General features: G+C 64.9%; 55 protein-coding genes (2 of these 55 only partly in view). 41 read left to right on the top strand and 14 right to left on the bottom strand.

All coding sequences use genetic code 11. From position 1 onward, the window contains the following. From ACT4OC_RS14900 to ACT4OC_RS14855, 10 genes are all read left to right on the top strand, one after another. On the top strand, positions 1-154 hold the final stretch of the coding sequence (locus ACT4OC_RS14900; RefSeq protein ID WP_444839758.1) for a RidA family protein. Its footprint begins 293 nt before the window's first position; 154 of the gene's 447 nt are visible here — the last part of the coding sequence; the start codon falls outside the window, past its left edge; its stop codon occupies positions 152-154. A gap of 137 nt (positions 155-291) precedes the next feature. After that, on the top strand, positions 292-1,731 hold the full coding sequence (locus ACT4OC_RS14895) for a sigma-54 interaction domain-containing protein (protein WP_444839757.1): 1,440 nt from the start codon (positions 292-294) through the stop codon (positions 1,729-1,731). Positions 1,732-2,116: 385 nt separating this feature from the next. Further along, a complete protein-coding gene (locus ACT4OC_RS14890; RefSeq protein WP_444839756.1) occupies positions 2,117-4,159 on the top strand; it encodes an acyl CoA:acetate/3-ketoacid CoA transferase in 2,043 nt (680 codons plus the stop codon). A 111-nt stretch (positions 4,160-4,270) separates the two neighbouring features. Further along, complete coding sequence (locus ACT4OC_RS14885) at positions 4,271-5,452, top strand: substrate-binding domain-containing protein (protein ID WP_444839755.1); 1,182 nt, start codon at positions 4,271-4,273, stop codon at positions 5,450-5,452. Between the two features lie 204 nt (positions 5,453-5,656). After that, positions 5,657-6,424 (top strand): ABC transporter ATP-binding protein, encoded by a 768-nt coding sequence (locus tag ACT4OC_RS14880; protein WP_444839754.1) that lies wholly within the window; start codon positions 5,657-5,659, stop codon positions 6,422-6,424. Then, positions 6,421-7,143 carry an ABC transporter ATP-binding protein gene (locus tag ACT4OC_RS14875; RefSeq protein ID WP_444839753.1) on the top strand — a complete coding sequence of 241 codons (723 nt, stop codon included), beginning with the start codon at positions 6,421-6,423 and terminating at the stop codon, positions 7,141-7,143. The genes ACT4OC_RS14880 and ACT4OC_RS14875 overlap by 4 nt, the downstream gene beginning before the upstream one ends. Next, the gene (locus ACT4OC_RS14870) at positions 7,140-8,153 is read left to right on the top strand and encodes a branched-chain amino acid ABC transporter permease (protein WP_444839752.1); all 1,014 of its coding nucleotides are present in this window, start codon (positions 7,140-7,142) and stop codon (positions 8,151-8,153) included. The genes ACT4OC_RS14875 and ACT4OC_RS14870 overlap by 4 nt, the downstream gene beginning before the upstream one ends. After that, a complete protein-coding gene (locus tag ACT4OC_RS14865) occupies positions 8,150-9,220 on the top strand; it encodes a branched-chain amino acid ABC transporter permease (RefSeq protein ID WP_444839751.1) in 1,071 nt (356 codons plus the stop codon). Before ACT4OC_RS14870 ends, ACT4OC_RS14865 begins: the two co-directional genes overlap by 4 nt. Before the next feature lie 199 nt (positions 9,221-9,419). Next, positions 9,420-10,070, top strand: coding sequence for a glycerophosphodiester phosphodiesterase (locus tag ACT4OC_RS14860; protein WP_444839750.1), 651 nt, complete (start codon positions 9,420-9,422; stop codon positions 10,068-10,070). 230 nt (positions 10,071-10,300) lie between these two features. Continuing rightward, positions 10,301-10,894 (top strand): cupin domain-containing protein, encoded by a 594-nt coding sequence (locus ACT4OC_RS14855; RefSeq protein WP_444839749.1) that lies wholly within the window; start codon positions 10,301-10,303, stop codon positions 10,892-10,894. Between the two features lie 922 nt (positions 10,895-11,816). Here ACT4OC_RS14855 and ACT4OC_RS14850 read toward each other — a convergent pair. After that, positions 11,817-12,047, bottom strand: a complete 231-nt coding sequence (locus ACT4OC_RS14850; protein WP_444839748.1) for a hypothetical protein — start codon at positions 12,045-12,047, stop codon at positions 11,817-11,819. Positions 12,048-12,235: 188 nt separating this feature from the next. Between ACT4OC_RS14850 and ACT4OC_RS14845 the strand changes: the two genes are divergently transcribed. Beyond that, on the top strand, positions 12,236-13,066 hold the full coding sequence (locus ACT4OC_RS14845) for a substrate-binding domain-containing protein (RefSeq protein WP_444839747.1): 831 nt from the start codon (positions 12,236-12,238) through the stop codon (positions 13,064-13,066). 4 nt (positions 13,067-13,070) lie between these two features. On the opposite strand, the gene ACT4OC_RS14840 is transcribed toward ACT4OC_RS14845, so the two are convergent. Beyond that, positions 13,071-13,457, bottom strand: coding sequence for a VOC family protein (locus tag ACT4OC_RS14840; protein WP_444839746.1), 387 nt, complete (start codon positions 13,455-13,457; stop codon positions 13,071-13,073). Between the two features lie 81 nt (positions 13,458-13,538). Further along, complete coding sequence (locus tag ACT4OC_RS14835; protein ID WP_444839745.1) at positions 13,539-14,447, bottom strand: helix-turn-helix domain-containing protein; 909 nt, start codon at positions 14,445-14,447, stop codon at positions 13,539-13,541. Positions 14,448-14,589: 142 nt separating this feature from the next. Here ACT4OC_RS14835 and ACT4OC_RS14830 point away from each other — a divergent pair, with 142 nt between their 5' ends. Then, positions 14,590-15,864, top strand: a complete 1,275-nt coding sequence (locus ACT4OC_RS14830) for an acyl-CoA dehydrogenase family protein (protein WP_444839744.1) — start codon at positions 14,590-14,592, stop codon at positions 15,862-15,864. A gap of 51 nt (positions 15,865-15,915) precedes the next feature. Here ACT4OC_RS14830 and ACT4OC_RS14825 read toward each other — a convergent pair whose 3' ends face one another. The 6 genes from ACT4OC_RS14825 to ACT4OC_RS14800 all read right to left on the bottom strand — a co-directional run bounded on the left by ACT4OC_RS14825 (position 15,916) and on the right by ACT4OC_RS14800 (position 24,372). Further along, a complete protein-coding gene (locus ACT4OC_RS14825) occupies positions 15,916-17,454 on the bottom strand; it encodes a tripartite tricarboxylate transporter permease (protein ID WP_444839743.1) in 1,539 nt (512 codons plus the stop codon). Continuing rightward, positions 17,439-17,918: a tripartite tricarboxylate transporter TctB family protein gene (locus ACT4OC_RS14820; protein WP_444839742.1), complete on the bottom strand. Its 480-nt coding sequence runs from the start codon at positions 17,916-17,918 to the stop codon at positions 17,439-17,441. Before ACT4OC_RS14820 ends, ACT4OC_RS14825 begins: the two co-directional genes overlap by 16 nt. Then, positions 17,915-18,877: a tripartite tricarboxylate transporter substrate binding protein gene (locus ACT4OC_RS14815; RefSeq protein ID WP_444839741.1), complete on the bottom strand. Its 963-nt coding sequence runs from the start codon at positions 18,875-18,877 to the stop codon at positions 17,915-17,917. Before ACT4OC_RS14815 ends, ACT4OC_RS14820 begins: the two co-directional genes overlap by 4 nt. A gap of 118 nt (positions 18,878-18,995) precedes the next feature. Next, on the bottom strand, positions 18,996-20,306 hold the full coding sequence (gene pncB / locus ACT4OC_RS14810; RefSeq protein WP_444839740.1) for a nicotinate phosphoribosyltransferase: 1,311 nt from the start codon (positions 20,304-20,306) through the stop codon (positions 18,996-18,998). Between the two features lie 68 nt (positions 20,307-20,374). Continuing rightward, entirely contained in the window at positions 20,375-23,905 is a 3,531-nt protein-coding gene (locus tag ACT4OC_RS14805; RefSeq protein ID WP_444839739.1) for a molybdopterin cofactor-binding domain-containing protein, read from the bottom strand. Continuing rightward, positions 23,905-24,372, bottom strand: coding sequence for a (2Fe-2S)-binding protein (locus ACT4OC_RS14800; RefSeq protein ID WP_444839738.1), 468 nt, complete (start codon positions 24,370-24,372; stop codon positions 23,905-23,907). The genes ACT4OC_RS14805 and ACT4OC_RS14800 overlap by 1 nt, the downstream gene beginning before the upstream one ends. A gap of 269 nt (positions 24,373-24,641) precedes the next feature. On the opposite strand from ACT4OC_RS14800, the gene ACT4OC_RS14795 reads away from it, so the two are divergent. The 8 genes from ACT4OC_RS14795 (at position 24,642) to ACT4OC_RS14760 (ending at position 32,833) form a co-directional block, all read left to right on the top strand. After that, positions 24,642-26,084: a 6-hydroxynicotinate reductase gene (locus ACT4OC_RS14795; protein WP_444839737.1), complete on the top strand. Its 1,443-nt coding sequence runs from the start codon at positions 24,642-24,644 to the stop codon at positions 26,082-26,084. Beyond that, positions 26,081-26,983 (top strand): UPF0280 family protein, encoded by a 903-nt coding sequence (locus ACT4OC_RS14790; protein WP_444839736.1) that lies wholly within the window; start codon positions 26,081-26,083, stop codon positions 26,981-26,983. The genes ACT4OC_RS14795 and ACT4OC_RS14790 overlap by 4 nt, the downstream gene beginning before the upstream one ends. A gap of 14 nt (positions 26,984-26,997) precedes the next feature. Next, complete coding sequence (locus ACT4OC_RS14785) at positions 26,998-27,582, top strand: amino acid synthesis family protein (RefSeq protein WP_444839735.1); 585 nt, start codon at positions 26,998-27,000, stop codon at positions 27,580-27,582. 28 nt (positions 27,583-27,610) lie between these two features. Further along, complete coding sequence (locus ACT4OC_RS14780) at positions 27,611-28,813, top strand: ABC transporter substrate-binding protein (protein ID WP_444839734.1); 1,203 nt, start codon at positions 27,611-27,613, stop codon at positions 28,811-28,813. 175 nt (positions 28,814-28,988) lie between these two features. Continuing rightward, positions 28,989-30,875, top strand: coding sequence for an ABC transporter permease (locus ACT4OC_RS14775; RefSeq protein ID WP_444839733.1), 1,887 nt, complete (start codon positions 28,989-28,991; stop codon positions 30,873-30,875). Beyond that, the gene (locus ACT4OC_RS14770) at positions 30,872-31,663 is read left to right on the top strand and encodes an ABC transporter ATP-binding protein (protein ID WP_444839732.1); all 792 of its coding nucleotides are present in this window, start codon (positions 30,872-30,874) and stop codon (positions 31,661-31,663) included. The genes ACT4OC_RS14775 and ACT4OC_RS14770 overlap by 4 nt, the downstream gene beginning before the upstream one ends. After that, a complete protein-coding gene (locus tag ACT4OC_RS14765) occupies positions 31,660-32,364 on the top strand; it encodes an ABC transporter ATP-binding protein (RefSeq protein WP_444839731.1) in 705 nt (234 codons plus the stop codon). The genes ACT4OC_RS14770 and ACT4OC_RS14765 overlap by 4 nt, the downstream gene beginning before the upstream one ends. Positions 32,365-32,377: 13 nt before the next feature. Further along, on the top strand, positions 32,378-32,833 hold the full coding sequence (locus ACT4OC_RS14760; RefSeq protein WP_444839730.1) for a MarR family winged helix-turn-helix transcriptional regulator: 456 nt from the start codon (positions 32,378-32,380) through the stop codon (positions 32,831-32,833). Positions 32,834-33,001: 168 nt separating this feature from the next. Here ACT4OC_RS14760 and ACT4OC_RS14755 read toward each other — a convergent pair whose 3' ends face one another. Beyond that, positions 33,002-34,198, bottom strand: a complete 1,197-nt coding sequence (locus ACT4OC_RS14755; protein ID WP_444839729.1) for an amidohydrolase family protein — start codon at positions 34,196-34,198, stop codon at positions 33,002-33,004. 145 nt (positions 34,199-34,343) lie between these two features. Here ACT4OC_RS14755 and ACT4OC_RS14750 point away from each other — a divergent pair, with 145 nt between their 5' ends. Continuing rightward, complete coding sequence (locus ACT4OC_RS14750) at positions 34,344-35,117, top strand: ferredoxin--NADP reductase (RefSeq protein ID WP_444839728.1); 774 nt, start codon at positions 34,344-34,346, stop codon at positions 35,115-35,117. A 141-nt stretch (positions 35,118-35,258) separates the two neighbouring features. Here ACT4OC_RS14750 and ACT4OC_RS14745 read toward each other — a convergent pair whose 3' ends face one another. Then, the gene (locus tag ACT4OC_RS14745; RefSeq protein ID WP_444839727.1) at positions 35,259-36,104 is read right to left on the bottom strand and encodes an HD domain-containing protein; all 846 of its coding nucleotides are present in this window, start codon (positions 36,102-36,104) and stop codon (positions 35,259-35,261) included. A gap of 220 nt (positions 36,105-36,324) precedes the next feature. On the opposite strand from ACT4OC_RS14745, the gene ACT4OC_RS14740 reads away from it, so the two are divergent. From ACT4OC_RS14740 to ACT4OC_RS14675, 14 genes are all read left to right on the top strand, one after another. After that, the gene (locus ACT4OC_RS14740; RefSeq protein ID WP_444839726.1) at positions 36,325-36,651 is read left to right on the top strand and encodes a hypothetical protein; all 327 of its coding nucleotides are present in this window, start codon (positions 36,325-36,327) and stop codon (positions 36,649-36,651) included. 269 nt (positions 36,652-36,920) lie between these two features. After that, complete coding sequence (locus tag ACT4OC_RS14735; protein ID WP_444839725.1) at positions 36,921-37,646, top strand: cysteine hydrolase family protein; 726 nt, start codon at positions 36,921-36,923, stop codon at positions 37,644-37,646. Next, positions 37,643-39,280: a regulator gene (locus tag ACT4OC_RS14730; RefSeq protein ID WP_444839724.1), complete on the top strand. Its 1,638-nt coding sequence runs from the start codon at positions 37,643-37,645 to the stop codon at positions 39,278-39,280. The genes ACT4OC_RS14735 and ACT4OC_RS14730 overlap by 4 nt, the downstream gene beginning before the upstream one ends. A 380-nt stretch (positions 39,281-39,660) precedes the next feature. Then, the gene (locus ACT4OC_RS14725; protein WP_444839771.1) at positions 39,661-40,386 is read left to right on the top strand and encodes a TetR/AcrR family transcriptional regulator; all 726 of its coding nucleotides are present in this window, start codon (positions 39,661-39,663) and stop codon (positions 40,384-40,386) included. A 55-nt stretch (positions 40,387-40,441) separates the two neighbouring features. After that, the gene (locus ACT4OC_RS14720) at positions 40,442-41,470 is read left to right on the top strand and encodes an amidohydrolase family protein (RefSeq protein WP_444839723.1); all 1,029 of its coding nucleotides are present in this window, start codon (positions 40,442-40,444) and stop codon (positions 41,468-41,470) included. A gap of 1 nt (position 41,471) precedes the next feature. Then, positions 41,472-42,167, top strand: coding sequence for a 4-carboxy-4-hydroxy-2-oxoadipate aldolase/oxaloacetate decarboxylase (ligK, locus tag ACT4OC_RS14715; protein ID WP_444839722.1), 696 nt, complete (start codon positions 41,472-41,474; stop codon positions 42,165-42,167). Between the two features lie 7 nt (positions 42,168-42,174). After that, positions 42,175-42,888 carry a substrate-binding domain-containing protein gene (locus ACT4OC_RS14710; protein ID WP_444839721.1) on the top strand — a complete coding sequence of 238 codons (714 nt, stop codon included), beginning with the start codon at positions 42,175-42,177 and terminating at the stop codon, positions 42,886-42,888. A gap of 17 nt (positions 42,889-42,905) precedes the next feature. Next, positions 42,906-43,838, top strand: coding sequence for an amidohydrolase family protein (locus tag ACT4OC_RS14705; protein ID WP_444839720.1), 933 nt, complete (start codon positions 42,906-42,908; stop codon positions 43,836-43,838). An 11-nt stretch (positions 43,839-43,849) separates the two neighbouring features. Beyond that, a complete protein-coding gene (ligA, locus tag ACT4OC_RS14700) occupies positions 43,850-44,239 on the top strand; it encodes a protocatechuate 4,5-dioxygenase subunit alpha (protein ID WP_444839719.1) in 390 nt (129 codons plus the stop codon). After that, a complete protein-coding gene (locus ACT4OC_RS14695; RefSeq protein ID WP_444839718.1) occupies positions 44,239-45,093 on the top strand; it encodes a class III extradiol dioxygenase subunit beta in 855 nt (284 codons plus the stop codon). The genes ligA and ACT4OC_RS14695 overlap by 1 nt, the downstream gene beginning before the upstream one ends. 1 nt (position 45,094) lies before the next feature. Beyond that, complete coding sequence (locus ACT4OC_RS14690) at positions 45,095-46,051, top strand: Gfo/Idh/MocA family oxidoreductase (RefSeq protein ID WP_444839717.1); 957 nt, start codon at positions 45,095-45,097, stop codon at positions 46,049-46,051. Positions 46,052-46,271: 220 nt separating this feature from the next. Then, a complete protein-coding gene (locus ACT4OC_RS14685) occupies positions 46,272-46,625 on the top strand; it encodes a protocatechuate 4,5-dioxygenase subunit alpha (protein WP_444839716.1) in 354 nt (117 codons plus the stop codon). A gap of 3 nt (positions 46,626-46,628) precedes the next feature. Then, on the top strand, positions 46,629-47,468 hold the full coding sequence (locus ACT4OC_RS14680) for a class III extradiol dioxygenase family protein (RefSeq protein WP_444839715.1): 840 nt from the start codon (positions 46,629-46,631) through the stop codon (positions 47,466-47,468). Between the two features lie 141 nt (positions 47,469-47,609). Then, a complete protein-coding gene (locus tag ACT4OC_RS14675) occupies positions 47,610-47,960 on the top strand; it encodes a hypothetical protein (protein WP_444839714.1) in 351 nt (116 codons plus the stop codon). Positions 47,961-47,963: 3 nt separating this feature from the next. Here the strand turns inward: ACT4OC_RS14675 and ACT4OC_RS14670 are convergent, their stop codons facing one another. The 3 genes from ACT4OC_RS14670 to ACT4OC_RS14660 form a co-directional block, all read right to left on the bottom strand. Continuing rightward, positions 47,964-48,941, bottom strand: a complete 978-nt coding sequence (locus ACT4OC_RS14670; protein WP_444839713.1) for an NADPH:quinone oxidoreductase family protein — start codon at positions 48,939-48,941, stop codon at positions 47,964-47,966. A 173-nt stretch (positions 48,942-49,114) separates the two neighbouring features. After that, on the bottom strand, positions 49,115-50,671 hold the full coding sequence (locus ACT4OC_RS14665) for an acyl-CoA synthetase (protein ID WP_444839712.1): 1,557 nt from the start codon (positions 50,669-50,671) through the stop codon (positions 49,115-49,117). Then, positions 50,668-51,360 carry a TetR/AcrR family transcriptional regulator gene (locus ACT4OC_RS14660; RefSeq protein WP_444839711.1) on the bottom strand — a complete coding sequence of 231 codons (693 nt, stop codon included), beginning with the start codon at positions 51,358-51,360 and terminating at the stop codon, positions 50,668-50,670. Before ACT4OC_RS14660 ends, ACT4OC_RS14665 begins: the two co-directional genes overlap by 4 nt. A 91-nt stretch (positions 51,361-51,451) precedes the next feature. On the opposite strand from ACT4OC_RS14660, the gene ACT4OC_RS14655 reads away from it, so the two are divergent. The 6 genes in view from ACT4OC_RS14655 to ACT4OC_RS14630 are tightly spaced (at most 14 nt apart) and all read left to right on the top strand, a layout consistent with a single transcriptional unit that may run on beyond the window. Then, complete coding sequence (locus tag ACT4OC_RS14655) at positions 51,452-52,636, top strand: lipid-transfer protein (RefSeq protein WP_444839710.1); 1,185 nt, start codon at positions 51,452-51,454, stop codon at positions 52,634-52,636. Between the two features lie 2 nt (positions 52,637-52,638). Continuing rightward, the gene (locus tag ACT4OC_RS14650) at positions 52,639-53,094 is read left to right on the top strand and encodes a MaoC family dehydratase N-terminal domain-containing protein (RefSeq protein ID WP_444839709.1); all 456 of its coding nucleotides are present in this window, start codon (positions 52,639-52,641) and stop codon (positions 53,092-53,094) included. Next, positions 53,091-53,498, top strand: a complete 408-nt coding sequence (locus ACT4OC_RS14645; RefSeq protein ID WP_444839708.1) for a MaoC family dehydratase — start codon at positions 53,091-53,093, stop codon at positions 53,496-53,498. The genes ACT4OC_RS14650 and ACT4OC_RS14645 overlap by 4 nt, the downstream gene beginning before the upstream one ends. A 14-nt stretch (positions 53,499-53,512) precedes the next feature. After that, entirely contained in the window at positions 53,513-54,340 is an 828-nt protein-coding gene (locus ACT4OC_RS14640) for an SDR family NAD(P)-dependent oxidoreductase (protein WP_444839707.1), read from the top strand. A gap of 14 nt (positions 54,341-54,354) precedes the next feature. Continuing rightward, positions 54,355-55,500 (top strand): acyl-CoA dehydrogenase family protein, encoded by a 1,146-nt coding sequence (locus tag ACT4OC_RS14635; protein ID WP_444839706.1) that lies wholly within the window; start codon positions 54,355-54,357, stop codon positions 55,498-55,500. A 7-nt stretch (positions 55,501-55,507) separates the two neighbouring features. After that, on the top strand, positions 55,508-55,592 hold the start of the coding sequence (locus tag ACT4OC_RS14630; protein WP_444839705.1) for a glutathione S-transferase family protein. The gene runs 668 nt beyond the window's last position; 85 of the gene's 753 nt are visible here — the first part of the coding sequence; its start codon is at positions 55,508-55,510; the stop codon falls past the right edge of the window.

Genomic DNA, 55,592 nt, shown 5'->3' with positions numbered 1-55,592 from the left:
CGAGGAATATCTCGCCAATCTGAAGACGCTCGGCCAGGTCTATCGCGAGGTCTTCGGCGCGCATTACCCGGCGATGGCCTTGGTCCAGGTGGTGCGCCTGGTCGAGAAAGGGGCGCGGGTCGAGATCGAGGCGACGGCCGTGGTGCCGCGCTAGAGGGCCCGCCAGCGGTGCGATGATCCCGAAAACCTTTGCGGGATCAGCATTTTGCGTTTTTGCGGCTGCTCAATTCCGGCTACCATATCGGCACCAGATTCCCGTCTTTGTCGATGCCGTGAGGCGACAGTTGCCGCATGAGTATTAACCGGTCCGTCGTCGCCGACCCCGAGGTCATCCGTGCCCGCGCCATGGAGAGCCTCTTTGAACGGCTCGAATCGCTTTGCGAGGGCGCCATCGCCATCGATACCGCCGGGCAGGTGGTCTACGTCAACGAGAAGTACCTGCCTTCCCTCGGGCTCGACCATGTCTCCGAAGCGATCGGCCGGCCGATCGAGGAGATCATCCCCAACAGCCTGATGCGGCGGGTGGTGGAGACCGGCAAGCCGATCCTGCTCGACATCATGGAGCTCGGCCGCGAGCAACTCGTGGTCACGCGCATGCCGATCGAGGACGAGAACAAGCGCATCATCGGTGCCATCGGATTCGTGCTGTACGACCATCTCGACAGCCTGAAGCCGCTGATCGCGCGGGTGAACCAGCTCGAGAACGAGCTGCGCAGCGCCCGGCGGCAATTGTCGCAGTCGCGCAGCGCCCGCTTCACCTTCGAGGATTTCGTCGGCGAGGCCTCCGATATCGCCAGGGCCAAGGAACTGGCCCGCCGCGCCGCCCGGCAAAGCGTGACGGTGCTGCTGACGGGCGAGACCGGCACCGGCAAGGAGATGCTGGCGCAGGCCATCCACAATGCCTCCGCGCGCGCGGAAAAACCCTTCGTCAGCGTCAACCTCGCGGCAATCCCCGATACCCTGATCGAGGCCGAGTTCTTCGGCGCGGTGCCGGGCGCCTATACCGGGGCCGACCGCAAGGGCCGCGAGGGCAAGTTCCGCATCGCCGACGGCGGCACGCTGTTCCTCGACGAGATCGGCGAGATGCCGCTGCAGCTGCAGGCCAAGCTGCTCCGCGCGCTGCAGGAGCGCGAGATCGAGCCGCTCGGCTCCGACAAGGTCATCAAGGTCGACGTCCGCGTCATTGCCGCCACCAATGTCGACCTGCAGAAGCGCGTCGCCGGGGGCGCCTTCCGCTCCGATCTGTTTTACCGCCTCAACGTGCTCTCCATCACGCTGCCGCCCTTGCGCGACTGCACCGATGATCTGCCGGCGATCTGTACGCGCCTGCTCGACGACATCAGGACCTCGGGCGACTATGCCAATCCGCGGATCACGCCGTCGGCGCTGTCGGTGCTTTCGCGCTACGGCTGGCCGGGCAACGTCCGCGAGCTGCGCAACATCCTGGAGCGCGCGCTGATCCTGAGCGATTCCGGCCGTCTCACCGGCGAGGATTTCGAGCGCATCCTCGCCGTCGGCCCCGCCAGGGCCGCGGCGCCGGAACGGCCGGGCGCGGTGGTGCCGCTGGCCCAGGCCGAAGCCGCGTTCGAGAAGCAGACGCTGGAGCACGCTTTGCTCGCCAGCAACGGCCAGATTGTCGAGGCGGCACGGCGCCTCGGTATCTCCCGCGCGACCTTCTACAAGAAGCTCTCCAAATACGGGCTGGCGCCCTCGGGTTCGTCGTCTGTCTGAGTTCGGCGACAGAGGTTGTCTCGAATCTCAGACTCGCGACAGTTGCACGCGGCGGCGCGGTTGCATCGCAATTGAGGAAATGCCTGCATTTACGACAATTTGCTTTCTCCCGAAGCAGTTGGCGCAGCGTTTGCACTGCACTGCGGCAACACGCGTGCAATGCGCAATCGCCAGGGAGGGACCGATGAGCGGAGCGGCTAAAGACGCCGGCTTGCCGAGGAGCAGGCAGCCCTCGCATGTCACCGCCGCAACGGCCAGCCCGATCGGCTACGCCATCGCGTGCGACGCGCCGCTGGCGCTGGCCGCTCTCGTATCCGTATACTTCCCGACGACAACGCACCGGAGCGCCTGATTGCAAACGGGCGCCGCGAACGGGAGGAGTATCGTGACCCAGCATCCGGCGCTGCCATACCTGCGCAACTCCGAGAAGGGAAAGGTCGTGACGGCCGCCGAGGCTGTCCGCCTGATCCGCGACGGCGACACCGTTGCCACCGGCGGCTTCGTCGGCATCGGCTTTGCGGAGGAAATCGCCATTGCGCTCGAGGAACTCTACCTCGCGGGCGAAAGCGAGGCGCCCCAGGCGCCGGGCAAGCCGCGCAACCTGACGCTGGTCTATGCCGCGGGGCAGGGCGACGGCCGGGATCGCGGCCTCAACCACTTCGCCCATGCAGGGCTGGTCAGCCGCGTGATCGGCGGCCATTGGGGCCTCGTTCCCAAGCTGCAGCAGCTCGCGATCGCCGGCCAGATCGAGGCCTACAACCTGCCGCAGGGCGTCATCACGCACCTGTTCCGCGACATCGCAGCCAAGCGGCCGGGCCACGTCTCGCGCGTCGGGCTCGGCACCTTCGTCGATCCGCGCAACGGCGGCGGCAAGCTCAATGCCCGCACCACCGAGGACATGGTCGAACTGATCAGCCTCGGCGGGCAGGAATGCCTGCACTACAAGACTTTCCCGATCAATGTCGGCATCATCCGTGCCACCACGGGCGATCCCGACGGCAACCTGACCATGGAGAAAGAGGCGCTGACGCTGGAGGCGCTGGCGATCGCCATGGCCGCGCACAATTCCGGCGGAATCGTCATCGCCCAGGTCGAGCGCGTCGCCGAAAGCGGCAGCCTCAACCCGCGCCAGGTGAAGATCCCCGGCATCCTCGTCGACTGCGTGGTGGTCGCAAAACCCGAGCACCACTGGCAGACCTTCGGCACGCAATATAATGCAGCGTTCTCCGGCGAAATTCGCGTGCGCTCGGGCTCGCTGCCACCGATGCCGATGAGCGAGCGCAAGATCATCGCGCGCCGCGCCGCCTTCGAGCTCAAGGCCAACAGCGTCGTCAATCTCGGCATCGGCATGCCCGAGGGTATCGCCGCGGTCGCCAACGAGGAGCGGATCATCGACCTGATTACGCTGACCGCCGAGCCCGGCGTGATCGGCGGCATCCCGGCGAGCGGCATCGATTTCGGCGCGGCCGTCAACACCCAGGCGATCATCGACCAGCCCTATCAGTTCGATTTCTACGATGGCGGCGGCCTCGACGTCGCCTTCCTGGGCCTCGCGCAAGTCGATCGTTCGGGCAATCTCAATGTCAGCAAGTTCGGCCCGAAACTCGCCGGCGCCGGCGGCTTCATCAACATCAGCCAGAACGCCAAGAAGGTCGTCTTCGTCGGCACTTTCGGTGCCGGCAAGCTGCGCGTTGCGGCGGCCGACGGCAAGCTCGCCATCCTGGAGGAGGCGCGCGCCCGCAAGTTCGTCGAGGCGGTCGAGCACGTCACCTTCAGCGGGCAATTTGCCGCCGCACGGGGGCAGGGCGTGCTCTACGTCACCGAACGCTGCGTCTTCGCGCTGCGCCCCGACGGGCTCGAGCTGATCGAGGTCGCGCCCGGCATCGACATCGAGCGCGACATCCTCGCGCTGATGGACTTCAAGCCGATCGTCCGCCGCGATCCGCCGCCGATGGATTCCCGCATCTTCCGCGACGGTCCGATGGAACTGCGCGAGGACCTGCTGTCGATCCCGCTGGAGCAGCGCTTCAGCTACGACCGCGAGCAGAACCTGTTCTTCGTCAACCTGGAACATTTCGCGCTGCGCAGCCGCGCCGACATCGACAGGATCGCACGGACCGTCGACGAGAAACTCGGCGGGCTCGGCAAGCGCGTCTATGCGATCGTCAATTACGATCACTTCTCGATCCTGCCCGAGCTGCTCGACGACTATTCCGCCATGGTGCGGCAGCTGACCGACCGCTTCTATTCCGGCGTGTCGCGCTACACCACCTCCGGGTTCCTGCGCATCAAGCTCGGCGAAGCGCTGCAACGGCGCGGGGTCGCCCCGCACATCTTCGAAAGCGCCGAGGAAGCGCGCTCGGATTGGCGCCATGAGGAGCAAGGGCATACCGCCGAAGCGCAGCCGCCCCAAAGGGGAGCTGCATGAATCTGCGACTTATTCTCACTGCAAACTTCTTCTCACCGAGCTTCCAATTGCAAAGTTCACCGCGCTAGTGCAAATCGCTGATCAACTGAGTTCGACATCGGAGGAAACCTCGTGCGTCTATCAATCGTTCTCACAACTGCCATGCTCGCCCTGGCCGGCGGCTCTGCCGGCGCCCAGGAGTTGAGGATTGCCTTGATTCACGGCAAGACCGGCCCGCTCGAGGCCTACGCCAAGCAGACCGAGACCGGCCTGCGCATGGGTCTCGAATACGCCACCAAGGGCACCATGACGATCGACGGTCGCAAGATCGTCATCATCACCAAGGACGACCAGAGCAAGCCCGACCTCTCCAAGGCCGCGCTGGCGGAAGCCTATCAGGACGACAAGGCCGACATCGCCATCGGCACGACCTCGTCGGCCGCGGCGCTCGCGATCCTTCCTGTAGCGGAGGAGAACAAGAAAATCCTGATCGTGGAACCTGCGGTTGCCGACCAGATCACCGGCGACAAGTGGAACCGCTACGTCTTCCGCACCGGCCGCAACTCCTCGCAGGACGCGATCTCCAACGCGGTCGCGATCGGCAAGCCGGGCGTCAGCGTCGCCACGCTGGCGCAGGACTATGCCTTCGGCCGTGACGGCGTTGCCGCCTTCAAGGAGGCGCTGGCCAAGACCGGTGCGACGCTCGTCGCCGAGGAATATGCGCCGACCACCACCACCGATTTCACCGCGGTGGGCCAGCGCCTGTTCGACGCGCTGAAGGACAAGCCGGGCCGCAAGATCATCTGGATCATCTGGGCCGGCGCCGGCAATCCGCCGGCGAAGCTCCAGGACATGGATCCGAAGCGCTACGGCATCGAGCTTTCGACCGGCGGCAACATCCTGCCGGCGCTCGCAGGCTACAAGATCATGCCCGGCATGGAAGGCGCGACCTACTACTACTATGAAATCCCGAAGAACCCGGTGAACGACTGGCTGGTTGCCGAGCACAAGAAGCGCTTCAACTCACCGCCGGACTTCTTCACCGCGGGCGGCTTTGCCGCCGCCATGTCGGTCGTTACCGCCGTGACCAAGGCCAAGTCCACCGACACCGAGAAGCTGATCGCGGCGATGGAGGGCATGGAGTTCGACACGCCGAAGGGCAAGATGGTGTTCCGCAAGGAGGATCATCAGGCGCTGCAGAGCATGTATCACTTCAAGGTCAAGGTCGATCCGAACGTCGCCTGGGCCGTGCTCGAGCCGGTGCGCGAGCTGAAGATCGGGGACATGAACGTCCCGATCCGTAACAAGCGGTGATCTCTCTCCTCACCCTCTCCCCGCGAAGAGCGGGGAGAGGGCAGAGGTGAGGGGCTCTCTCCACGCACCGACTCGTGGAGAGAGCCCCTCACCCGATTTGCTTCGCAAATCGACCTCTCCCCGCATCCGCCTTCGCCAAGGCTACGGCGGACAAGCGCGGGGAGAGGTGAAGGCAAACAGCTCGCTCCGCATCACAGAAGCGCCATGCCCCTGTCACTCGAAACCCGCGACCTGACCATCCGCTTCGGCGGCCATGTCGCGGTCGATCATGTCAGCTGCGCCTTTCGGCCCGGCGAGCTCACCGCCATCGTCGGTCCCAACGGCGCCGGCAAGACCACCTATTTCAACTTGATCTCCGGCCAGCTCCGCCCGAGCGAAGGCTCCATTCTGCTCGACGGCACGGACATTACGTCCCTCAGCGCGCCCTTGCGCACCCGCGCCGGCCTCGGCCGCGCCTTCCAGCTCACCAACCTCTTTCCGAACCTGACCGTCGAGGAGAACGTCCGCCTCGCGGTGCAGGCGGCCGGCGGCACCCATTACGACATGCTGCGTCCCTGGATGACCCGGCGCGACCTCATCGAGCGCGCGGACGCAATCCTGGACCAGGTTGCGCTCGGCAGCCGCCGCGGCGTTGCGGCCACCGTGCTGTCGCATGGCGACCAGCGCAAGCTCGAGGTCGCGCTGATGATGGCGCTGGAGCCGAAAATCTACATGTTCGACGAGCCCACCGCCGGCATGAGCATCGACGAGGTTCCGGTCGTGCTGAACCTGATTGCGCAGCTGAAGCAGGACGCCAGCAAGATCATCCTGCTGGTCGAGCACAAGATGGACGTGGTGCGCTCGCTCGCCGACCGCATCATCGTGCTGCATAACGGCAAGCTCGTCGCCGACGGCAAGCCGGCCGAGGTGATCGCTTCGCCCATCGTGCAGGAAGCCTATCTCGGCGTTCCCGCCGGAAAGAGCGCGGCATGAGCGATCTTCTCACGCTGAAGGGCGTCCATACCCATATCGGCCGCTACCACATCCTGCAGGGCGTCGACCTCACCGTGCCCTCAGGGCAGGTCACGATGCTGCTCGGCCGCAACGGCGCCGGCAAGACCACGACGCTGCGCACCATCATGGGCCTGTGGCCGGCTTCGCACGGCGAGATCAGCTTCGGCGGCGAGCGCATCGAGGCGAGCGCCACGCCCGACATCGCGCGGCGCGGCGTCGGCTACGTGCCGGAAAGCATGGCAGTGTTCTCCGACCTCACGGTGAAGGAGAACCTCGTGCTCGGGGCGCGCGACGGCGATCTCGACGAGACCAGGCTCGACTGGATCTTCGGCTTCTTCCCGGCGCTGCGCCGCTTCTGGCTGTCGCGCGCCGGCTCGCTCTCCGGCGGGCAGAAGCAAATGCTGTCGATCGCGCGCGCCATCGTCGAGGAGCGCAAGCTGCTCCTGATCGACGAGCCGACCAAGGGCCTCGCGCCCGCCATCGTGATGGCGCTGATCGAGTGCCTGAAGGAAATCAAGCGCCGCGGCGCCACCATCCTGATGGTGGAGCAGAATTTCCATGCCGCGCGCGAGCTGGGCGACGCCGTGCTCGTCATGGACAACGGCACCATCGTCCACCGCGGCGCGATGGCAGTGCTGGCCGAAGACGTGACGCTGCAGGAACGCCTGCTCGGCCTCAGCCTGGAGACGCACCAGTGACCGACACCGCAACGACCGTCGAGGCCTTGCCGAAGCCGAAGCGGGACTTCCTGCCGCTGCTGCTGCCGGCCGCCTTTGCGCTGTTGATGCTGCCCTTGGTGGGATCGGCCAGCTCCTGGGCGACGCTGCTGGCGGCGAGCCTTGCCATGGGCATGATGATCTTCATCATGGCCTCCGGGCTAACCCTCGTGTTCGGCCTGATGGACGTGCTCAATTTCGGCCATGGCGCGTTCATCGCCGTCGGCGCCTATATCGCAACGCTGGTGTTCCTGCCGCTCGCGGGCCTGTCGCAGACGGATTCGCTTCTCACCAATCTCGCGGTGCTGGTGCCGGCCGCCGTGCTCGCCATGGGCGTAACGGCGTTGCTTGGCCTCCTCGTCGAGCGCGTGTTGATCCTTCCCGTCTATGGCCAGCACCTGAAGCAGATCCTGATGACGACGGGCGGACTGATCGTCGCCGAGCAGAGTCTTTACGCGCTGTGGGGGCCGCAGATCATTCCGATGCCGCTGCCCGCCTCGCTGCGCGGCTCCTTCATCTTCGGCGACGTCGCGATCGCGAAGTACCGTCTGCTGGCGATGCTGGTCGGTCTCGCCGTCTTCATCGGCATCCAGCTCGTGCTCAACCGCACCAAGATCGGCCTGTTGATCCGTGCCGGCGTCGAGAACCGCGAGATGGTCGAGGCGCTGGGCTACCGCATCCGCCGCCTGTTCCTCGGCGTCTTCATGGTGGGCGCGGCGCTCGCCGGCCTCGGCGGCGTGATGTGGGGGCTGTACCGCGAGCAGGTGCATGCCTCGATCGGCGACGAGCTCACCGTGCTGGTGTTCATCGTCGTCATCATCGGCGGCCTCGGCTCTGTCGGCGGCTGCTTCATCGGCGCGCTGCTGGTCGCCATGGTCGCCAATTTCGGCGGCTTCCTGGTGCCGAAACTGGCGCTCGTTTCCAACATCCTGCTGATGGTCGCGATCCTGATGTGGCGACCGCGCGGGCTCTATGCGGTGACCAGCAGATGATGATCCTTTCCGGCGATCCCCCGCGCAGCCGCCTGCTGGCGGCCCTGCTCATCGTCATCGTCGCCATGCTGCTCCTGACGCCGTGGCTGTTCCCCGGCGCCAAGGCGATGAACGTCGCGGTCAAGATCTGCATCTTCGCCGTGCTGGTGGCGTCCTACGATCTCCTGCTCGGCTATACCGGCACGGTGTCGTTCGCCCACACCATGTTCTATGGCATCGGCAGCTATGCCATCGCGATCGCACTCTACGCGATGGGGCCGAGCTGGGCGGCGATCGGGACCGGCATCGTCGTCGGCCTGCCGCTGGCGATGTTGCTGGCGCTCGCCATCGGCCTGTTCTCGCTGCGCGTCGCCGCGATCTTCTTCGCCATGATCACGCTCGCGGTTGCCTCCGCCTTCCAGGTGCTGGCCTCGCAAATGTCCTGGCTGACCGGCGGCGAGGACGGCCGCACGTTCCGCCTGCCCGAGCTGCTGCGGCCCGGCACGGTGCTGATCTCCAGGGATGCGTTCGGCTTCGAGATCAACGGGCGGACGCTGACCTACTACCTGGTCTTCGTCGTTTCGGCGCTGCTGATCCTGGCGCTGCTGCGCGTGGTCAACTCGCCCTTCGGCCGCGTGCTGCAGGCGATCCGCGAAAATCGTTTCCGCGCCGAGGCGCTCGGCTACCGCACCGTGTTCCATCTCACCTACGCCAACTGCATTGCGGCGACGGTCGCGGCCTGTGCCGGTGTGCTCAACGCCCTGTGGCTGCGCTACGTCGGCCCGGATACCTCGCTGGCCTTCTCCATCATGCTGGACATCCTCCTGATGGTGGTGATCGGCGGCATGGGCACGATCTATGGCGCCATCATCGGGGCAGGGATCTTCATCATCGCGCAGAACTACTTGCAGACGCTGATGGGCACCGCTTCGAATGCCGCGGCCGACGCCGGACTGCCCTTGCTGCCCGGCCTGCTGCACCCGGACCGCTGGCTGCTCTGGCTCGGCCTCCTGTTCATCGCCAGCGTCTATTTCTTCCCGACCGGCGTGGTCGGCCGGCTGCGGCGTCTGAAGCCCGGCGGCCACTAAATCAGTTCGAACTGGATACGCATCGGGAGACCTATGGACAGTTTCGGCTGAAGTCCGTTGATGACCCAAAACCAGCTGTTTCGATGACGTCGCCTTTTGATTCTACGTCGATCAGGGGTCATCGTCGTGGCCGCGGATTGACATCTCTCTCTGCGGAGAGATTGCATGGCGCGAGCAGCTTGGGTTTACGGACCTCGTCATGAAGTTTATTGCGCATCGTGGGTGGTCCGCGGGTCGGGGTGAAAACTCGCTCGCCGCGTTCGCACGTGCCGCCCGTGACGGCAGAATATCTGGTGTCGAATTCGACGTCTGCCGTGCAGCGGATTCCGATACATTGGTGGTGTCACACGATCCGCCGCGTCATGTCGAGAACGCGCTTACCCTCGATGCGGCACTGTCGCTTCTTTCGTCGACTGACCTTGAACTGTTCGTGGAGGTGAAGGAGACGGGACTTGTCTCTCGAGTCATCGAGAGGCTGGTTGCCAGCAAGGTGGCTCATCGCTCGGTTGTATTTGCCTTTGCCACCGTCGCAAGATCCTTTCCGTGGGAGGGTGCGCGACCGGTGCGCCTGGGCATCATTGTCATGTACCCGTGGAACCTGAATCGTGTGGTGCGCAGCTATGCGCCGGATGTCCTCCTCCTCGGGTGGGACGCGCGCGCTTGGACGCGAGTCGCCTTTCGCGCCTGGTGGTCCGTTTTCTCGCTTGAGCAGGTTGCGCGACGCCACCACGTGCCGGTTGTGGTGGGAATTGTGCAACGCATGGACGACCTTCGTTGGCTCTCGCGGCAGCGCCTCTACGGGGCGGTTGCCGACATCGACCGCACTATCGGCGCGCAGCGCCAGACCTGATTAGGCCGCGCAAACCCGCACCTGGCACCATTCGGATTTAATTTGTCCGCCTGACGATGTCGGCTAATCGGGGTGAAGCGGAAGTAACGCGCACATTGCTCAACCGTCGCTTTTGTGAAGGGTTTCGGATGCCGGCCCCATGAAGGTGGTGCCGCGCACGTCGGGGTCGGCGTCCGAAACCCTTCACAGAAGCGGAAATGCGAGGGTGTCCTGCCTCGGCCGAAGACGACGTGGATGACCCAAAGCCGTCTTTGGCCATGGGCGTCGCTCGTGGTGCAGCATTCTGCTATCGTGGTTTTTTCATTGTTGAACATCGGCCAATGGAGCACGCGATGCCAAACAGCAAGGAGATCGTGGCGAAGTCGCACAACCCGGTGCCGCAGGGCTATGTGCTTGGTGCCGGAGAGGGTGAGCACCTGATCCATTTTCGTGATGGCGGCAACATCTTCATCAAGGCCGACCCCATAACGGGGTCCAATAATTTTGGCCTGGGCATTCAGCAGCTACCCAAGGGCTCAGGCATACCGGTTCACCGACACCTCGACAGGGACGAAGCCTTCTACGTTCTGGAAGGCAGTGGCACGGTCACACTCAACGATGTGCGTCACTCTTGCGAAAGAGGTGGAACGATTTTCATACCCCCGAACACGTGGCATGGTTTCAGTAGTCCAGATCAGGAATTGGTTCTGCTGTGGATCATGGTGCCCCCGGGCCTCGACGGTTTCTTTCGCGAAACCTGCAGCCGACCCGGCGAACCGCGAAAGGAATTGACGCGGGAGCAGATCAACGCGATTGCTCTCAAATATGGGCAAGAATTCAGGTAGGCGGGCTCAAACATTTGCTCACAGGAGCTAAGACGCTGAGGCCGAAATTGGCCCATCTCTGCCGAATTCTTCGATGCCACCGATGTCTGGAATTGGGCTGAAACCAAACATGGCGGCGCACGATCTTATGGGTTTTGACCCTAGTCAATGCGTAGGACAGGTTGAGCGCTTGCGAAACCCATCATGGTTCCACGACGAACGTGACGGGTCTGCTTCTTTCCGGCCGGCTAAGTCCGTGCATTGGTTCGGTAATTCGGATATCGAAGAAAATTCGCAAAATCATTATTTGCCGGTTGACAATTACGCAAATCGGAACTATATCCGACCCAGCCCGCGCCGCCATGAGGGACGTTCGCGCGATCGTCACGGGAGCGTGGTGCGGGTTGCGATGGACGCTTGCTGCGTCAGGTGCTTGCACCCGGCGAAACGCGGCAGCGTACGGCGAAATCGTGTGGTCCTGGCGCCGCGACCCTGGCGTCTATCCGCTCCGCCTGTGCGGGGACGGCAACGGTGACAATAAAGGCCGCTCACCGGGGAGAGTACGTATAATCCGTAAACCATTGCGCGGGGAAGGTCGGGATGTCCCGGCTGTACCTGTCAAATCCGTGTGCGTTTTCTTACTACCGTTGCACACGGTGCTGCGGGCGCAGCCGGCGCCCGGCCTTCTCCGCGCCCTCCGTCTAGGAGGGAGCAACGAAATAGCAAAACCCGGGCGAAAAACCTGCCGCGGGAATATTTTCGGCTGTTTGAAAACTGAATCCGCAAACTCAACTGTCGTCCCGGACAAGCGAGCGTAGCGAGTGCCGATCCGGGACCCATAACCACAGGATAAAGTTTGGCGAAGGCTGGAGCTCCAGCTCGCTTCAACAACGTCTCCCTGTGGTTATGGGTCCCTGCGTTCGCAGGGACGACAGCTGCGCCCTCACTCCAGTTCCTGCAGCGCCCCTGCGATCCGTGCCAGCCTCTGGTCGATCGCCGCCACCTCGCGCTTCAGCGCCTCGAGCTGCGGTCCGATGAAGGGATCGAGCGCAACGATCGCCACGCCGCAGGTGGAACATTGCACCAGCGTCAGCTTGCGGTTTTCGCCGATCGGCGTGAACAGCGCCACCTCAAAGCTGTGTCCGCCGCATTTGCCGCAGGTCGAAATAGCCATGTGATTCTCCTATCGGACAATTGAGGTCGCCAATTGATATCTGTCGCTGCCCCCATAGCCTAACCCTATATTTCGTATTCGCCGCGTCCGACATCTTGCGCATGCATTGGTTCTGGAAAACATTCCCGTGACACCCGCGTTCCTATGAGGGCCCGTGAACGGCCCTCGGCACAGCACTGGAAGTTTACATGAACCGGCGCCTTTTCTTCGTTTGCCTCGCGGCCGTGCTGGCATTTGCCACGCCTTCGAACGCCCAGGAGAAATCGATCATCGTGGCGTCGACCACTTCTACCCAGGACTCCGGTCTGTTCGGTCACATCCTGCCGCTGTTCAAGGCCAAGACCGGTATCGACGTGAAGGTGATCTCGCAGGGTACGGGCCAAGCACTCGACACCGGCCGCCGCGGCGATGCCGACGTCGTGTTCGTGCATGCACGGCCGCAGGAGGAGAAATTCGTCGGCGATGGCTTCGGCGTGAAGCGCTTTGCGGTGATGTACAACGACTTCATCCTGATCGGGCCGAACGGCGATCCGGCCGGCGTCAAGGGCAGCAAGGACATCGTCGCGGCGCTGAAGACGATCAAAGACAAGGCTGCGCCCTTCGTCTCGCGCGGCGACAAGTCCGGCACGCATGCCGCCGAGCTCGCGCTGTGGAAGGCGGCCGGCATCGACATTGCCGGCGCAGACAAGGGACCGTGGTACCGCGAGATCGGGCAGGGCATGGGCGCGGCGCTAAATACCGCCTCCGCGATGAACGGCTATGTGCTGGCCGACCGCGGCACCTGGCTTTCGTTCAGGAACCGCGGCGCGCTCGGCGTCGTCGTCGAAGGCGACAAGCGGCTGTTCAACCAGTACGGCGTCATGCTGGTCAATCCGGACAAGCACGCCCACGTCAAGAAGGATCTCGGCCAGGCATTCGTCGACTGGCTGGTTTCGCCCGAAGGACAGAGGGCGATCGCCGACTACAAGATCAACGGCCAGCAGCTGTTCTTTGCCAACGCCGACGTGCCGGGCGCGTGAGCTGCTACTTCGGCGGCGCCGTGAAGAACCAGGGATGGCCGTCCAGGTCGCGCGCGGTGTAGGTGCGCCCGTAAGATTGATCCTGCGGCGGCATCTGGATTTCCGCGCCGGCCGCCACCGCACGCGCGTGATGCGCATCGACGTCGTCCATGTAGATGAACACACCCATGGTCGCCATGTCGGTCTCGCGCGGGCTGACCATTTTCCAGTCCTTGCCGCCCTGGCCCATCATGATGCGCTGGCCGTGAAACGACATCTCGCCATGCATGCCGCCGCTCGGCGTGCCCGTTCGCATCTCTTCCTTGAAGCCGAACGCCTTGGTCAGCCAGTCCAGCGCGGCGGGAACATCGCGGTAGAAGAGATAGGGGATGATCTGGGTCGGGGTCGGCATCGCAGGTCCTCGTTGCGTTTCGATGGATGGCGCGAAGCTAGCGGGGCGCGGAATGGCCGTCTTGAAGATTTGTTACCGCGGTCAGTCGAGGAATCCGCCTTCGTCGGGCAGGCGACGCCGCAGCAATGCGGTCGGCGGATCGCCGGCGAAGGCCACGAATTCGCGCGCCATGTGCGCCTGATCGGCAAAGCCGCATTCGGCGGCGAGGTCCGACCAGCTCGTGAGCTCGCCGTACCGCATGACGAGGATCGCACGGTCGAAACGCATGATGCGCGCCAGGAGTTTCGGCGACAGCCCGAATTCGCGGTCGAACCTGACTGCAAGGTGCTTGCGGCTGCAGCCGACGGCATCGGCCAATTGCGCGACGGGAACCCGGCCGCTTCGGGCATGCTGCAGGTTCCAGGCACATTCCAGATCGCGCGTGCCGCGATCGCCGGCTTCCACGATGCGCGCCTCGATCGCCGCCTCGAGCAGCAGCAGGCGCGCGGCGGGCGATTTGGCTTCGATGATGCGGCCGAGGATTTCGTCGGCGCGAGGACCAAGCAGGTCGGAAAGCGCGATGATGCGATCGCCGAGCTCGTCGAGCGGCCGGCCCAGCAACCGCCGTGCCCCCGGCAGCGTCAGCTCGACGACCAGGCCTTCCTGCGCGCCGTCGGTCTCGGTGACGACGTAGCGGTCGCTCGGCCCGGAATAGAACACGGTCGGATGCGGAAAGCGGTGGAGTTTTCCGGCGGCGTCCTCGACGCGCAGCTCGGCGCCGAGATTGAACACCAGCACGGCGCTGCCGTTGGGCAGCTCGCGCTGGCGGCTGAGGCCCGAGCCCTGCACGGTATAGGCGGTGGCACGGCGCATGAACGGCGCCAGCGTCGTCGATGGCGCGAGCGCATCCATGCGCCAGCTGTCCGGAGCGTGGCGGTGATCGACGGTGCGGATCCGGTTGGCGAGACCGCTCATGGTCCGACTATCGGCGAAGCGAAGCAGCGTGTCCATGCGGAGCGATCGTCCGCCCCGCGGAATAAGCGTGCTGAAATACCGGCGGTCGCTTGCTTGGCGAGCGCCGGGCGGGGGTCTAGATTGCCGGCCAACCGCGTAGTGGAAAGGCCGAAGGCGGCCTCGCGATGGGAGGAAAAAAATGAAGCACGCCTATATCCCGCGAACGACGACCTACAACCTCAATCCGGGCGAAGAGCTGAACGACCTGCGCATGTCGGACGAGGTCCGTCCGCTGTACGAGCACGTCAAGAAGTTCATCCGCGAAACCGTCGATCCCATGTCGGTCGAGTTCATGCGGCTTGGCGAAGGCAAGAAGGACCGCTGGAGCTTCACGCCGGAACAGCTCGCGGTGCTGCAGAAGGCCAAGGACAGGGCCAAGGAGGAAGGCCTGTGGAACTTTTTCCTGCCGGACGACGAGACCGGCCAGGGCCTGAAGAACCTCGACTATGCCTACATCGCAGTCGAGCTCGCGAAGAATCCGCTGGCCTCGGAAACCATGAACTGCTCGGCGCCCGACACCGGCAACATGGAAGTGCTGGAACGCGTCGGCACCAAGGCGCAGAAGGAGAAGTGGCTGAAGCCGCTGCTGGCAGGCGAAATCCGCTCGGCTTACGCCATGACCGAGCCGAATGTCGCTTCGTCGGACGCCAAGAATATCTCGACCACCGCCAAGCTCGTCGGCGACGAATGGGTGATCAACGGCGAGAAGTATTACATCTCGGGGGCCGGCGACCCGCGCTGCAAGATCATGATCGTGATGGTGAAGACCAATCCCGACGCGCCGCCGAGCAAGCAGCAGTCGCAGATCCTGGTGCCGATCGACACGCCCGGCGTCGAGATCCTGGGCCCGATGCATGTTTTCGGCCACGATCACGCGCCGCGCGGCCACATGCATCTGCGTTTCAACAATTGCCGGGTGCCGAAGGAGAACATGCTGCTCGGCGAAGGCCGCGGCTTCGAGATCTCGCAGGTCCGGCTCGGACCGGGCCGTATCCATCACTGCATGCGCACGATCGGCAAGGCGGAAAAAGCGCTCGACCTGATGGTATCGCGCGGCCTGACCCGCGAGGCCTTCGGCAAGAAGATCGCCCATCTCGGCGGTAATTTGCAGATCATCGCGCAGGCGCGCTGCGAGATCGAGGCGATGCGGCTGATGGTGCTGAAGGCGGCGAAGGCGATGGACGTGCTCGGCAACAAGGAAGCACGGATCTGGGTCAGCATGGTGAAGGCCATGGTGCCGGAGCGCGCCTGCAAGATCATCGACCAGGCGATCCAGATGCACGGCGCCACCGGCATTTCGCAATGGAGCCCGCTCGGCGAGATGTACCAGGACGTCCGTCACCTGCGCTTCGCCGACGGTCCGGACGAGGTGCACTGGATGGTGGTCGGCCGGCACGAGCTGAGCATGCCGTAGAGCATGATCCGGCCTCTCCATCGGGAGAGGCCGGTCCGTATCGGAAGGAGGTCAAAAGTCCGGCTCTTCCTCGACGAGCCTGTTCTGGTGGCGCAGGTGCTGCCAGATCGCCAGCACGACCGAGGCCACCGCCGCGAACAGCAGCACGCCCGAAATCGGCCGTGTCAGGAACAGCAGCGGATCCGGGTCGGTCATGATCGCGCGCACAAGGTTGATTTCGATCTGGTCGCCGAGGATGAGGCCGAGGATCAAGGGAGCGAGCGGAAAGCCGAGCTTGACCAGGACGTAGCCGACGACGCCGAACAGCAGCAGCACGTAGACGCCCTGCATCGTGTTGTTGAGCGCGTAGGCGCCGACCACGCAGAGCACCAGCACCACCGGCGCCAGCACCGCCATCCGCACCGAGGTCACGCGCAGCATCAGCGGCATCAGGGCGATGCAGATCAGCAGCATGCAGGGATGGGCCAGGATGTAGGCCGCATAGATGCCATAGGCGATGTCGGGGTTTTGCGAGATGAACAGCGGTCCCGACTGGATGCCGTGGATCGTCATCGCGCCGAGCATCACGGCGGTGACGGCGTCACCGGGGATGCCGAACGCCATGATGGTCATCAGCGAGCCGCTGACATTGGCGTTGTTCGAAGCCTCCGAGGCGATGATGCCTTCGGGATGGCCCTTGCCGAACAGCTGCGGCGTTTTCGAGAATTTCTTGGCCTGGTCGTAGGCCATCACGCTCGACGCGCTACCGCCGATCGCCGGCAGGATGCCGATGATCAGCCCGACGATCGTCGACCAGGCCAGCAGGAACGGCTGCCTGAAGATTTCCAGATTCACCTTGAGATGCGAGAACCGCTCGAGCCTCACTCCGGCGAGCGATTGCACCGGCTGGCCGCGCGGCCCGTCGAGCTTCTCGAGGTCGGTCATGATCTGCGCGAAGGCGAAGATGCCGATCAGCACGGGGAGGAACGGAAAGCCGCCGCCGATGAACTCGGAGCCGAAGGTGAAGCGCGGCACGCTGCCGATCGGATCGTGGCCGACCACCGTGATCAATAGTCCGATGGCGGTCGAGATCAGACCCTTGAGCATCGAGGATTCGGCAAGGCCCGCGACCATCGCCATGGCCAGCACGAACAGCGAAAAGTATTCCCAAGGTCCGAACTCCAGCGCGATCGCCGCCAGCGGCCCGGTGAGGAACACCAGGAACAGGGCGCCGATCAGCCCGCCCCAGACGGAAGCCCAGACGCCGAGCCAGATGGCGCGGCCCGGCTCACCGTTGCGCGCCATCGGAAAGCCGTCGAACGTCGTGGCGATCGAGGCAGGCGTGCCGGGGATTCCGAGCAGGCAGCAGGCGATCAGGCCTCCGGTCGATCCGCCGACATAGACGCCGGTCATTGCGGCCAGCCCCGCCAGCGGATCGAGCCCGTAGGTGAACGGCAGCACCACGATCACGGTCATGGTGATGGTGACGCCGGGCAGCGAACCGCCGATCACGCCGATCAGGGTGCCGGCGAACAGCGGCAGCAGGTATTTCCACTGGGCGATGTTGATGAGGCCGTGCCAGAGCAGATCGAGCATCAGAACCCCGTCCATGCACCGCGCGGCAACAGCACCAGCAGGTATCGCTCGAAGATGAAATAGCTCAAGATGGTTGTGCCGAGCGCGATCGCGGCAAGCACCGTCCATTGCCGCGCGGTTCGAGGCCGCCCCAGGGCCGCCTGCAGCGCGCCGACGAACAGGAGCGTGGCGAGGCGAAAGCCCAAGAGCGGCAGCAGCACCACGTAGGCACCGACGATCGCGAACGCGATCACAACCAGACGATAATTTCGCGGCGGCGTGTCCGCGGCGGCGGCCGCTGCGGCCTGGCGGTGCTTCATGAGGTCCTGCAATACCAGCAGCGCGCTCCCCGCCGCCATGAACGACAGCACGATGGCCGGGTAAAAGCCGGGCCCGACCGGAACGATGGGAAGGGATGGAAGCTGGAAGGACTTGAACAGAAGGAACAGGCTGATCGCGAGCAGGATCAGCCCGGTAACGCCGTCGCGGCCGATACTCATTTCTTGATCAGGCCGAGGTCGGTCATGATGACCTTGCTCTCGTTGTCGATCTTGTCGAGGAACTTGGCATAGTCGCTGGCATTGAGGAACGCCACGCGGGTTCCCTGGGCCTTCATCGACTGGGCGAAGGCCGGCTCCTTGGTCGCCTTGTTGCAGGCCTCCTCGAGTTTGGCGCGTACCGGCGCCGGCGTCCCTTTCGGGACCACGATGCCGCGCGCCACCTCGAACACGATGTTCATGCCGAGCTCCTTGAGCGTCGGCACATCAGGCGCTTCCGGGTCGCGCTTCTCGCTGGCGATCGCGATGAAGCGCAACAGGCCCGCTTCGACCTTTCCCTTCTGCGTCAGATTGGAGTCGGTTAGGTTGATGTGACCGCCGAGCAGCGCATTCATTCGCGGCGCCAGGCCCTCGTACGACACGAACTTGAACTTCACGCCGGCCGCCTTCTCGATCAGGGCCGGGAAGATGTGGCTGGTCGAGCCGAGGGTGGCGCCGACCGTGATCTCGCCCGGCCGCTTCTTGGCGTCGGCGGCGAGCTCCTGCCAACTCTTCCACGGCGTCTTGGCGCTCGCGGTCAGCACCGACGGCGTCGCCGCGACCAGGCAGATCGGTTCGAAGTCACTGTATTTGACGTCGCTGATGCCGGCGTAGAAGGTCAGATGAAGGTAGTCGTGCACTGCGTAGACCGTGTAGCCGTCGGGCGCCGACTTCTGTGCCTCGCGCGCGCCGACCGTGCCCGATGCGCCGCCGACATTGGCGATGACCACGGGCTGGCCGATGTGCTTCTGGAATTCGGCGCCGAATGGCCGGAAGATGTTGTCGGTATCGCCGCCCGCGGCCCATGGCACGATCATCTTGATCGGGCGCTCGGGGTACTGCGCCATCGCGGGCGCCGTTAGAGCGGTCAGCAATCCGGCCAGCGCGGCAACGCCGGCCGCCGTCACGAACGTCCTCGCCATCGTCTTCTCCCTGTCACCTGGTGGGCCTTTGCGGCTCTCGGTCGGGACAATAGCAGCCGGGCGGCGCAGGGGAAAGCCGGCGGGTTACGCCTTACGGCTAATCGGCTTCGACCATCGCCTAGACATGCACCGCCGTGCGGACGCGGCCGATATTGCCGAACACGCGCAGGTACCGCTCGACTTCCGACGGGATGCCGGTCGCCTTTTCCGGATTGTCCGACAGCTTCACGGCCGGCCGGCCGTCCACCGACGTCACCTTGCAGACGATCGAGATCGGATCGAGATCGGCCGAGCCATCCGGCGAGCAGCCGACGAAGTCGTTGGTGAGATTGGTGCCCCAACCGAAGCTGACGCGGACGCGGCCCTTGAAGTGACGGAACGTCTCCTCGATGGAATCGACGTCCATGCCGTCGGAGAACACCAGCAGCTTCTCCCTGGGATCGCGGCCCTTCTGCTTCCACCATTTGACGATCTCCTCGCCCGCCGCAATCGGCGGCGCCGAGTCTGGGCGAAAGCCGGTCCAGTCGGCGACCCATTCCGGCGCGTCGCGCAGGAACGGCTTCGTGCCGAAGGCGTCGGGGAGCGCGATCAGAAGGTTGCCGCCATAGGTGTGACGCCACTGGTCGAGGATGCGATAGGGCGCCCAGCGCAGTTCGGTGTCGTCATTGGCGAGCGCTGCGGCCACCATCGGCAGCTCATGCGCGTTGGTGCCGATCGCTTCGAGATCGTTGTCCATCGCGAGCAGAACGTTCGACGTGCCGGTGAAGGAGGGACCCAGGCCTTCCTTGACCGCCTCGACGCACCAGCGTTGCCAGAGGAAGCCATGGCGGCGGCGCGTGCCGAAGTCGGATAACCGCAGGCCGTCGAGCCTGCGCAGCCGCTCGACCTTGGCCCACAGCTTCGCCTTGGCGCGGGCATACAGCACGTCGAGCTCGAAGCGGCCCTTGCCCTTCATCATCTGGCGCGAGCGCAGCTCGTTCAGGATGGCGAGCGCCGGGATCTCCCACATCGTGGTGTGGGTCCAGTGGCCGTGGAAATGCAGCTCGTACTGGCCGTCGACCTTGGTCAGCTCGTATTCGGGCAGGCGGAAATTGGCCAGCCAGTTGATGAAATCCGGCGAGAACATCTGGGTCTTGCCGTAGAAGGTGTTGCCGGCGAGCCAGATCAGCTCCTTCTTGGCGAAGCGAATGGTGCGGGCGTGGTCGAGCTGGGCACGCAGCTCGCCTTCGTCGATCACCTCCGCCAGGCGCACCTGCTTGCTGCGGTTGATGACCGAAAACGTCACCTGCTGCTCGGGGTAGAACTCCCGGATCATCTGCAGCATCAGCAGCTTGTAGAAGTCGGTATCCAGCAGGCTGCGCACGATCGGGTCGAGGCGCCAGCCGTGGTTATAGGTACGCGTTGCGATATCGGTAACTGCGTTCGTCATGGGACGGAACCTTAGCCCGTCGAGGAACCCGCAACCAGTGCCCAAGGAGGCATGATTGGCCTGCTTTTTTAATGAATAGGCGCGGATTTTAGTCTTGCAATTGCGGCACCAATGCCGTTCCAGGCAGGCTTTCCCGGCGCAAATTGCCGCCGGACATAGCCGACCAGCTCGGCAAGCTGACGGTCGGACAGGCTGTCCTTGAACGCCGGCATGTAGCCGAGCTCCGGGGAGACTGGCGCGGCGATCCCGTGCAGGATGACCTGGACGAGGTTGTCGGGGACATCGCTGTGGACGTTGCTGTTCAGCGACAGTGAGGGTCGGCTGCCGAACAAAGCGGGGCCGCCGACCTCGTGGCAAACGGCGCAGGCGCCCTGATAGATGCGGGCGCCGGGGGAAGCGGCGCTGATGGAAAGGGTCGCATTTTCCAGTTTGGTGGCGAGCGCCGCTTGCGAAGCCTTGTCGGGCTCGCTCTCGTTGAACGACGCGAGATAGACCGCCATGGCGCGGATGTCCTGGTCGGGCAGCGCCTTCAACTCCTTCACCACCGGCGCCATCGGGCCTGCCGCCACGCCGTGAAAGCGCGACTCGCCTTTGCGCAGATACGCGTAGAGTTCATCCTCGCTCCACGGGATCGGTGCACGCGACAGCGATGTCAGCGCGGGCGCCTCCCAGCCTTCGGCAAAGCCGCCGGCGAGATAGCGGCTTGCGACCTCGGCGCCGAGCTCGTTGCGCGGCGAGTGGCAGGCACCGCAATGGCCGAGCCCTTCGACGAGGTAGGCGCCGCGATTCCACGCGTCCGATTTCGACGGGTCGGGCTTGAATGCCTTCGACGTGTGGAACAGCGCATTCCACCCGGCCAGTAGCGGACGCTGGTTGAACGGGAATGCGAGCTTGTTGGCAGGCGTCTCAGCGCGCACCGGCTCCTGCGCCATCAGCCAGGCGTAGAGCGCTTGCAGGTCGGCGTCGGTCGCCTTGGCATAGTGGGTGTAGGGAAACGCCGGATAGAGATGCTTGCCGTCGCGATGAATGCCTTCGCGCATGGCGCGCTCGAAAGCAGGATAGGACCAGTTGCCGATTCCGGTCTTTTCATCGGGCGTGATGTTGGTGCTGTAGATGACGCCGAACGGCGTTTCCAGCGCGCGGCCGCCGGCATTGACCGCACCGCCGGTGTTGGTGTGGCAGACCATGCAATCGCCGAGCGCCGCGAGTTGCTGGCCGCGGGCGATGGTCGCGGCGGAGAAAACGGATGCGTCAGGCCGCGCAATCGGCGCGATGGCGCGCCACGGTAGCGCCGACGTGCCGATCGCTATCGCCGTTGCGCATACCGCGGCGAGTCCGGCGAATACACCGGGTCGGACGGCAAAGGGGTTCTTCCATTTGGTCGAGGGCGACGCGGGCGCCGGTGCAGGCAAAGCCTCCGGGGTACTCGGCGCCTCGCCGCGTAGTCCCCGAAGGATGCGCTCCGGCGTGAACGGTGGATCGCGGAAGCGTACGCCGGTGGCGTCGAAGATTGCGTTGGCGATCGCGGCCGCGCTCGGCACCGAGGCGGACTCGCCGACGCCGAGCGGCGGCTGGTCCTGCCGCGGCAGCATCAGCACGTCGATCTTCGGCACCTCCGGAAACTTGATGATGGGGTAGGCGCCCCATTCCCGCGCCGCCACCGTGGTACGCTCGAACGGAATTTCCTCCATCAGGGCGCGGCTGGTGGACTGGATGACATTGCCTTCGATCTGGTGCCGCACGCCCTCGGGGTTGATCATCAGGCCGGAATCCTGGCCCGCGACCACGCGCGTCACGCTGACGTCGCCGGTCGTCTTGTTGACGGAGACGTCGGCGATCCAGGCCGACCATGCCGCGCCGTAACCGGGAAACTTGCTGTGCACATAGAGCGCGTAAGCAAAACCGCGCCCGTGCACGACGTCGCCGTCCTTCTCCTGCCGCACCGGCCGCGGCTTCCAGCCGGCGCGCTCAGCCACCGCATTGACGAGATCGATGGCACGCGGGTCCTTCAGATAGCGCAGCCGGTATTCAACGGGATCGACGCCGGCCTCGGTTGCGAGCTCGTCGATGTAGCTTTCATGCGCGAATGTATTGGGCAGCGCCGAGACGCCGCGAAACCAGGATGCTCGCACGATCGGCGGCATGTCGTTGGCGACCACGCGCATGTGCTCGTAGTCGTAAGGCGGGATCGCGGTGCGGTCGCCCATCTCGAACACGGCCGGCTTCGGCTCGACCTTGCCGGTGAGCAGCAGCGCCAGCGTCGGCGCGCCGTTGGAGGGGTAGCGCGTCGCGAAATCGTATCCCGCGGGTCCGCCGTCGGCATTGAGCCCGCCATTGACGTCCATCAGCTGCGCGGTGCCTTTGGGTTCCCACACATGCTCCTGCTCGCGGGTGAGCTGGACGCGCACGGGGCGGCCGACGGCGCGAGACAGCAGCAATGCGTCGGCGGTGACGTCATCGGCGCAGTTGCGGCCGTAGCAGCCGGCGGCTTCCAGCCGGATCACCTCGATCTCGGCGTCGGGCCGCTCCACCAGCATGGCGAGATCGCCGCGCAGGATGTGCGGATTTTGCGTGCCCGACCAGACGCGAATGGCGCCGTCCCGATAATCGGCGACCGCGCAGGATGGGCCTATCGATCCGTGCATCTGGTAGGGCCACGAATACATCCGCTGCATCGGTTTTGCGGCGGCGCCGATCGCCGCATCGACGTTGCCCTTGTCGATCAGCGTGCGCGGCTGGGACGGGTTGGCGCGTAGCGCCTTCTCGAGCTGCTCTAGGTCGGGCAGGACGGGGACCTGCTTCCAGTTCACCTTGAGCTGCGCCGCCGCCTTGATCGCGTTCTCCTCGCGCTCGGCGACGACGCCGACGAAATCGCCGATCTGTACGACCCTCAAGATGCCGGGTACGCCGCGTACCGAGGATTCATCGACGGAAATGAGGCTGGTGCCGACGAACGGCCCGGCATCGACGCCGGCATAGGGCGGTCGCACCACGCGGCCATGCAGCATGCCGGGCACGCGCACATCGTGGACGTAGACGAGTTCGCCGGTTGCCTTGGCCGGCAGGTCGACGCGTGGCACGGACTGGCCGACGATGCTGTAGGCACTGGCCGGTTTGACCGCAACATCGTCGGCAAGCTCCAGGCGAATGGTCTCGCCCGCGATCAGCTCGCCATAGCTGACGCTACGGTTGTCCTTGCCGCGAACGAGGCCGTCCTCGATCGCCAGCTCATCAGCGGGTAACTCGAGCCGCTCGGCCGCGCGCCCCACCAGAAAGTGCCTCGCCTGCGCCGCCGCCTTCCGTAACGGAACGGTGGTGATCTGGATGGTCTCGCTGGCGATCGTCGCGCCCTGGTTCGGCGTCTGCGTGGTGTCGCCGAGCACGATCACGACGCGCGCAAAGGATACGTCGAGCTCTTCGGCGACGATCTGGCCGAGAGCGGTGCGGATGCCGGTGCCGAGATCGACATGGCCGTTGAAGGCAGTTACCGAACCGTCGGCGGTGATGTTGACGAAGGTCTCGAATGTGCCTTCGCCGCCGATGCTTGCAGGGCGAACGACGGAGAGCGATCCTTGCTTCGCGGAAGAGGGCGCGCCCATCAGTCGCGCGCCTCCAGTTCATGTCCTGCGGCGCGCATCGCGGCGCGGACGATTTCGACGTGCGCCCCGCAGCGGCAGAGATTGTAGCGCAGCGCCTGCACGATCTCCGCTTCCGTCGGATGTGGATTGGCCGCGAGCAGCGCCTTGGTGCTCATGATCATGCCGTTAAGGCAGTAGCCGCATTGCGCGGCTTGTTCGGCGATGAAGGCCTGCTGCACGGGATCGGGACGCTCGCGCGTGCCGAGCCCTTCCAGCGTCACGATGTCGCGGCCGGCACAGCCTTCGATGGGAATGACGCAGGAGCGCGCGGCCACGCCATCGATCAGCACCGTGCAGGCGCCGCACTCGCCGAGGCCGCAGCCGTACTTCGGCCCGTTGAGTTCGAGATCGTTGCGCAGCACGTAGAGCAGGGCGGTGTCCGGCGCGGCGTCGACATCGTGATCCCTGCCGTTCACGGTCAGGCGCATCGTGCTGGTGCTCCGTTGGCGCGTTTTCGAAACAGCGAAAGACTACCGTTTGTATACAAACGTGCAAGCCGCTCATGCCGCGCCGCAGCGCAATGCCCGGTTTGTGGACAAAGGCGGCAGGCAAACTGAGTTATTATGCGGCAGCGGACCTTTTCGCGTCGCTTGCCGCTTGACAGGTTTCGACCTCGCGCGGCAGGATCATTCGTGTACGAACGAACAGGGCGGCAATGCCGCCGCGGAAGCTCTCACGGGCAGGCGTGCAGATGGCGATGGAAGTGACCGCCACGTCCGGCGACAAGATCCGCTGCGATGCGTGCCCGGTGATGTGCTACATCAAGCCGGGCGCGGCGGGCGCCTGCGACCGCTACGCCAATCAGGACGGACAGCTGATCCGCGTCGATCCGCACATCGTGCTGGAGCGCACCGTCGAGCATGGCGGACGCGTGGTGCCGTTCCAGGCCGGCGGCGATTGGGACGGCAAGATCGTCAACCAGCCTGACGTATTCGTCACCGCGATCGGCGCCGGCACCACCTATCCCGATTACAAGCCCGCGCCGTTCATCGTGTCGTCTGAAGTCGACGGCATCGACATGGTCACCGTCGTGACCGAAGGCATCTTCAGCTATTGCGGCGTCAAGGTGAAGATCGACACCGATCGCCATCTGGGCCCCGAGGCCGCAACCGTGCGCGCGCAGGGCGAGGCGGTTGGCCACGTCACGACGGGCGAATATGGCTCGCAGATGCTGTCGCTGGGCGGCGTGCATCATCTCACCGGCGGCTCCAAGAAGGAGGGCCGCGTCACCTGCGACACGCTGATGGACCTCAGCAATTGCAAGCCAGTGGAGCTCACGATCGACGGCGGCGCCAGCGTGATCGTGCAGGCTGGCCGTCCGCCGGTGGTGAACGGCGTTGCGGAGGAGCGCATGCGCGTCGGCTGCGGCTCGGCGACCATCGGCATGTTTGCCAAGCAGTGGCACGGCAAGGTCGACGAGGTCGTGGTCGTGGACGACCACATCACCGGCGTGCTCTCCGAGCATCAAGCCGGCAAGCTGCTCGATATTCCCGATACCGGAATCAAGATGAAAGGCCGGCGCTCGACGCCGGGCCGCTACTTCCAGGTCGCCGAGCCCGGCACGGGATGGGGCGGCACCAACATTTCCGATCCGCTCTCGGTGCTCGGTCCGTTCAACGCCAGGGAAGCGCGGCCGGGGCTCACCATGCTGATGGTCTCGACGACGGGCGAGCACGCCGGATACTACGTGCTCGACGAGGCGCTGCGGCCGATCGAGGCGGAGATGCCGCGCGACTTGCGCCTTTCCGTCGAGCGCATTCAGGAGAACTGCGAGCCGGCGCTGTGCACCGTGCTGTTCATGGCCGGCGCCGGCGGTTCGCTGCGTGCCGGCGTTACCGACAATCCCGTGCGGCTCACGCGCTCGGTAAAGGACGCGCTCACCAGAGTCACCAGCGGCGGCGCGCCGGTTTACGTATGGCCCGGCGGCGGCATCACCTACATGGTCGACGTCACCCTGATGCCGGCAGGCGCGTTCGGCTATGTGCCGACGCCGGCGCTGGTCGCACCGATCGAGTTTACGCTCAGGCTTACCGACTATGCGGCGCTGGGCGGGCATATGGATTATGTTCGCCCGCTTTCATCCCTGAAGGATAGCTCCGAAGTCCGGCCGATGCCCTTCATTCCGGGAAGGCGCGCATGATGAGGCGTCCGCAGATCGCGCTTCTCGCTGACGGCAAGCGGCTGCATTTGCAGGATGGTCCGATCGATCTGATCGTGGAGGCGAACGGGCGCGAGACGGACGTCCGCATGGCGCACGAGGCCGCGGCGCGGCGTTTTGCGGGACTGCTCGACGAACTCTGCGCAGAGTTGCCGGAGCTGCGTCGCGCTGCCGATCCCGCGCGAACCACGCTGCAGGGTGCCGTCGCGCGCCGCATGCACTCGGCCGTCGCGCCTTTCGCCGCGGATTGCTTCATCACGCCGATGGCCGCGGTTGCCGGCAGCGTGGCGGAGGAAATCATCGGTGCGATGCTGATTGCCGCGCCGCTCGACCGCGCCTACGTCAACAATGGCGGCGACATTGCGCTGCATCTTTGCGGTGGCGCGCAGTTTACCGTCGGCTTGATGGACCGTCCGGATGCCAAGGGCGCGATGCGCATGATGACGGTCGGTGCCGACGATGCCATTCGCGGCATCGCCACCAGCGGCCGTCACGGCCGCAGTTTCTCGCTCGGCATCGCCGATGCCGTCACGGTGCTGGCGACGACCGCTTCCCAAGCCGACGCCGCCGCGACCGTCATCGCCAATGCAGTCGACCTGCCGGGTCATCCCGCGATCCTTCGCGTGCCGGCAAGCGAATTGCAGCCCGACAGCGATCTCGGCGACCGGCTCGTTACCCGCGAGGTCGGCGCGCTGACGGAATGCGAAATCGAGGATGCGCTGGTAGCGGGTGCCCGGCGCGCGCGGCAACTGCTCGCGGTCGGCCTGATCGAGGGCGCGGCATTGCGCCTCCTTGGCGAAACGGTCGTGGTAGGCGCAAGAGGGATTGCGGCGCCGCATCCGCTTCACGGAGATCGGATACGACATGCGATCCATGCCTGACCGGGAAAGCTGACATGAGCGCGGTAATCAGAAAGATCGTCACCGTGGTCGAGGAAACCCACATCGAGATGGGCAAGACCATCGCGCCGCCGACGCGGCGGGCGGCGGCGATCGCCGTGATCGAAAATCCATTTGCCGGCCGCTATGTCGAGGACCTTTCGCCGTTGATCGCGATCGGCGAGGAGCTCGGCGAGCTGCTGTCCAAGCGCGCCGTGGCGGCACTCGGCATCGACGGCGCCAAGGCGCATTCCTACGGCAAGGCGGCGGCGGTTGGCGAGAACGGCGAGCTGGAGCACGCGGCCGCAATCCTTCATCCCAAGATGGGTGCGCCGGTGCGCAAGGTGCTCTCGAAGGGTGCGGCGCTGATCCCTTCGTCGAAGAAGCGCAGCGGCCCTGGAACGACGCTCGACATTCCGCTCGGCCACAAGGATGCAGCCTTCGTGCGCAGCCATTTCGACGGCATGGAAGTGCAGATCAACGACGCGCCGCGCGCCAACGAGATCATGGTCGCGGTCGCCGTCACCGATTCCGGCCGGCCGCTGCCGCGCGTCGGCGGACTGACGGTGGCGGAAATCAAGGGCGAAGACGGGTTACGGTAAGTCATTGCAAAACAGTGGAGGAGAAGGGATGCGACGGAGACATTTGTTAGGCGCCGGACTTGCGGTGGTGGTTGCCGGCCTGTCTGGCAACGCCATTGCGCAGAGCGAAATCAAGATCGGCGAAATCAACAGCTACTCGCTTTTGCCGGCCTTCACTGAACCATATCGAAAGGGCTGGCAGCTCGCGCTGGAGGAGGTCAACGCCGCCGGCGGCATCAACGGCAAGAAGCTGGTCGTCATCTCCAAGGACGACGGCGGCAAGCCGGCCGACGCGCAGACCGCGGCCAATGAACTGGTGTCGAGCGAGAACGTCGCCATGCTCTGCGGCACGTTCCTGTCCAACATCGGGCTGGCGGTCAGCGACTTCGCCAACCAGAAGAAGGTGTTCTTCCTCGCGGCCGAGCCATTGACGGATGCCATCACCTGGTCGAAGGGCAACCGCTACACCTTCCGCCTGCGCCCCTCCAACTACATGCAGGCGGCGATGCTGGTGGAGCAGGCGGCGAAGCTTCCGGCCAAGAAATGGGCGACGATCGCGCCGAACTATGAATACGGCCAGTCGGCGGTCGCCGTGTTCAAGAAGCTGATGTCGGCGAAGCGTCCGGACATCCAGTGGGTGGACGAGCAGTGGCCGCCGCAGGGCAAGATCGACGCCGGCCCCGTGGTGCAGGCGGTTGCCGCTGCCAATCCGGAGGCTATCCTCAACGTCACCTTCGGCGCGGACCTCGTCAAGCTGGTGCGTGAAGGCAATACCCGCGGCCTGTTCAAGGGCCGTTCGGTGGTGAGCTTCCTCACCGGAGAGCCGGAATATCTCGATCCGCTGAAGGACGAGACGCCGGAGGGTTGGATCGTCACCGGCTATCCCTGGTATTCGATCAAGACGCCGGAGCACGACAAGTTCCTCAAGGCCTATCAGGCCAAGTACAACGATTATCCGCGGCTGGGCTCGATCGTCGGCTATCAGACCATCAAGGCGGCAGCCGCGATCCTCACCAAGGCGAACTCGACCGATCCGGAGAAGCTGATCGCGGCGACCGAGGGCCTGTCGATGGGCTCGCCCTTCGGCGACATCACCTTCCGCAAGATCGACCATCAGTCGACGCTCGGCGCGTTCGTCGGCAAGACCGCGCTCAAGGACGGCAAGGGCATCATGGTGGACGCCGCCTACAAGAAGGGCGCGGACTTCCTGCCGAGCGACGCCGAAGTCGAGAAGCTGCGTCCGAAGAACTGAACTTCTCCCTCTCCCTGCCCTTCGCGGGGAGAGATGGGGCCTCATGGTTCGAGACGCGCGGCGTTGCCGCGCTCCTCACCATGAGGGTCTCCGACCTCATCCTGAGGAGCCCGCCGCAGGCGGGCGTCTCGAAGGATGAGCCACGTGCGCCTGATCACGCCAACCCGGACCGCCAATGGCCTTTTACGTCGTCCAGTTCCTGACCGGCCTTGCCAGCGCGGCGTCGCTGTTTCTGGTCGCCTCGGGCCTGTCGATCATCTTTGGCGTGACGCGGATCGTGAACTTTGCCCACGGCGCCTTCTACATGCTCGGCGCCTATGTGGCGTTCACGTTGACCGAGCGCTTCTCCGGCGCGCTTGGCTTCTGGGGCGGCATCGTCGCGGCCGCACTGGTCGTGGCCGTGGTCGGCGTGATCGTCGAGATGGTGCTGCTGCGGCGAATCTACCATTCGCCCGAACTGTTTCAGTTGCTGGCGACCTTCGGCTTGACGCTGATGGTCGAGGACCTCGTCGTCCTGATCTGGGGACCGGACGATCTGCTCGGCCGCCGCGCGCCGGGATTCAAGGGTGCGGTCGATTTCTTCGGCCAGAACATCCCGAGCTATGACCTGTTCCTGATCGTGCTGGGCCCGGTCGTGCTCGGCATCCTGTGGCTGCTGTTCCAGCGGACGCGCTGGGGCATTCTGGTGCGCGCGGCGACGCAGGACCGCGACATGGTGGCGGCCCTCGGCGTGAATCAGAAGTGGTTGTTCACCTCCGTCTTCGCGGTCGGCGTCTTCCTCGCCGCCCTCGGCGGCGCGTTGCAGATCCCGCGCGATGCCGTGCATCACGCGATGGACCTGCGCATCATCGTCGAGGTCTTCGTCGTCGTCGTGATCGGCGGCCTCGGCAGCATCACCGGCGCCTTCGTCGCCGCGGTTTTGGTGTCCGAACTCAATGCCTTCGGCATTCTGATCTTCCCGAAGATTTCGATCATCCTCGTGTTCCTGGTCATGGCGGTGGTGCTGATCGTCCGGCCCTGGGGCCTGTTCGGCAAGCCGGAGGCGCCGGCACGGCGCACGCCGGGCCTCACGGTCAATCCCTGGCGGCCGCTCACCGCGAACGAGCGCATCGGCGCGCTGGTGGCGCTGGTCGTCGCCGCGGCGCTGCCCTTTGTCGGCGGCAACTATGCGATGACGGTCGGCTCGGAGATCGCGATCTACGTAATCTTTGCCGCCAGCCTGCATTTCCTGATGTCGGTTGGCGGACTCGCTTCCTTCGGACATGCGGCGTATTTCGGCCTCGGGGCCTACGGCGTCGCTTTCCTCGCCAAGATGGCGGGGTTGCCGATGATCGTCTCGCTGCTGCTCGGACCCTTGCTCGGTTGCCTTGGCGCGGCGGTGTTCGGCTTCTTCTGCGTGCAACTCTCGGGCGTCTATTTCGCGATGCTGACGCTCGCCTTTGCGCAGATCGTCTGGTCGATCGCGTTCCAGTGGGTGGCGGTGACCGGCGGCGACAACGGCATTCTCGGCGTCTGGCCGGAAAAATGGGCGGCAGGGCCGGCGAGCTTCTACTGGCTGTCGCTGGCGGTTGCGGCGCTCTGCGTCGTGGCGCTCCGCCTCATCGTGTTCTCCCCCTTCGGTTACGCTCTGCGGGCGACGCGGGATTCGCCGCTGCGGAGCGAAGCCATCGGCATCAACGGCAAGCGCATGCAGTGGACCGCCTTCGTGATCGCCGGCACGGTCGCGGGCGTCGGCGGCTCACTGTTTGCGTATCTCAAGGGCAGCGTCTTCCCCGATAGCCTGGGCATCTCGCTCTCGGTCGATGCGCTCGTGATGGTGCTGCTCGGCGGCGTCGAAACCATATCGGGCGCGGTGATAGGCGCCATCGTGTTCAAGGCGTTGAACATCTGGCTGGTCAGCCAGACCGACTGGTCCAAGCTCGTGCTCGGCGCATTCGTCGTGCTGATCGTCGTCGCCTTCCCCAAGGGTATTGTCGGCACGCTCGAGGCGGTGATCGGGCGCTGGCGGCCTAACTCGCCTTCCTCGAAATCGCGGCTTGCCGGCGTCGAGGTGGCCGAATGAGCGCGCCGCGCACATTGCTGTCGGTCGAGGGGCTGACCAAATCCTATGGCGGCGTGCACGCGGTGCGCGGTGTGTCGTTCGAATTGAAGGCCGGCGAGATCCTGGCGCTGATCGGGCCGAACGGCGCGGGCAAGAGCACCTGTTTCGACATGCTCAACGGCCAGAACACCCCGGACTCCGGCCGCGTCACGTTGCTGGGCCAGGACACGCTCGGCCGCAAGCCCCGCGAGATCTGGCGGCTTGGCGTCGGGCGCACCTTCCAGATCACGGCGACCTTTCCGACCATGACGGTGCGGGAGAACGTGCAGGTCGCGCTGGTGTCCTACGGCCAGGCGCTGTTCAATTTCTGGGCCTCGACGCCGCACTTTGCGCGGGAGGAGGCAGGCCGCCTGCTCGATCTCGTCGGCATGGACGGCTATGCCGAGCGGCCCTGCGGTGAGCTCGCTTATGGCGACCTCAAGCGGCTGGAACTGGCAATGGCGCTGGCCAATCGGCCGAAACTTCTTCTCATGGATGAGCCCACCGCCGGCATGGCGCCGCGCGAGCGCGTCGAGCTGATGCGGCTCACCGCGAAGATCGCGCGAGAACAGGAAATCGGCGTGCTCTTCACCGAGCACGACATGGACGTGGTGTTCGAGCACGCGGACCGCATCCTCGTGCTGAACCGCGGCAGCCTGATTGCGGAAGGCACGCCCGAGCAGGTTCGCGCCAATCCGCAGGTGCGCGCGGTCTATCTCGGCGAGGGCCTGGTCTACGACGCGCGGCATCGCGAGGGAGCGCACCCATGAAGCTCCAGGTCGCGGACCTCAACAGTTTTTACGGCCCGGCGCATATCCTGTTCGATATTGCGCTCGAGGTCGGCGAGGGTGAGGTGGTGGCGCTGCTCGGCCGCAACGGTGCCGGCAAGTCCACCACGTTCCGCTCCATCGTCGGCCTCGTCGCGCAACGCTCCGGGCAGATCCTGTTCGAGGGTAGGGACGTGTCGCGCGAGCCGACCCATGTCATCGTGCGCGGCGGGCTAGGCTATGTCCCGGAGGAGCGGCGCATCTTCACTGACCTGACGGTCGACGAGAACCTCGAAGTCGGGCGGCAGCCGAAGCGGGCCAATGCGCCGCACTGGACGCGGGAAAAGCTGTTTACGCTGTTTCCTAATCTCGGCGAGATGCGCAATCGCCCCGGCGGGCGGATGAGCGGCGGCGAGCAGCAGATGCTGACGATCGCGCGCACGCTGATGGGCAATCCCTCGCTGGTGCTGCTGGACGAGCCCTCCGAAGGGCTGTCGCCGAAGATCGTCGAGCAGATGGTCGATGCGATCCTCGCGATGAAGAAGGAGGGCGTCGGCATCGTCGTATCCGAGCAGAATCTGCATTTCGCGCGGTTGATCTCGGATCGCGCCTACATCATCGAGCGCGGCCGCATCTGTTTCGGCGGCACCATGGCCGAGCTCGACGCGCGGCCTGATATCCGCGACGCGCATCTGTCGCTGTGACGGGAGGCGGGGCATGAGCAGGGCCGTTGCAACCAAGCGAAACGCGAAGCCGGCGAGAGCCGCCTACGTGCTCGACGAGCAGATCGGCTTCATCCTGCGCCAGGTCTGGCAGCGCCACGCCATGATCTTCGCCCGCGACATCGGCATCAACCTCACGCCGACGCAGTGGGCGGCGCTGGCAAAACTGCAGGAGACCGGGCCGTGCTCGCAGAACCAGCTCGGCCGGTTGACCGCAATGGACGTCGCGACCATCAAGGGCGTCATCGATCGGTTGACGGCGCGCGGCTTGACCGAAACCTCGCCCGATCCGGAGGACGGCCGGCGATTGCTGGTGAGCCTGACGAAAGCGGGCCAGCAGCTTGCCGAGAAGGCCGCGCCGAATGCGCTGGCGATCTCCCGCGAAACGCTGGCGCCGCTGGAGGCGAAGGAGCGTGAGCTGCTGATGGTTCTTTTGAACAAGCTGCGGTGAAGACAGGCAGACTACCTGCGTCCGAGAATGCCGCCCACATGCCGCCGATGAGGTTACCCCGAGCTGACGCTGTGGCCGCCGCGCCAGCTTCTCGGCAGGTAACGCGGCAGGCGAGGCGACTCGTGGCGCTGCCGGGATAGCCGGTGATGCCGTCCAGTGCCGAACCTACTACCGCGGCACGATCTCCGGCACCTTGCCGGCGGGCGGGGTGTTGCGGCTGCGCTGGGTGCGGACGATACCGTCGATGACGGTCATGCCGATGCCGGGGAGGTCGCCAAGCTGCACGCTCTCCAGGATGTTCTTGCCCGGCGAGTGCTGCGCCTTGTCCATGAGGACGAAGTCGGCGGCGCGGCCGATTTCGATCAGGCCGCAGTCGAGCTCGCGCATCCGCGCGGTGTTGCCGGTGGCGAGGCAAAACGCGATCTCGGCCGGCAGCTCGCCGAGCGATGACAGCATCGAGACCATGCGCAGGATGCCGAGCGGCTGCACGCCGGAGCCGGCCGGCGCGTCGGTGCCGAGGATGACGCGGTGGAGATCGCCCATCTCGCGCGCGGTGCGCAGCGTGAACAGTGCCGAGCGCTCATTGCCGTTGTGCACCAGCTCGAGCCCGCGCTTGCAGCCCTCGCAGATGCAGCGGATCTGGTCGTCGGGCAGCGCGGTGTGGCCGCCATTGATGTGACCGACCACGTCGGTGTCGGCCTCCAGCACGACGTCCTTGTCGATCAGGCCGGAGCCGGGAATTGATGGCCCGCCGGTGTGGATGGTGCTCTGAATGCCGTACTTGCGCGCCCAGCCCACCATCTTGCGCGCGGTCGGACCGTCCTTGACGCCGCCGAGGCCGACCTCGCCGAGCAGCTTGACGCCGGCCGCAGCCATCTCCTTGAAGTCTTCTTCCACCATCTCGCATTCGATCACAGGCGCGCCGGCATGAACCTTCACGCCGCCCGGGCGGAGGGTCCAGAATGCGCGCTGTGCGAAGATCGCCATCGCCTTCAGGCCGACCACGTCGCGTGGACGGCCGGGCATGTGCACTTCGCCGGCCGAGATCATGGTGGTGACGCCACCGTGCAGATAGCTGTCGATCCAGTTGATCTGGTTCTGCCGCGGCGTCCAGTCGCCGGCGACGGGGTGGACGTGGCTGTCGATCAGGCCGGGCGCCACCGTGGTGCCGTTGGCATCGACAATGGTGGTGGCGCCTTCGGTGTCGACGTCCTTCAGCCGCCCGATCGCAGTGATCTTGCCATTCTCGGCGACGATGGTGTCGGCATCGAGAATTGGCTTCTCCAGCGCCCCCGACAGCATGAGCCCGATGTTGCGGATCACCAGCTTGCTGGGACCGGTCGCCTGCGGTGCGTCATGGGCCATGGGGCATCTCCCTTTGAAATTGCTGGCGAATTTGATCCCGGCTTGACCTTCGGATCAAGCCGGATTATTTGTTTGTATACGAACGATCGTATACGAATGAATTGATCGGTCAACGGGCCGAAGGCTGGATCAGGGCACGAGCGCGATGAGCAATTTCAACCAGGAGAGCGTCACCAGCGTCCATCACTGGACCGACAATCTGTTCTCCTTCACCACCACGCGCGATCCCTCGTTCCGCTTCCGCAATGGCGAGTTCACCATGATCGGGCTCAAGGTCGGCGAGAAGCCGCTGCTGCGCGCCTACAGCGTCGCCAGTGCCAATTACGAGGACCGGCTCGAATTCTTCTCCATCAAGGTGCAGGATGGCCCGCTGACTTCGCGCCTGCAGCACCTGAAGGTCGGCGATCCCATCATCGTCAGCCGCAAGGCGACGGGCACGCTCGTGATCGACAATCTCGAATCCGGCCGCAATCTTTATCTGGTCGGCACCGGCACCGGGCTGGCGCCGTTCCTCTCGGTGATCAAGGATCCCGAGACCTACGAGCGGTTCGAGAAGGTCGTGCTGCTGCACGGCTGCCGCCGCGTCAAGGAGCTCGCCTATGGCGAGACCATCACCGAGAAGCTGCCGAGCGACGAGCTGATCGGCGACTACGTGCGAGGCCAGCTGATCTATTACCCGACCGTGACGCGCGATCCCTTCCGCAACCGCGGCCGCATCACCGACCTCATCACGTCGGGGAAGCTGTTCGAAGATATCGGCCTGCCGGTGCTCGCGCCAGAACATGACCGCGTCATGATCTGCGGCAGCCCGGCGCTGGTCGCCGACACCCGCGTGCTCCTCAACAATCGCGGCTTCATCGAAGGCAATCACGGCGAGCCCGCGCAGTTCGTGGTCGAAAAGGCTTTTGCCGAGCGCTGACTTCCTCCCGAGCGCTGGGTATTCACTGGGCGTGATGGCGATGCCGTCACGCCCTTTCTTTTGTGAGGAATGGTCGCGGTGTCCACGATCACCTCTCCCTCCGGGAGCGGTGGGTGCATGCAGCACGATCTCCAACTGGCATTACCGCTGCGGGCCCATCAACCTGTCGTCATTTTCGGCACACAGCACATGGTGATGCAGATTGGCGATCCACTGCCGGCCGGACACCGTCATCGCAAGGTACTTGATCGCGCCGCCGAGATGCTCGGACACCGTGTTCCAGTAGAAGCTCGGATAGCGGTCGATCAGGTCGGCCGGCGAGGAATAGCCGAGCTGGCGGTTCATGCCGATCTCTTCGAACTCCCAGAACAGCGCATTGGCCTTCCTGGAATAGAGGGGATCGCCGAGCTGGCCGATCAGGTCGGCGGCCTGCACCAGCCGCGGCTCCTGTGCCAATTCGGCGGCGTCCTTCATCGGCAGCGGTGGAAAGCGCGTGCATTCGATCGCATCGGTGACTCGCTTGACGTCGATCAGCGGGGACTTTTCGAGCCGCTCACGGGCGAAGATTTTTGAGCGGTCGACATGGTAGGGAGTCAGCGCCGCATCGGAGGCGCCGCGCGGCAGCTCGATGGTCTTGCCGTGCTCGTCGATGATGAACTCGTCGGCGGTGTCGCCGCTGAGTACGCCGCGCATGTAGCCGATGTCGTGCAGCAGGCAGGCCACGATCAGGTGCGCGTAGTCCTCGGGCTCGATGCGGTGCGCCAGCCACATGCCCTGCAATATGTCGCGGCCGACCAAGGTTACCTGAAACGTATGCTCGTAATTGTGATAGAGTGCGTCGCTGCGGGCGAGGCATTCGATGGTGGAGCGCGCCAGCGCGCCCATCCGCTCACCGAGAGCGTCGTGGGTGCGGCCGAAAATACGGCGAAAGTCCTTGGTGAGGAAACCACCAAGCTTTTTGGCTGCAGATGCCGTGATAGGTTTCACGCAACGCCTCCCACGCCGGCATCGATCCTAACATTTCCGGATCAAACGAGAAGCCGGAAAGCGGCCGATGCGGCGGTGTCAGGGGAGGGCGTGCCAGCGCTCTTGCGATGCGGTAGCGCCGACTAGTCGTTGCGCTCCATCGCGTCGGTCCGGTGGTGCAGGGCGATGCGAACACGAGATTGCGCGGCGTCCATATCGTCGCGTCATGACGCATTGCTTGATGCTGCCAGCCGCTGCGCAGACCGTGCCTGCCGCACCCGCAGATTGCGCGCGAACGGCGGGACGATTCAGGATCGCAATCGTCACCCCGATCGCGGCCGCCGTCGGCGAGCAGGGCACCGCTACCCAGGAGATCGCCGCCAGCGTGCAGCGCGCGGCGTCGGGCACCAACTCGGTGTCGCAGATCATCACCAGCGTGACCTCGGCCACGACCCAGACCGGTGAGGTGGCGCATGTGGTGCTGCAGTCGAGCGAGAAGCTCGCCGGCAAGCTGCAGGTGTTGCAGCGCGAGGTGTCGGAGTTCGTCGCAGGGCTCCGCGCGGCGTAACCACGGCTACCCGGTGGCGGTTCGCGCCTGTTCGAGAGCCGCGATAGACTTTTCGCGATGGCGGCCGAGGCATGCGCAGGCGACGCCTATGGAATAGGCAACTGCGCGTGGCGGCGGCTTTGCGCGGAAAACGCGCGATCGTCGCACGAAATCCAACCGGCTGAATTTACTGGGGATTCGCGGCGCCTTCGCGCTCTGTCCTGATTGTACACAATGGCATAGGCCTTGCTTCGCCTCTCCCGACAATTCCTCGTTCGGGGCGTGCGGTCATGGCGAGTGCAAAGGGATCATCCAGCGGCACCATCGTCGCGGAGCCGGAGCCGATCACGCTCGACTGGTTGAGGACGGCGCTGCTCATCATCGACATGCAGCGCGATTTCATGGAGGCGGGCGGCTTCGGCGAGACGCTCGGCAATGACGTTTCGCATCTCGCGCGCGCCGTGAAGCCGATCGCCTCCGTGCTGGCGGCTGCGCGTGCGCGCGGCTTGCCCGTCATCCATACACGCGAGGGGCATTTGCCGGATCTTTCCGATGCGCCGCCGGCAAAAGTCGAGCGGGGCAGGCCTTCCTTGCGCATTGGCGATCCCGGCCCGATGGGCCGCATCCTGATCCGCGGCGAGCCCGGCCACGACATCATTCCCGAGCTCTATCCGCGCGCCGGCGAGATCGTGATCGACAAGCCCGGCAAGGGCGCCTTCTACGCCACGGCGCTCGGCGAAGTCTTGCAGAAGCACGTCATCGAGAACCTGCTGGTGTGCGGCGTCACCACGGAAGTGTGCGTCAACACCACGGTGCGCGAGGCCAACGACCGCGGCTATCGCTGCGTCGTCATATCGGACGGCTGCGCATCCTACTTTCCCGAGTTTCACGCAATGGGTCTTAAGATGATCAAGGCCCAGGGCGGCATCTTCGGCTGGGTCGCCGACTCGGCCGCGGTACTGGAGGCGATCTATCCGGCAACTCTGAGAACACTTGCTGCGGGGGCATCACGATGAGCACGAGCACGACGGCAGTCAGACCTGATTTCAAGCCGGCGCTGTGGACGCCGGGCGACTGGAACGCCTTCTTCGGCTTCGGCACCAACATTCTCGTCAACATGCTGGTGCTGACGGGCCTGCTGCGCTTCGTGCTGAAGATGCCGGACAGCCTCGTATTCGGCCGCATCCTGCCGGCGCTCGGCCTGATGATGTGCCTCTCGACGATGTACTACGCCTGGCTCGCCTATCGCCTGGCACAACAGACCGGCCGCAACGACGTTTGCGCGCTGCCCTCGGGCGTCAGCGTGCCGCACATGTTCATCGTCACCTTCGTGATCATGCTGCCGATCACCCTGAAGACCGGCGATCCCGTCAAGGGCTGGTCGGCGGGCCTCGTCTGGGTGTTCTTCCAAAGCTTCATCCTGATGCTCGGCGGCTTCATCGCGCCTTACATCCGCAGGATCACGCCGCGGGCGGCGCTGCTGGGTACGCTCGCAGGCGTCTCCGTCACCTTCATCTCGATGCGGCCGGCGCTGGAAATGTACATGACGCCCCAGATCGGACTGGTCTGCTTCGCCATCATCCTGGCGAGCTGGTTCGGCGGGGTGAGATATTACAAGGGGATTCCAGCAGGTCTGGTGGCGATCGCGGCGGGCATGCTGATCGCATGGGGCTCGAACCTGTTCGATCTCGGGCTCGGCGGCCTCAGCGTCAAGGGCGTCGCCGCGGCCTTCGCCAATTTCGGCTTCTCGGTGCCGATCCCGGCCTTCGGCCAGGTGTTTTCCGGCTTCGAGTTCCTCGGCATCATCCTGGTGACGGCGATCCCGTTCGGCATCTACGACCTCGTCGAGGCCATGGACAACGTCGAGAGCGCGGAAGCTGCGGGCGACGCGTTCCCGACTACGCGTGTCCTGACCGCCGACGGTGTCGTCAGCCTGATCGGCTGCCTGATGGGCAATCCCTTCATCAACGCCGTCTATATCGGACACCCCGGCTGGAAGGCGATGGGCGGCCGCATCGGCTATTCGGCGGCAACCGGCATCATGGTGATCGTGCTGTCGTGGTTCGGCATCATCTCGCTGCTGCTGGCGCTGGTGCCCGTGGTCGCGATCTCGCCGATCCTGCTCTACATCGGCATGCTGATAGGCGCGCAGGCGTTCCAGACCACGCCGGTCAAGCACGCACCCGCCATTGTGCTGGCGCTGACGCCGCACCTGGCCGCCTGGGCCAAGCTGCAGATCGACACCATGCTGGGCGCGACCCTCGCGGCCGCGCAAGGCGTCGGCGCGATGGCGCCCGACAAGGCGGATGCGGTGAAGGCCGCTGCGATCGCCTCGCTGCCGCAGCAGGGCGTGCTCTATCGCGGGCTGGAAGTCATGGGCGGCGGCTCGATCCTCACCGGACTCGTGTTAGGGGCGATCGGCGTGTTCGTGATCGAGCGCGACTTCGTCAAGGCGGCGGCGTTCTCGCTCGCCGGCGCCGTGCTGACCTATTTCGGCTTCATGCACGGCGAAGCCGTCGGCATCGGCGGCGGCCTTGGCGTGACGCCGACGGTGGCGCTGGCTTACGTGGTAGTCGCGGCGATCCTGTATGGGCTCGCGAAATCGGAGACGGTGCTAGCCTCGAGCCCGGTGGCCGCACCGGCGGAATAGGCAACGCCTGCACCTCTGCCTCCAAGCGTGATGCCCGAGCCTCGTCTCCGCTTTCGCTAAAGCTTCGGCGCGACGAGTCCAGCCCGCCGTAGCCTTTGGCGCAGGCGGCTCCCGGGCATCCACGTCTTTGGCCGCCTTGATAAGGAAGACGTGAATGGCCGGGACCCGTCTCCGCCAAGGCTCCGCCGGGGCCACGAACTCGCCCGGCCCGCCGAAGCTTTAGCGAAGGCGGCAAACCAGGCCATGACGGGTGGGTAGGGGCTCGCGCTCGCCCCATAAGTGCTTGTCCTGTCGTATTTTCTTGATTTGATCACGTTTAGGACGCCGGCGACACGTTCTTGTTGACTGGACCTTCCTTCTTGTACATACGTACAAATGTCATGACCGAGCCGGACAGGGAAAAGATGCGCAAGCCCAACATGCGCGAAGCGATCCTCGCCGCCGCCGAGGAACTGTTCTCGACCAACGGGTTCAACGCGGTGTCGGTGCGCGACATCGCGCAGGCGGCCGGCGCCAATCCGGGCAGCGTGACTTACCACTTCAAGACCAAGGACGGTCTGCTGCTGGAGATCTACCAGCGCCATTGCCTGCCGATGAACCACCGGCGCTCCGAATTGCTGGAAGCCGCCAAGCGCGTGCGCGATCTGCACGACCGGCTGGAAGCCATCGTGCGCGCCTATGTGCTGCCGGCGTTCTCCTCCAGCAGCGACCTTGCCGGCGGCGGCGTGCGCTTCACGCGGCTGCGCGCGATCATGTCGGCCGAGGGTAACGAAGTGGCGCGGCGGATCATCGCCCAGACCTTCGATGATACCAGCCACGCCTTCATCGATGCGATCCACGAGAGCCTGCCGCATATCCCGCGTACCGAAATCGTCTGGCGCAGCCATTTCCTGTTGGGAGCGCTCTACTACACGCTGGTGACCCCCGAGCGCGTGTCGCGGCTGTCGCGCGGCGACGCCGACGGCGGCGATCCGGGCGAAGCGATCGAGCAACTGGTGAAGTCGACCGTCGCCTCGTTGCAGGCGCCCGCGCTCGACCGGCCTGCGGCCGCGCGCAAGCGCACGAACTCGCCGAACAAGTCGCCCGACGGCGTGGCAGCGAGCTGAAATGAAAGCGAGCAGGTGGGAACACATAACCCGCCGCCAGTAAGGGAGAGACGAAGTGATCATCGACGTCCACGGCCACTACACCACGGCGCCCAAGGCGCTGGAGGACTGGCGCAACCAACAGATCGCCGGCATCAAGGATCCCGCGGTGAAGCCGAAGGCGGGCGATCTGAAGATCAGCGACGACGAGCTGCGCGACTCCATTGCCAACAATCAGCTGCGACAGATGAAGGAGCGCGGCAGCGACCTCACGCTGTTCAGTCCGCGCGCCAGCTTCATGGCGCATCACATCGGCGATTTCGAGGTGTCCTCGACCTGGGCCGCGATCTGCAACGAGCTGTGCTGGCGGGTGAGCAAGCTCTTCCCCGACCATTTCATCGGCGTTGCCATGCTGCCGCAGTCGCCGGGCGTCGATCCCAAGACCTGCATTCCCGCGATCGAGAAGTGCATCAACGAGTATGGCTTCGTCGGCATCAACCTCAATCCCGACCCCTCCGGCGGGCACTGGAATTCGCCGCCGCTGTCGGACCGGCACTGGTATCCGATCTACGAGAAGATGGTCGAACTCGACATTCCCGCGATGATCCACGTCTCGACCAGCTGCAATCCCGCCTTCCACACCACGGGCGCGCACTATCTCAACGCCGACACTACGGCCTTCATGCAGTGCCTGACCTCGGACCTGTTCAAGGACTTTCCGAAGCTGCGCTTCCTGATTCCGCACGGCGGGGGCGCTGCGCCCTATCACTGGGGCCGTTTCCGGGGGCTGGCGCAGGAAATGAAGAAGCCGCTGCTGAAGGACCATCTCCTCAACAACATCTACTTCGACACCTGCGTCTATCACCAGCCCGGCATCGACTTGCTGACCAAGGTCATCCCGGTCGACAACGTGCTGTTCGCGAGCGAAATGATCGGCGCAGTGCGCGGCATCGATCCGGAGACCGGTTTCCACTATGACGACACCAAGCGCTACATCGAGGCGGCGCCGTCGCTGAGCGATGCGGACCGCAAGAAGATATTCGAAGGCAATGCGCGGCGCGTGTTCCCGCGGCTCGACGCGGCGCTGAAGGCAAAGGGGAAGTAAGATGAGTGCTGCGATGAACGATATGGGCATCGTCCGGCGCAATATTGTACGTGCCGACAAGGCAGCCGTCGAAAAGCTGTCGCGCTTTGGCGTTGCCACCATTCACGAGGCGATGGGCCGCGTCGGCTTGATGCAGCACTACATGCGGCCGATATATTCCGGCGCGCACATGTGCGGCACAGCCGTCACCGTGCTGCTGCAGCCCGGCGACAACTGGATGATGCACGTGGCGGCGGAGATGATCCAGCCGGGCGACGTCGTGGTCGCGGCCTGCACGGTGGAGAACACCGACGGCTTCTTCGGCGATCTGCTTGCCACGAGCTATCGCGCCCGCGGCGCCAGCGGCCTGGTCATCGACGGCGGCGTGCGCGACGTGGTGGACCTGACCGAAATGAAGTTCCCGGTGTTTTCCCGCGCCATCAGCGCGCGCGGCACGGTCAAGGCGACACTGGGCTCGGTGAACATTCCGGTGGTCTGCGCCGGTGCGGCGGTCAATCCCGGCGACGTCATCGTCGCCGACATGGACGGCGTGGTCGTCGTGCCTGCAAAGATTGCGCAGCAGGCGGCGGATGCGGCGGAAGCGCGCGAGGCCAATGAGGCCGACAAGCGCGAGAAGCTGGCGAGCGGCGTGCTCGGGCTCGACATGTACAAGATGCGCGAGCCGCTGGCGAAGGCCGGGCTGAAATACATCGACTGAGCGAACCATGGTCGCCGACATCGTAGGCATATCGTCGATGGCAACCCGCCAGATTCTGGCGGAGCTGTCCGGCGCGTACCGACAGCAGACGGGGAAATCGGTTGCGATCGAGGCCGTCGGCGGAGTCGACGCCGCCAAGCGCATCCGTGCCGGCGAGACGTTCGATATCGTCGTGCTGGCCGACGATGCCATGAAGAAGCTGGAAGCGGACGGTTTTCTCAAAGCCGGCAGCCGGGCGGCGTTCGCGGAGTCCTCGATTGCGGTTGCCGTGCGAGCGGGAACGAAGCGTCCCAATCTCACCAGTGAGGCTGCGACGAAGGCCGCGGTGCTGACGGCGAAGTCGATCGGCTACTCCACCGGGCCGAGCGGGACGCATGTTCTTAAGCTGGTGGAGCAATGGGGCCTGGATGCAAGGGACACCGAGCGGATCGTGCAGGCGCCGCCCGGCGTTCCCGTCGGCACGCTGGTAGCGCGGGGCGAGGTCGAGCTGGGCTTCCAGCAGATGAGCGAGTTTCTGGAGGTGCAGGGCATCGAGGTCGCCGGCCTGCTGCCGGCGGAGATTCAATCGGTCACGCTGTTTGCCTGCGGCGTCGGGGCGCAGGCCGGCAACGAGGCCGGCGCGCGCGACCTCATTGCGTTTCTGACGTCGCCGGATGCGAACGCGATCAAATGGAAGCAGGGCATGGAGCCGCCGCGGCGCGCGGGCTCCGGCGACGAATGAGTGAAGGATAGAGGTTGATGTTGAAATCCGTTTCCGGGCCGTTCGAGAAGACCCCGGGTTGGCTGGACTGGTATGACGGTCCGTCGAAGCCGCGCTTCAAGGTGCCCGCGGGCGCGGTGGATGCGCATTGCCACGTGTTCGGTCCGGGCGGGGAATACCCGTACGCGCCGGAGCGCAAGTATACGCCATGCGACGCCTCGCGCGCGCAGCTCTATGCCTTGCGCGACCATCTCGGCTTCTCGCGCAACGTGGTGGTGCAGGCGACCTGCCACGGCGCCGACAACCGGGCGATGATGGACGCGCTGATCCATTCCGGCGGCAAGGCGCGTGGCGTTGCGACGGTGAAGCGCAGCGTCACCGACACCGAGCTGAAGGCGATGCACGAGGCCGGCGTGCGCGGCGTGCGCTTCAACTTCGTCAAGCGGCTGGTCGACTTCACGCCGCGCGACGAATTGATTGAGATCGCCGGCCGCATCGCCAAGCTTGGCTGGCATGTCGTGATCTATTTCGAAGCGGTCGACTTGCCCGAGCTCTGGGACTTCTTCACGACGCTGCCGACCACGGTGGTGGTGGATCATATGGGCCGGCCGGACGTTACCAAGCCGGTGGATGGTCCCGAATTCGAGCTGTTCGTGAAGTTCATGCGCGAGCACCGGAACGTCTGGTCGAAGGTGAGCTGCCCGGAGCGGCTGTCGGTGGCGGGCCCGCCGGCGCTGGGCGGCGAGCAGAATGCCTATCGCGACGTGGTGCCGTTCGGGCGGCGCATCGTCGAGACCTTCCCGGACCGCGTGCTCTGGGGCACCGACTGGCCGCATCCCAACCTGAAGGGCCACGTGCCCGACGACGGCCTGCTGGTCGATTTCATTCCGCATATCGCGGTGACGCAAGAGCTGCAGCGCAAGCTGCTGGTTGACAATCCGATGCGGCTGTACTGGCCCGAGCAATCCTGAGGAGGCAAGCCATGTCACTCGACAAACCCTATACCGACATTCCCGGCACGACGATCTTCGACGCCGACAAGTCGCGCGAGGGATATCACCTGAACCAGTTCTGCATGTCCTTGATGAAGGCGGAGAACCGCGCCCGCTTCAAGGCCAACGAGCGCGCTTATCTCGACGAATGGCCGATGACCGAAGAGCAGAAGCAGGCGGTGATGGCGCGCGACCTCAACCGCTGCATCGCGCTCGGCGGCAACATCTATTTCCTTGCCAAGATCGGCGCCACCGACGGCAAAAGTTTTCAGCAGATGGCCGGCAGCATGACCGGCATGACCGAAGAGCAGTACCGCGACATGATGGTCAAGGGCGGTCGCTCCATCGAAGGCAACCGCACGACCGGGGAGAAGAAGTAATGGCCCGCATCAGCTCAAGCGTTTACACCTCGCACGTGCCGGCGGTGGGTGCTGCGCTGGACCTCGGCAAGACCGCCGAGGCCTACTGGCAGCCGGTGTTCAAGGGCTACGACTTCTCCAAGCAATGGGAGGAGGAGCAGCAGCCCGACGTGATTTTCCTGGTGTTCAACGACCACGCCACCGCCTTCAGCCTCGATTTGATCCCGACCTTCGCGATCGGAACGGCCGCCGAATTCCAGCCGGCCGACGAGGGCTGGGGACCGCGCCCGGTACCGAAGGTGATCGGCCACCCCAAACTCGCCGCGCACATCGCGCAGTCGGTGATCCAGGACGATTTCGATCTCACCATCGTCAACAAGATGGATGTCGACCACGGTCTCACCGTTCCGCTCAGCCTGATGTTCGGGCAGCCGCAGGCATGGCCGTGCCCGGTGATTCCGTTCGCGGTCAACGTCGTGCAGTATCCGCCGCCGTCGGGACGGCGCTGCTTCATGCTGGGCCAGGCGATCCGCAAGGCGATCGAGTCCTATGACGAGCCGCTCAACGTGCAGGTCTGGGGCACCGGCGGCATGAGCCACCAGCTGCAGGGCCCGCGCGCCGGCCTGATCAACAAGGAGTGGGACACCATGTTCCTCGACCGGTTGATCGACGATCCCGACGGGTTGTCGAAGATGCCGCATCTCGACTATGTGCGCGAAGCCGGCAGCGAGGGCATCGAGCTCGTGATGTGGCTGATCGCGCGCGGCGCGATGAGCGACCTGCGGGGCGGCAAGAAGCCGACGGTGCGGCATCGCTTCTACCACGTGCCCGCGAGCAACACCGCCGTCGGCCATCTGATCCTGGAGAACAACTGATATGGCTGGGACCATCAAGGTCGCGCTCGCCGGTGCGGGCGCGTTTGGCATCAAGCATCTCGACGGCATCAAGAACATCGATGGGGTCGAGGTGGTGTCGCTGGTCGGCCGCCGGCTGGAGCCGACAAAAGAGATCGCCGACAAGTACGGCATCAAGCACGTCTCGACCGATCTCGCCGACAGCCTCGCGCTGAAGGAGGTCGATGCCGTCATCCTCTGCACGCCGACCCAGATGCATGCGAGCCAGGCGATCGACTGCATGAAGGCGGGCAAGCATGTGCAGGTCGAGATACCCTTGGCGGATTCGCTGGCCGACGCGCAAGGAGTGGTCGACCTGCAGAAGACGTCCGGCCTGGTTGCGATGTGCGGCCACACCCGCCGTTTCAACCCGAGCCATCAATGGGTGCGCAACAAGATCGTCGCCGGCGAGTTCAACATCCAGCAGATGGACGTGCAGACCTACTTCTTCCGTCGCACCAACATGAACGCGCTGGGCCAGCCGCGGAGCTGGACCGACCATCTGCTCTGGCATCACGCCGCCCACACCGTCGATCTCTTCGCCTACCAGGCGCGCTCGCCGATCGTGAAGGCCAATGCGGTGCAGGGGCCGATCCATCCCAACCTCGGCATCGCCATGGATATGTCGATCCAGCTGAAGGCCGCGAACGGCGCGATCTGCACGCTGAGCCTGTCCTTCAACAATGACGGGCCGCTCGGCACCTTCTTCCGCTACATCGGCGACACCGGCACCTACATCGCGCGTTACGACGATCTGGTGAACGGCAAGGAGGAGAAGATCGACGTCTCCAGGGTCGACGTGTCGATGAACGGCATCGAGCTGCAGGACCGCGAATTCTTCGCCGCAATCCGCGAAGGCCGCGAGCCGAACGCCAGCGTCGCCCAGGTGCTGCCCTGCTATCAGGTGCTGCACGACCTCGACCGGCAGTTGGCCGCATAAGGGGCTGCAGCGGCGCCGTCATGGCCGGGACAAGCCAGGACAAGCCCGGGCATGACGACTTCCGAGACACTGACGCGCTCGCTTGGCGCGAGCGTAGAGCCGCGTCCAAAATCGGCGCGCGATATTGCCTGCTTGATTGCTGCTAAATTTGATTTGGCGCAAAGCGCACGCTGCTTCCAGACCCCAAGGAGAGAGGAGGGGAAACCAGGGAGCAGATATCATGCCGAGCCCGAAATCACGGCAGCCGGTGCCGGGCACCACCATCTTCGACGGCGAGCAGGCCCGCAAAGGCTATGCGCTGAACAAGATGTGCTACTCGTTCAACGATGCCGCCAACCGCAAGGCCTTCGTCGCCGACGAGGACGCCTATTGTGCGAAGTACGGCCTCAATCCGCAGCAGCGCGAGGCCATCCGCAATCGCAACGTGCTGCAATTGCTCGAGGCCGGCGGCAACGCCTACTACCTCGCCAAGTTCGCCGGAATCTTCGGCCTCGACATGCAGGACATCGGCGCCCAGCAAACCGGCCTGACCAAGGATCAGTTCAAGGCCAAGCTTCTCGCGGCAAGGGGGTAGGTTATGGCAAAGATCGTCGGCACCATCACGACCTCGCACGTCCCCGCCATCGGGGGAGCCATCGCCAAGGGGCTGCAGAGCGATCCCTACTGGAAACCCTTCTTCGACGGCTTTCCGCCGGTGCGCGAGTGGCTCGCCAAGGTGAAACCCGATGTCGTCGTGCTCGTCTACAACGACCACGGGCTCAACTTCTTCCTCGACAAGATGCCGACCTTCGCGATCGGTGCGGCTCCCGAATACCGCAACGCCGACGAAGGCTGGGGCATCCCGACCGTCGCGCCGTTCCGCGGCGATCCGGAGCTGTCATGGCACATCATTGAATCGCTGGTGGCGGAGGATTTCGATCCCGTCACCTGCCAGGAGATGGTGGTCGATCACGCCTTCACCCTGCCGATGGCGCTGTGCTGGCCCGACCAGAAATGGCCGGTGCGCACCGTTCCGGTCGTGGTGAATACGGTGCAGGCGCCGCTGCCTTCGGCGAGGCGCTGCTACAAGCTCGGCCAGGCCCTCGGGCGCGCGATCGCGTCATGGCCGAAGGACGAACGGGTCGTCGTCATGGGTACCGGTGGGCTGTCGCATCAGCTCGACGGCGAGCGCGCCGGCTTCATCAACAGGGATTTCGACCTGAAGTTCATGGACAGCATGGTCAGCGATCCCGCCTGGGCGACGAAGTACTCGACGGTCGAGCTCGTCGAACTGTCGGGCACGCAGGGCGTGGAGCTGCTGAACTGGGTGGTGGCGCGCGGCACCTTGCCGGAGAAAGTGAGCAAGCAACAGGCCAATTATCACATCCCGATCTCGAACACGGCAACGGGATTGATGGTGCTCGAACCAGCGGCCTGAAACCCTCGCGGAAGCCCGGCGGCGCCCGCTTTCGCGAGGTCGATCACGCGGCCTTGATACCGACCGGCGGCATGCATGGTATCATGCATAGCGTCTGCTCTTGTTGGTTCTCTGCTCTTGTTGGTTCAGTGGAGTGATTTCATGAGGATGCTGTCCTTGACCGCGGGCCTCGCGGTCGCGCTCTTTGCCACCGGCGCTTCCGCGCAATCGGCCGATCTTTCCGGCAGGTACAATTGCATTGCGATGTGCCGCGGGGAGTATCAGCCTTACATCACGCAGAACGGGCCGGAACTGAACGTGGTGACCGAGGCCGGCGTGCCGTCGCGGGCATGGCGGGACTGGTTTTTTCCGACCACACGGATCTGGGTCGAGGCGATGGGCCAAAGCGCGGTCTATACGCCCGACGGCCTGGTGATCCAGTTCGATGGCGGCACCGTCTGGCGGCGCGACATACCGCCACCGCCACCACCGCCGGTCCGACGCCGCCGATAGTTATCAGGCGATCCGCACCACCATCTTGCCGAGCGCAGCGCGCGTCTGCATGGTCCTGAACGCCTCGCGGAAGTCCGCGAACGGAAAGACCTGGCCGACGACGGGCACGAGCTTCTTGTCCCTCAACCAGCTCAAGAGCTGCGCGGTGACGCGCCGCTCCGTCTCGGGCTCCCGGCGGCCGATCTGCGCGAGATCGACGCCGGTGAGCACGCCGCCCTTCAGCAGCGGCAGGTTGAAGGGCAGGGCCGGGATCTTGCCGGCGGCAAACCCGACCACGAGATGACGGCCGTTCCAGGCGATCGAACGGAATGCCTGCACGGATACCTCGCCGCCGACGGGATCGTAAATCACGTCCGCGCCGTGGTCGCCGGTCAGCTCCTTCAGCACGTCGCGCCAGTTGGCCTGCGTATAGTCGATGGTTGCGTCCGCGCCGTGGTCGCTCGCGAATTTTCGTTTCTCTTCCGTCGATGCCGCAGCGATGACCCGCGCGCCCAGCAGCTTGCCGACCTGCACCGCGGCAATGCCGACGCCGCCGGCCGCACCCAGCACCAGCAGGATTTCGCCCGATCTGAGTGAGCCCCGTTCGGCAAGCGCATAGAGCGCGGTGAGATAGTTGGCGCGAAAGGCGGCCGCGACTTCCGGCGCTATGCCGTCTGGCATCGCGGCGAGCGTCGCGGCCGGCACGACGATGTATTCGGCGAGCGCGCCGGATCGCGCCATGCCCATCACGGCCTGACCTGATGCGAGACCGGTAACCCCGGCGCCGACGGCATCGACGAGGCCGGCGAATTCCGTTCCCGGGGTGAAGGGCAGGGCGTCCTTGGTCTGATAGAGGCCTTGCACCTTCAGCCCGTCGACGAAGCCGATGCTGGCGGCCTGCACCTTGACGCGCACTTGGCCTGCGGAGACGCCGGGCAGCGCGACATCCTTCAGCGGGATGTTGTCGATGGTATCGTACTGCTCGACGACGACGGCTTCCATGTGAGTTCCTGAACGTTCTACGAGACATGTAGGGTGGGCAAAGGCGCTCTTGCGCCGTGCCCACCTTCGGCACTCTGCTCGTGATGGTGGGCACGCTTCCGCCTTCGCTCTTTGAGCTACGGCGGACAAGTCGCTTTGCCCACCCTGCGATTCTACGATTCCGCCGGCCGATATCAACTGACACGCCGCTCGCGGTTTTCCCAGAACGGCTTGCGCAGCTCGCGCTTGAGGATCTTGCCGGCGCCGGAAAGCGGCAACGGCTTGTCGGTGATCTCGACGCTGCGCGGGCATTTGTAGCCGGCGATCAGCGTCTTGCAGAATTCCATCAGCTCGTCCGGGGTCGCCTTTGCGCCGGGCTTGGCCACCACGACGGCATGGACCTGCTCGCCCCAGCGTTCGTTGGGGATACCGATCACGGCGCACTGCGCCACCGCCGGATGTTGCGCCAGCGCGTTCTCGACCTCGGCGGAATAGATGTTCTCGCCGCCGGAGATGATCATGTCCTTGACGCGGTCGACGACGTAGACGAAGCCGTCCTCGTCCATGTAGCCGCCGTCGCCGGTGTGCATCCAGCCATCGATGACGGCCTTCGTGGTTTCTTCCGGCCGCTCCCAATAACCCATCATGACAATGTCGCCGCGCACGGCGATCTCGCCGACAGTGCCGTAGGGCACGACCTTGTCGTCGGCATCCACGATCTTCACCTCGCAGCCGAACGTGGCGCGGCCTGCGGCGCGATGTCGGCCCTTGGCGCGGCCTTCGCCGATGTGCTCCTTCCAGTGCAGCAGCGTCGCAATCGGCGCCAGTTCCGTCATGCCGTAGGCTTGCGTGAATTGCACGTTCGGCAACGCCTTCAGGGCGCGGCCGAGCACGGCCTCGCTGATGGGAGAAGCGCCATAAGCGATGCCTTTCAGCGACGACAGGTCGTAGTCGCCAAGCTTCGGATGATCGACTAACGTCTGGATCATGGTCGGCACCAGCAGCGTATCGGTAACGCGGTCGCGCTGGATCGCGGCTGCAACGCCATCGGGCGAAAAGCCCTGGATGACCACGTTGGAGCCGCCGCTGAGCAGGATCGAGTACATCGCCGCACCATTGGCGAGGTGGAACATCGGCGCCGCATGCAGATAGGTCGCGCTGTTCGGCCACAGGCCTTCGCCGAGCGCGTTCATCGCATTCGCCATCAGATTGCCGTGGCTGAGCATGACGCCCTTGGAACGACCGGTGGTGCCGCCGGTGTAGAAGATGCCGCAGAGGTCGGAACTCCCGCGCATCGCGTCCGGCATCGGTGCGTTGCGCTCGATCAGCTTCTCGTAGTTCTCCATGCCCGCCGGGGTCTCGCCGTCATCGGCATAGACGAGCTTCAGGCCGGGGATCGCCTTCGCCAGCGCCGTGCCGACCGGAGCAAAGGCCTTGTCCACGAACAGAAGGCCGGCGCGGCAATCGCGCAATGCGTCCTCGTTCTCGAGCGGGCTCCAGCGAATGTTGAGCGGCACGATCACCGTGCCGGACCAGCCGGCGGCGAGATAAAGCTCGAGATAGCGGTCGGAATTCAGCGACAGGATCGCGACGCGCTCACCGGCCTGCGCGCCCAGCGCGCGGATGCCGGCCGCCAGCCGGGCCACGCGGTCGCCGACCTCGCGCCAGTTCTTGCGTCGGTCGCCACAGACGATGGCGAGGCCGTTCGGATTGATCTGCAGCGCGCGCCGCAGGCCATGGGTGATGTTCATCGCGTTCCTCCACGCTTGACGTTTGCCGGCGGTTTCTTCGCCTTGTTTCCCGATTGCCTTGCCGCGATCCCCTCGGTGAGGCGGACCGCAAACTCGCGTGCGATCGCTTCCCCCGACAAGGCGCCGCCCGGCTGATACCAGTGACCGATCCAGTTCAGCGAGCCGGCGATGGCGAAGGCGGACAGCTTGACGTCGCACGGCTTGATCGAGCCGTCGGCGATGCCATCCTTGATGTAGGCGCGAAACGCGCGATCGATCTTCCTCTTGGAGGCCTGGACGATCTTCCTGTTGTGCTCGCTGAGGTCGCGCACGTCGAAGCGAACGAGGCTCTTGCCGTAATCCATCGTCATCAGCTCGGCGTAGCTGACGATCAGCTTGCGCAGTTTCGTCAGTCCGCTGCCGCCGGCGGCCGCGATCTCGCCAATGCGGTCGTCAACGCGCTCCGCTCCGATCGCCCAGCACTCGTAGAGAATTTCGTCCTTGCCGCGGAAGTAGTTGTAGAGCGCAGGCTTGGTGATATTGAGCCGCTCGGCGACATCGTTGAGCGTGGTGCCGTGATAGCCTTGCTCGAGAAAGAGCTGCACCGCCGTGCGCAGCACCGCCTCGCGCTTCTCGTCGCGGGCGCGGCGGCGGCTCTCGAACGGCATCCATGGCGACTGGTGGGTGGCGGAGGAGGGCGATCCGTCCATTTCGAAGTGGCTTTCCGGCGTTGACACAGAAGTAGCTGTATATTACCCATGGGTAAGCAACAGTCCAGCAGGTAATTTTCGGGAGGAAGCGATGAGTTCGCGCACCATGGTCGCCGGCGTCGGCATGATCCCCTTCGTCAAGCCTGGCGCCAACGCGCCGTATCACGTGATGGGCGCGGAGGCCGCGACGCTGGCGCTTGGCGATGCCGGCATCGACTACGGCAAGGTGCAGCAGGCCTATGTCGGATATGTCTATGGCGATTCCACCTGCGGGCAGCGCGCGCTTTATCCGGTCGGCATGACCGGCATCCCGATCGTCAACGTCAACAACAATTGCTCGACCGGCTCGACCGCGCTGTTCCTGGCGCGGCAGGCGATCGAGTCGGGCGCGGCCGATTGCGTGATGGCGCTCGGCTTCGAGCAGATGAAGCCCGGCGCGCTCGGCGCCGTGTTCACCGACCGTCCCAGCGCCTTCGACGAGTTCGACGCGGCCGCCGACAGACTGGTCGATGCGCCCGGCGTGCCGCTGGCGCTGCGCTATTTCGGCGGCGCAGGGCTCAGCCACATGAAGAAATACGGCACGCCGCTCTCCGCCTTCGCCAAGGTGCGGGCCAAGGCGAGCCGCCATGCCAGGAACAATCCGCTCGCGCTGTTCCGCAAGGAGGTTACCGCCGACGACGTCATGAACGATCAGGTGATCTGGCCCGGCGTCATGACGCGCCTGATGGCCTGTCCGCCGACCTGCGGCGCGGCGGCGGCGATCCTGGTGTCCGACAAGTTCGCCGAAAAGCATGGCATGCGCCGCGATGTGCGAATCCGCGCTCAGGCGATGACGACGGATACGGCGTCCACCTTCGGCGCCGGCGACATGATGCAGGTGGTCGGTTTCGACATGGCGCGCGATGCCGCCAACAAAGTCTATGAGGCCGCCGGCATTGGGCCGGAGGATCTCGACGTCGTCGAGCTGCACGACTGCTTCGCCCACAACGAGCTGATCACGTATGAGGGGCTCAGCCTTTGCGGGGAAGGCGAGGCGGCGCGCTTCATCGACGACGGCGACAATACGTACGGGGGAAGGATCGTCACTAATCCCTCCGGCGGGTTGTTGTCGAAGGGTCATCCGCTCGGCGCCACCGGCCTCGCACAATGCTACGAGCTGACGCGGCAGCTGCGCGGCACTGCGCAGGCGACGCAGGTCGAGGGCGCGCGGATCGGCCTGCAGCACAATCTCGGGCTCGGCGGCGCCTGCGTCGTCACGCTATACGAGCGCGCCTGACCATGGTCGATCAATCCGCCGTCGGGCGTGAGTTCACGCCGGTTACCGCGCGCGTCGAGCCGGGCCGCCTGCGCTTCTTTCTCGACACGCTCGGCGAGAGCAATCTGCTTTATCGCGAAGAGAAGGCGGCACGGGCGGCGGGCTACGACGCGACGCCGGTACCGCCGACCTATCTCTTCTGCCTCGAGATGATGGACGCGACCGAGCCATTCGAATTCCTGAACGCACTCGACATCGATCTCGCGCGCGTACTGCATGGCGAGCAGCGCTTCGACTATTTCGCGCCGGTCGTTATCGGCGACGTCCTGACGTTCCGGTCACGGGTTACCAGCGTGACCGACAAGAAGGGCGGGGCGATGACGCTGATCGTCGTCGAAACCGAGGTCACCAACCAGGACGGCGTGCATGTGGCCGATACTTCCCGCACCGTCGTCGTACGCAATCCGAGGCCGTCATGAGTGGGGCTCGACTGAATGTGGGCGAGCGCATCGTCCACAAGGAGTTTCCGCCGATCACGCGGCATCGGCTTGCGCTCTATTGCGGGGCGTCGGGCGATCACAACCCGATCCATGTCGATCTGGACTTTGCCAGGAAGGCCGGATTTCCCGACGTGTTCTCCCATGGGATGCTGGTGATGGCCTATCTCGGCCAGGCGCTGACTGACGCGGTGCCGGCCTCGCGCATCCGTTCCTTCTCGACGCGCTTTGCCGCGATCACGCAGCTCGGCGCGAAACTGACCTGCGAGGGCACGGTGGCCGAGCTCATCGAGCAAAATGGCGAGAGGCGGGCGCGGCTGGCGCTGACCACCAGGGATGAAACCGGCGAGATCAAGCTTGCCGGCGAAGCCATCGTCGCATTGTGAGAACAAGGAATCCCATGTCGAAACTGAAGGGAAAAGTCGCGCTCGTCACCGGTTCCGGCCGCGGCATCGGCCGCGCCATTGCGCTGAAGCTGGCGAGCGAAGGAGCGAAGCTCGTCGTCAATGATCTCGATGCCGCACCGGGCGATGCCGTCGCCGCCGAGATCAAGGCCGCGGGCGGCGAGGCCGTTGCGGTCAACGGCAGCGTGTCGGAAGCGGGATTCGCCGACCGCTTCGTGGGCGCGGCGCTGTCGAACTTCGAGGGCCTCGACATCATCGTCAACAATGCCGGCTACACCTGGGATGCCACCATCCAGAAGATGACCGACGAGCAGTTCCAGTCGATGCTGGACGTGCATCTCGTCGCGCCGTTCCGCATTCTGCGCGCGGCGGCCGAGCCGATCCGGGTGATGGCGAAGAAGGAGGCGGAAGCCGGCAGCGAGGTGTTCCGCAAGGTCGTCAACATTTCCTCGATCGCCGGCCTGTACGGCAATGCCGGGCAAGCCAGCTATTCCTCCGCCAAGGCCTCGCTGGTGGGCCTGACGCGGACGCTGTGCAAGGAGTGGGGGCGCTACAAGGTGAACGTCAATTGCGTCGCCTTCGGCCTGATCAACACCCGCCTGACCCAGCCGATCGAGACGCAGCAGAAGACCATCGATGTCGCCGGCCGCGACATCAAGGTCGGCGTCCAGCCGCAGATGCTGGAGGCCATGGGGCGGATGATCCCGCTCGGCCGCGGCGGTACCCCGGAAGAGGCGGCGGACGCGGTTTATCTGTTCTGCAGCCCGGAATCGAACTACATCAGTGGTCAGGTGATCGTCTGCGGCGGCGGTCTCATCGTCTGATTTGAGGAATTTCCATGCAGTATCGCTCTTCCTGGATGACCGAGGAACTGGACACCTTTCGCGACCAGTTCCGCAAATTCCTCGCCAAGGACCTGGCGCCGCACGCCGAGAAGTGGCGTAGCCAGAAGATGGTGGACCGCTCGGCCTGGCGGGGACTGGGCGAGATGGGCGCGCTCTTGCCAAGCATCCCGGAGGAATATGGCGGGCTGGGCGCGACTTTCGCCTATGAAGCCGCCGTGCTCGAAGACATCGAAAGCGTGGTGCCGGAAATGACCACGGGCGTTTCCGTCCACAGCCCCATCGTCGCGCATTACATTCTCAACTACGGCTCGGAGGAGCAGAAGAAGCGCTGGCTGCCGAAGATGACGACTGGCGAGATGGTCGGCGCCATCGCCATGACCGAGCCTGGCACCGGCTCCGATCTGCAGAGCGTCAAGACCACGGCGAAGAAGCAGGGCAATTCCTACGTCATCAACGGCCAGAAGACCTTCATCACCAACGGCCAGGCCGCCGATCTCGTCATCGTGGTGGCGCGCACCGGCGGGCCGGGCGGCAAGGGCCTGTCGCTGATCGTGGTGGAGACCGCCGGTGCGGAAGGCTACCGGCGCGGGCGCAACCTCGACAAGATCGGCCTGCACGCCTCCGACACGTCGGAGCTGTTCTTCGACAATGTCACGGTGCCCCCGGAAAACCTGCTCGGCAATGAGGAGGGCCAGGGCTTCGTGCAGCTGATGCAGCAATTGCCGCAGGAGCGGCTGTCGCTTGCCGTCGGCGCGGTCGCCTCTATGGAGCGCGCGGTGAAGATCACCGCCGAATACACCAAGGAGCGCACCGCGTTCGGCAAGCCGCTGCTGGAGTTCCAGAACACCGCCTTCAAGCTCGCCGAGCGCAAGACCGAAGCGATGATCGCCCGCGTCTTCGTCGACTGGTGCGTCGAGCGACTGGTTGCCGGCGACCTCGATACCGTTACCGCCTCGATGGCGAAATGGTGGTGCTCGCAGAAGCAGGTCGAGACCGCCGACGAATGTCTGCAGCTGCATGGCGGCTACGGCTACATGCAGGAATATCCGATCTCGCGCATGTTCATCGATTCCCGTATCCAGAAGATCTATGGCGGCACCAACGAGATCATGAAGCTGTTGATCGCGCGCTCGCTTTGATGACGATATGGGCGAGCTCACGATCATCGGAAACCACATATCTCCCTTCGTTCGCAAGGTGCTGGCGACCTGCGAGATCAAGGGGCTTGCAT

Origin of the sequence: Bradyrhizobium sp., from assembly GCF_052389815.1 — a bacterium.
In the GTDB taxonomy this organism is placed as follows: Bacteria; Pseudomonadota; Alphaproteobacteria; order Rhizobiales; family Xanthobacteraceae; genus Bradyrhizobium.
Note: the sequence above shows the minus strand (reverse complement) of the source record. Positions and strands in the feature narration are given on the sequence as shown.

What these genes read in the sequence shown, in the direction of transcription:
- ACT4OC_RS14655 (WP_444839710.1), top strand. Translation starts at nt 51,452, where the DNA reads ATGAGTTCGCGCACCATGGTCGCCGGCGTCGGCATGATCCCCTTCGTC.
- ACT4OC_RS14780 (WP_444839734.1), top strand. Translation starts at nt 27,611, where the DNA reads ATGCGACGGAGACATTTGTTAGGCGCCGGACTTGCGGTGGTGGTTGCC.
- ACT4OC_RS14730 (WP_444839724.1), top strand. Translation starts at nt 37,643, where the DNA reads ATGAGCACGAGCACGACGGCAGTCAGACCTGATTTCAAGCCGGCGCTG.
- ACT4OC_RS14640 (WP_444839707.1), top strand. Translation starts at nt 53,513, where the DNA reads ATGTCGAAACTGAAGGGAAAAGTCGCGCTCGTCACCGGTTCCGGCCGC.
- ACT4OC_RS14645 (WP_444839708.1), top strand. Translation starts at nt 53,091, where the DNA reads ATGAGTGGGGCTCGACTGAATGTGGGCGAGCGCATCGTCCACAAGGAG.
- ACT4OC_RS14755 (WP_444839729.1), bottom strand. Translation starts at nt 34,198, where the DNA reads ATGGCCCATGACGCACCGCAGGCGACCGGTCCCAGCAAGCTGGTGATC.
- ACT4OC_RS14685 (WP_444839716.1), top strand. Translation starts at nt 46,272, where the DNA reads ATGCCGAGCCCGAAATCACGGCAGCCGGTGCCGGGCACCACCATCTTC.
- ACT4OC_RS14865 (WP_444839751.1), top strand. Translation starts at nt 8,150, where the DNA reads ATGATGATCCTTTCCGGCGATCCCCCGCGCAGCCGCCTGCTGGCGGCC.
- ACT4OC_RS14660 (WP_444839711.1), bottom strand. Translation starts at nt 51,360, where the DNA reads ATGGACGGATCGCCCTCCTCCGCCACCCACCAGTCGCCATGGATGCCG.
- ACT4OC_RS14665 (WP_444839712.1), bottom strand. Translation starts at nt 50,671, where the DNA reads ATGAACATCACCCATGGCCTGCGGCGCGCGCTGCAGATCAATCCGAAC.
- ACT4OC_RS14880 (WP_444839754.1), top strand. Translation starts at nt 5,657, where the DNA reads ATGCCCCTGTCACTCGAAACCCGCGACCTGACCATCCGCTTCGGCGGC.
- ACT4OC_RS14760 (WP_444839730.1), top strand. Translation starts at nt 32,378, where the DNA reads ATGAGCAGGGCCGTTGCAACCAAGCGAAACGCGAAGCCGGCGAGAGCC.
- ACT4OC_RS14895 (WP_444839757.1), top strand. Translation starts at nt 292, where the DNA reads ATGAGTATTAACCGGTCCGTCGTCGCCGACCCCGAGGTCATCCGTGCC.
- ACT4OC_RS14790 (WP_444839736.1), top strand. Translation starts at nt 26,081, where the DNA reads ATGATGAGGCGTCCGCAGATCGCGCTTCTCGCTGACGGCAAGCGGCTG.
- ACT4OC_RS14680 (WP_444839715.1), top strand. Translation starts at nt 46,629, where the DNA reads ATGGCAAAGATCGTCGGCACCATCACGACCTCGCACGTCCCCGCCATC.
- ACT4OC_RS14705 (WP_444839720.1), top strand. Translation starts at nt 42,906, where the DNA reads ATGTTGAAATCCGTTTCCGGGCCGTTCGAGAAGACCCCGGGTTGGCTG.
- ACT4OC_RS14805 (WP_444839739.1), bottom strand. Translation starts at nt 23,905, where the DNA reads ATGGGCGCGCCCTCTTCCGCGAAGCAAGGATCGCTCTCCGTCGTTCGC.
- ACT4OC_RS14650 (WP_444839709.1), top strand. Translation starts at nt 52,639, where the DNA reads ATGGTCGATCAATCCGCCGTCGGGCGTGAGTTCACGCCGGTTACCGCG.
- ACT4OC_RS14815 (WP_444839741.1), bottom strand. Translation starts at nt 18,877, where the DNA reads ATGGCGAGGACGTTCGTGACGGCGGCCGGCGTTGCCGCGCTGGCCGGA.
- ACT4OC_RS14845 (WP_444839747.1), top strand. Translation starts at nt 12,236, where the DNA reads ATGAACCGGCGCCTTTTCTTCGTTTGCCTCGCGGCCGTGCTGGCATTT.
- ACT4OC_RS14750 (WP_444839728.1), top strand. Translation starts at nt 34,344, where the DNA reads ATGAGCAATTTCAACCAGGAGAGCGTCACCAGCGTCCATCACTGGACC.
- ACT4OC_RS14800 (WP_444839738.1), bottom strand. Translation starts at nt 24,372, where the DNA reads ATGCGCCTGACCGTGAACGGCAGGGATCACGATGTCGACGCCGCGCCG.
- ACT4OC_RS14795 (WP_444839737.1), top strand. Translation starts at nt 24,642, where the DNA reads ATGGAAGTGACCGCCACGTCCGGCGACAAGATCCGCTGCGATGCGTGC.
- ACT4OC_RS14740 (WP_444839726.1), top strand. Translation starts at nt 36,325, where the DNA reads ATGCTGCCAGCCGCTGCGCAGACCGTGCCTGCCGCACCCGCAGATTGC.
- ACT4OC_RS14875 (WP_444839753.1), top strand. Translation starts at nt 6,421, where the DNA reads ATGAGCGATCTTCTCACGCTGAAGGGCGTCCATACCCATATCGGCCGC.
- ligA (WP_444839719.1), top strand. Translation starts at nt 43,850, where the DNA reads ATGTCACTCGACAAACCCTATACCGACATTCCCGGCACGACGATCTTC.
- ACT4OC_RS14785 (WP_444839735.1), top strand. Translation starts at nt 26,998, where the DNA reads ATGAGCGCGGTAATCAGAAAGATCGTCACCGTGGTCGAGGAAACCCAC.
- ACT4OC_RS14830 (WP_444839744.1), top strand. Translation starts at nt 14,590, where the DNA reads ATGAAGCACGCCTATATCCCGCGAACGACGACCTACAACCTCAATCCG.
- ACT4OC_RS14850 (WP_444839748.1), bottom strand. Translation starts at nt 12,047, where the DNA reads ATGGCTATTTCGACCTGCGGCAAATGCGGCGGACACAGCTTTGAGGTG.
- ACT4OC_RS14825 (WP_444839743.1), bottom strand. Translation starts at nt 17,454, where the DNA reads ATGGACGGGGTTCTGATGCTCGATCTGCTCTGGCACGGCCTCATCAAC.
- ACT4OC_RS14635 (WP_444839706.1), top strand. Translation starts at nt 54,355, where the DNA reads ATGCAGTATCGCTCTTCCTGGATGACCGAGGAACTGGACACCTTTCGC.
- ACT4OC_RS14840 (WP_444839746.1), bottom strand. Translation starts at nt 13,457, where the DNA reads ATGCCGACCCCGACCCAGATCATCCCCTATCTCTTCTACCGCGATGTT.
- ligK (WP_444839722.1), top strand. Translation starts at nt 41,472, where the DNA reads ATGAGTGCTGCGATGAACGATATGGGCATCGTCCGGCGCAATATTGTA.
- ACT4OC_RS14770 (WP_444839732.1), top strand. Translation starts at nt 30,872, where the DNA reads ATGAGCGCGCCGCGCACATTGCTGTCGGTCGAGGGGCTGACCAAATCC.
- ACT4OC_RS14710 (WP_444839721.1), top strand. Translation starts at nt 42,175, where the DNA reads ATGGTCGCCGACATCGTAGGCATATCGTCGATGGCAACCCGCCAGATT.
- ACT4OC_RS14690 (WP_444839717.1), top strand. Translation starts at nt 45,095, where the DNA reads ATGGCTGGGACCATCAAGGTCGCGCTCGCCGGTGCGGGCGCGTTTGGC.
- ACT4OC_RS14675 (WP_444839714.1), top strand. Translation starts at nt 47,610, where the DNA reads ATGAGGATGCTGTCCTTGACCGCGGGCCTCGCGGTCGCGCTCTTTGCC.
- ACT4OC_RS14860 (WP_444839750.1), top strand. Translation starts at nt 9,420, where the DNA reads ATGAAGTTTATTGCGCATCGTGGGTGGTCCGCGGGTCGGGGTGAAAAC.
- ACT4OC_RS14820 (WP_444839742.1), bottom strand. Translation starts at nt 17,918, where the DNA reads ATGAGTATCGGCCGCGACGGCGTTACCGGGCTGATCCTGCTCGCGATC.
- ACT4OC_RS14695 (WP_444839718.1), top strand. Translation starts at nt 44,239, where the DNA reads ATGGCCCGCATCAGCTCAAGCGTTTACACCTCGCACGTGCCGGCGGTG.
- pncB (WP_444839740.1), bottom strand. Translation starts at nt 20,306, where the DNA reads ATGACGAACGCAGTTACCGATATCGCAACGCGTACCTATAACCACGGC.
- ACT4OC_RS14775 (WP_444839733.1), top strand. Translation starts at nt 28,989, where the DNA reads ATGGCCTTTTACGTCGTCCAGTTCCTGACCGGCCTTGCCAGCGCGGCG.
- ACT4OC_RS14670 (WP_444839713.1), bottom strand. Translation starts at nt 48,941, where the DNA reads ATGGAAGCCGTCGTCGTCGAGCAGTACGATACCATCGACAACATCCCG.
- ACT4OC_RS14835 (WP_444839745.1), bottom strand. Translation starts at nt 14,447, where the DNA reads ATGGACACGCTGCTTCGCTTCGCCGATAGTCGGACCATGAGCGGTCTC.
- ACT4OC_RS14765 (WP_444839731.1), top strand. Translation starts at nt 31,660, where the DNA reads ATGAAGCTCCAGGTCGCGGACCTCAACAGTTTTTACGGCCCGGCGCAT.
- ACT4OC_RS14735 (WP_444839725.1), top strand. Translation starts at nt 36,921, where the DNA reads ATGGCGAGTGCAAAGGGATCATCCAGCGGCACCATCGTCGCGGAGCCG.
- ACT4OC_RS14725 (WP_444839771.1), top strand. Translation starts at nt 39,661, where the DNA reads ATGACCGAGCCGGACAGGGAAAAGATGCGCAAGCCCAACATGCGCGAA.